Consider the following 55,767-nt stretch of genomic DNA (forward strand, 5'->3'; position numbering starts at 1 on the left):
CCAGTTCCGTCATGGCCAGGCGGTCGGCGGCGGGGGTGACGTGGTCGCCCTTCTGCCACGAGTGGCCGGTGGGAATCCAGACCAGTTCGTCCAGATCCAGGTGATCGATGCACAACTGGGCCAGCGCAACGTGGCCGCGGTGCGGAGGGTCGAAGGTGCCGCCGAGGATACCCAGGCGGTAGGGACGCTGCTGTCGGTTGGCGGTGGCTGGCTTCTTATCGGTCATCGATTCAGGCCCAGTCCCGCGCCGGCAGGAAATCGGTATAGAGCGCGGCTTCCGGGGTGCCCGGCTCGGGCTGCCAGTCGTAGCGCCACGATACCTGCGGTGGCATCGACATCAGGATCGACTCCGTGCGACCGCCCGACTGCAGGCCGAACAGCGTGCCACGGTCGAACACCAGATTGAATTCGACGTAGCGGCCGCGGCGATAGGCCTGGAAATCGCGCTCGCGCTCGCCATAGGCGGCGTCCTTGCGTGCGGTGAGGATCGGCAGGTAGGCGGCGAGGAACGCATCGCCGACCGAGCGCAGCATCTCGAAGCTGCGGTCGAAGCCGAGCGCCGAGAAATCATCGAAGAAGATGCCGCCGATGCCGCGTGCCTCGCCACGATGGCGGAGGAAAAAATACTCGTCGCACCACTGCTTGAAGCGCGGATACAGGTCGTCGCCGAACGGGGCCAGCGAATCCTTGCAGGTGCGGTGGAAGTGCGCGCAGTCGTCGGCGTTGCCGTAGTACGGCGTCAGATCCATGCCACCCCCGAACCACCAGACCGGTTCCGCGTCGGGCTTCACGGCGATGAAGCAGCGCACGTTCATGTGCACGGTGGGCACGTACGGGTTGCGCGGATGGAATACCAGCGAGACGCCCATCGCCTCGAAGCTGCGGCCGGCCAGTTCAGGCCGGTTGGCGCTGGCCGACGGCGGCAGCGTGTCACCGCGCACGTGCGAGAACCCCACGCCAGCCCGCTCCATCACGGCGCCGCCCTCCAGGATGCGCGTGCGGCCACTGCCGCGCAGGCGCTCGGTGGGGGGCTTCTCCCAGTTATCGGTCAGGAACGCCTGGCCGTCGACAGCGGCGATGGCGTCGGTGATGCGGTCTTGCAGGCCGAGCAGATAGTCACGGACTGCCTGGGAATCGATCATGATGGGTGGGTCTGAATAGGCCGGTAGCAGGACAGCCGGGCGGCGGGCGCTCCGGCTGTCATTGCGGTGTCATGATTGTACCGGCTGGCTTCGCCCCACGTGTCGTGGGGCGAATGGTCGGATACCTGGGGTCATCAACGCTTGATGGCGCGGTATCCGATGTCGGTGCGGAATTGCATCCCGTCGAAGCGGATCTGTTCCACTGCGGCGTAGGCGTTCTTCTGTGCTGCCTTGACCGTATCGGCCAGGCCCACCACGCAGAGCACGCGGCCGCCGGAGGTCAGCAGCGTGCCATCCTTGAGCGTGGTGCCGGCGTGGAACGTCACGGCGTCGGCGGTTTCCGCGGGGATGCCGGTGATCGCATCGCCCTTGCGCGGGTTTTCCGGGTAGTCGTAGGCGGCCATGACCACGCCCAGCGCGGTGCGGCGATCCCAGTCCAGCTCGATCTGATCCAGCTTGCCGTCCACGGCCGCTTCCATCACATCCACCAGGTCGGTCTTCAGGCGCGCCATGATCGGCTGCGTTTCCGGATCGCCCATGCGGCAGTTGAATTCCAGCGTCTTCGGGTTGCCGTTGGCGTCGATCATCAGGCCGGCATACAGGAAGCCCGTGAACGGGATGCCGTCCTTTTCCATGCCACGCACGGTCGGCAGGATAATTTCGCGCAGCGCGCGCGCATGGAGCGCGGGCGTGACCACGGGGGCAGGCGAGTACGCGCCCATGCCGCCGGTGTTGGGGCCCGCGTCGCCATCCAGCAGACGCTTGTGGTCCTGACTAGTGGCCAGCGCCAGCACGTTCTTGCCGTCGACCATCACGATGAAGCTGGCTTCCTCGCCTTCGAGGAATTCCTCGATCACGACCCGGGCGCCGGCATCGCCGAGCTTGTTGTCGGCCAGCATCATGTCGACCGCAGCGTGCGCTTCTTCCAGCGTCATCGCCACCACCACGCCCTTGCCCGCGGCCAGGCCGTCGGCCTTGATCACGATTGGCGCGCCTTGGGCGTCGATATAGGCGTGGGCGCCGGCAGCGTCGGAGAACGTCTGGTAATAGGCCGTGGGAATGCCATGGCGGTGCATGAAGGCCTTGGCGAAGTCCTTCGACGATTCCAGCTGGGCGGCGGCCTTGGTCGGGCCGAAGATACGCAGGCCGCGGGCGCGGAACACGTCGACGATCCCGCCAGCCAGTGGCGCCTCGGGGCCAACCACCGTGAACGCCACACCTTCACGCTCGACGAAGGCGGCCAGCACCTCCGGGTCGGTCAGCGGCACGTTCTGCAGACGCTTGTCCAGCGCCGTCCCGCCGTTGCCCGGTGCCACGTACACGACTTGCACCTTGGGGGACTGGGCCAACTTCCACGCCAGCGCGTGTTCACGTCCACCCGAGCCGACAACCAAAACTTTCATGATCCACTGCCAGAAAAGAAACGCATGCGAAAAGCGGCAGCTGGCTGGTGCCGGGCTGCCGCCATGGGGCGCGGCGCGAGAGGCTTATTCCTCGACCACCGCGTTGGTGAAGACTTCCTGTACGTCGTCCAGGTTTTCCAGCGCGTCCAGCAGCTTCTGCATCTTGACGGCGTCGTCGCCGACGAAGCTCACTTCGTTCTGCGGCTTCATTACCACGTCGGCCACTTCGGCCTTGAAGCCGGCGGCTTCCAGCGCGGCCTTGACCGCGCCGAAGTCATTGGGCGGGCAAGTCACTTCGATCGATTCGTCGTCGTTGGTGACCACGTCGTCCGCGCCGGCTTCCAGCGCGGCGTCCATCAGCTTGTCTTCCGGGGTGCCCGGGGCAAACAGGAACTGGCCGCAGTGCGTGAACATGAAGGCCACCGAACCTTCGGTGCCCATGTTGCCGCCGTGCTTCGAGAACGCGTGGCGGACTTCGGCCACGGTACGGGTGCGGTTATCGGTCAGGCAGTCGACGATGATGGCGGCACCGGCCAGGCCGTAGCCTTCGTAACGGATTTCTTCGTAGTTTGCGCCTTCCAGGCCACCCACGCCGCGCTGGATCGCGCGCTGGATGTTGTCCTTGGGCATGTTCGCGTCCATGGCCTTTTCCATGGCCAGGCGCAGACGCGGGTTGGAGTCGAATTCGCCGCCGCCGAGCTTGGCGGCAACGGTGATTTCCTTGATCAGGCGCGTCCAGACCTTGCCGCGCTTGGCGTCAGCGGCGGCTTTCTTGTGTTTGATGTTGGCCCATTTGGAATGACCGGCCATGTTTCTCTCCGTGGCGCAAAAACGAATCGTGCGGCGTGCGGCCGCTGTTGGCGCGGCGCGGGCGTGGATCAGGCTTCCTTGACAGTTGCTGACAATCCGGCGGCCGCGCCATGTGATTGATGTGCCAATCTGCTGGCTATAATCAGCGCAGGATTTTATCACGCGCCCCCGCCGCTCCGAAGCGCCACGCATCGTGCTTCCGCCGATGGCTGCGGGTGCATTTCCACCTCGTTCATTCCCGCTTCCCGAGATCACATGGCCGATCCCATCCTCATCGCCAAGAATGCCGACCAAGAACTCGTGCTGTTGCCCGAAATGGGCAACCGCCACGGCCTGATCACCGGGGCGACCGGCACGGGCAAGACCGTCACGCTGCAGACGCTGGCCCAGGGCTTCTCGCGGCTGGGCGTGCCGGTGTTCATGGCCGACGTAAAAGGTGACTTGACCGGCATTTCCCAGGCCGGCCAGCCCACGGACAAGCTCAAGGCCCGCCTGGCCGAGCATGGCCTGCCCGAGCCGGTCTGGGGCGCATGCCCGACCACGCTCTGGGACGTCTTCGGCGAAAAAGGCCACCCGGTGCGCGCGACGGTTTCCCATATGGGGCCGCTGCTGCTGTCGCGGATGCTCGAACTCAACGATACCCAGGAAGGCGTGCTGAACCTGGTATTCCGCATCGCGGACGCTAACGGCCTGCTGCTGCTCGATTCCAAGGATCTGCGGGCGATGCTCCAGTACGTGGGCGACAACGCGGGCCAGTTCACGACCGAGTACGGCAATATTTCGGCGGCGTCGATCGGCGCGATCCAACGTGGTCTGGTGGCGCTCGAATCGCAGGGAGCGGACAAGTTTTTCGGCGAGCCGATGCTCAATCTCGAGGACTTCATCCAGACCGAGAAGGGGCAGGGCGTGGTCAACATCCTGGCCGCCGACAAGTTGATGAACGCGCCGCGGCTCTACGCGACCTTCCTGCTGTGGATGCTGTCCGAATTGTTCGAGAAGCTACCCGAGGCCGGCGATCTGGAAAAGCCCAAGCTGGTGTTCTTCTTCGACGAGGCGCATCTGCTGTTCAACGATGCGCCCAAGGCGCTGCTCGACAAGATCGAGCAGGTCGTGCGGCTGGTGCGCTCGAAGGGCGTGGGTGTGTATTTCGTGACGCAGAATCCGGTCGATATCCCGGACACTGTGCTCGGTCAGCTTGGCAACCGCGTGCAGCACGCGCTGCGCGCATTCACGCCGCGTGACCAGAAGGCGGTCAAGGTGGCGGCCACGACGATGCGCGCGAACCCGAAGCTCAATCTGGAGCAGGTTATCGGCGAACTCGGCGTGGGGGAGGCGCTGGTGTCGTGCCTCGACGCCAAGGGCACGCCCTGCGTCACCGAGCGTGCCTGGGTGCTTGCGCCCGGCAGCCGTATCGGCCCGATCACGGACGACGAGCGTCGGGCGTTGATCGCGGGGTCACTGGTGGCGGGTACCTATGAGAAAACGATTGACAGGGAATCGGCGTACGAGAAGTTGCGCGGCAACGCGGCGGCGTCGGGAACGGGAACGCCGGGGCCGGCCAGTGGCGGCGCGGCAGGCGGGACAAGTGGTAGCGCGGAGCAGGGCGGCTGGCTCGATCAGGCTGGCGAGATCTTCGGCACGCTGACGAAAGGTACCGGCAAGACCGGGCGCGGCGATTCGATCCTTGAGTCGATGGCCAAGTCGGCGGCGCGGACGGTGGGTTCCCAGGTGGGACGGGAACTGATTCGCGGCGTGCTGGGCAGTCTGCTCGGCGGCGGCAAGCGCAAGTAGCCTGCGAAGCTGGACCAACGCCGATGCATCAAAATAAAACGCCCGCGCGATGCGGGCGTCTTTCATGGGGATCGTCAGGGGCCGGGGCCAGCGCCGGCGCCGCTGGCCAGAGGCTCAGTTGCCGCCGCGCCGCGCAGCCTCTGCGTCCTCGCGCATCTTGCGCGCGAACATGCGCGCAAAGAACGCGCCCATCCCGATGATGAAGGCAATGACGGCCAGACTGCCGAGCCCGGTGGGCGTTGTGAACAGGATCTTGATGGCTTCCATGTGGGACTCCCTTCGCTTTTATATTGATTCACCGTGTATGGCGGACAGTGTAGTCAGTACAAGGCACGGGGAAAGGTCATCCCACAAAAACTTTGAGGCGCATCAAGCGCCTCAATTTCATTCAGACGAATCCAGTTCAGTTCGGGCTTAGTTCTTGGTGCCGAAGAGACGGTCGCCGGCGTCGCCGAGGCCCGGCACGATATAGGCATGGTCGTCCAGATGGTTGTCCAGCGAGGCGACGTAGAGCTTCACGCCGGGGTGGGCCTTCTGGAACACCTCGACGCCCTCGGGCGCAGCCACCAGCGCCACGAAGGTGATGGATTCGTCCTTGACACCACGGCGCTTGAGCACATCCACCGCATGGGCAGCCGAATAACCGGTGGCGACCATCGGGTCACACAAGATGAACGAGCGATCTTCCACGTCCGGCAGGCGCACCAGATACTCCACCGGGCGGTGCTGATCGTCGCGATATACGCCGATATGGCCGATACGCGCCGACGGAATCAGTTCCACCAGGCCGTCGCTCATGCCGACGCCGGCGCGCAGCACGGGCACGATCGTCAGCTTCTTGCCGGCGATGACCGGGGCGTCCAGCGGCACCAGCGGCGTGTCGATGCGGCGCGTGGTCAGCGGCAGGTTGCGCGTGATCTCGTAGCCCATCAGCAGCGTGATCTCGCGCAGCAACTCGCGGAACGTGCGTGTCGACGTTTCCTTGTCGCGCATGTGCGAGAGCTTGTGCTGGATCAGCGGGTGATCGAGGATGAAGAGATTGGGAAAGCGCGGATCTTGTTTCATGGCGGCAGGCTCGGAAATCGGGAAGGCCCCCCCTGGAGCGGGAGGGCCCTGTGCAGCGCGATTGTAATGGATGCGCGGGCCTGCCCGGTGGTCAGTCCACCGTGATCCCGGCCGACTTTGCGACCTTTCCGAAACGTTCGTATTCAGTCTGAGTCAGTGTCTGCAATTCGGCTGCACTCGAACCCTTCGGATTGAAGCCGGCCTGGGCCAGCTTGTCGCGCACGTCCGGACGCGCCAGCGCCTCGACGAACGCCGTATTGAGCGCCTGCACCACCGGCGCTGGCAGGTTGGCCGGGCCGTAGACGCCGAACCATGGTTCTACCGCGTAGCCCGGCAGTCCGGCTTCGGCCAGCGTCGGCACATTCGGCAGCGACGGCGAGCGTGTCTTGCCAGCCACCGCCAGCGCGCGCAGCTTGCCAGCCTGGATGTGCGGCAACGAGGCCGGCAGGTTGTCGAACATCACCTGGATGTGGCCGCCGAGCATGTCGTTGATGGCCGGGCTGCTTCCCTTGTACGGCACGTGAGTCAGATTCGTCTGCGTCACCTGCGAGAACATCGCGCCGGCCAGGTGCATCGAGGTACCCGTGCCAGCCGTGGCATAGGTCAGCCCCGGATGAGCCTTCGCATAGGCAATCAGTTCCGGAACGGTTTTCACCGGCAGGCTCTCGCTCACCTCCAGCACGATGGTCGAGGTGCCGAGCAGGCTGATCGCCGTGAAGTCGCGCCGCGGATCGAACGGCACGTGCTTGTAGATATGCGGGTTGAGGGCGTTGGTCGAGATCGCGCCGAAGCCGATCGTGTAGCCGTCGGCCGGTGCCTTGGCCACGGCATCCATGCCGATGTTGCCACCGGCGCCCGGCCGGTTCTCAATGACGACCGGCTGGCCGAGCTTTTCGGCCACGCGCTGGCCCACGGTGCGGGCTACGAGGTCGGTGGTGCCGCCTGCGGCGTAGGGCACGATGAAGCGGATCGGCTTGCTCGGGAAGCTGTCGGCGGCAAAGGCGGCCGACGGCACGGCGAACGCGAGCAGGGTAGCGGACAGGATGGCACGGCGGCGCGCCGTGAAGCGGTAGGACGGCATGACTCGGGTATCTCCAGTTTCTTGTTGTTCCTGCGCGGCGCGCGGCTTTGGCGCGCCGCGCAGGCGCCGGCCATTGTATGGGAAAGCAGGCATTGGCGCGGCCCCGGCGAGCATTGCGTCTTTTGGCATACAATCGCCGGGTTCCCGCCGCGCGCCGCACGAATCGAACGTGCCGGCCCGGCGTATGCCCGAACTGCGTCCCCCGTGCCTGCCTCCCAGAAGTCTTTGTCTCCGCCCGTCGAAGTGCCTGCCGCACAGCGCGTCGGGCTTGCCGTCGCGGCCATCGGCGCCGTGCTTTTCTCGGCCAAGGCCATCGTCGCCAAGCTGATGTACCGCTACAACGTCGACGCCGTGATGGTGATCACGCTGCGCATGTTGTTCGCGGTGCCGTTGTTCATGGCGATCGGCTGGTGGCAGGCGCGCAAGTTGCCCGCGTTGTCCTGGGCCGATCGTGGCCGTGTAGTGTTCCTGGGCTTCATCGGCTACTACCTGTCGAGCTTCCTCGATTTCATTGGGCTGCAATACATCACCGCGAGCCTCGAGCGGCTGATCCTGTTCCTGACTCCCTCCTTCGTGCTGCTGACGACCGCGCTGGTCTTCCGCCGGCCTATCGCGGCCCGCCAGTGGATATCGCTGCTGCTGGCCTATGTGGGCATCGTGCTGGTGTTCGCGCACGACCTCGACGTGAGCGGCCCGCAGGTCTGGCTGGGCGGCGCGCTGGTGCTTGGCAGCGCCATGTCGTATGGTGTGTATCTGATCCTGAGCGGTGAACTGGTGCAGCGCGTGGGATCGCTGCGGCTCGTGGCCTATGCGATGTGCGTGTCCACGTTCTGCTGCGTGGTGCAATATCTGGCGTTGGGCCGGCCGATCGCGGAACTCGCGCAGCCGGCGCCGGTAATGTGGCTGTCCGTGGTGAACGCGGTGTTCTGTACCGTGTTGCCGGTGTCGCTGACGATGATCGCGGTGGCGCGGATTGGTGCGCCGATGGCGTCGCAGGCTGGCATGATCGGTCCGGTCTCGACGTTGCTGCTGGCGTTCTGGCTGCTGGGTGAGCCCATCAGCGGTGTGCAGATGATCGGTAGCGCCCTGGTGCTCGGCGGCATGTATCTGCTTTCGACGAAGAAAGCCTGAATTCGAAAATTCGAGAAGAATCAACCAAGGAAGGAGAGCAAGAAATGGATCTCGGACTGCGCGGTAAGCATGCGCTGGTGTGTGGCGCCAGCAAGGGGCTCGGGTTTGCGTGTGCCGATGCGCTCGCGGCGGAAGGCGTGGATGTGGTGATCGTGGCGCCGAGGCGCTGGAGAAGGCTGCAGCCGATCTGCGCGCCCGTCACGGCCGCCGCGTGCTGGCGGTGGCTACCGACATTACCACGGCGGAAGGCCGCAAGCTTGCCCTCGACGCAGCCACGAAGCTGGGCGATCTCGACATCCTGGTCAACAATGCCGGCGGCCCGCCTCCGGGCAACTTCCGCGATTGGGGCCGCGACGAATGGCTCAAGGCGCTCGACGCCAACATGCTGACCCCGATCGAGCTGATCAAGGCCACGGTCGATGGCATGATCGCGCGCCGCTGGGGCCGCATCATCAACATCACGAGTGGCGCGGTGAAGGCGCCGATCGACGTGCTGGGCCTGTCCAACGGCGCCCGCTCGGGGCTGACCGGTTTCGTCGCCGGCCTGGCGCGCGAAGTGGCGCAGCATGGCGTGACCGTCAACAACCTGCTGCCCGGACCGTTCAACACCGATCGTCTCTACAAGACGATGGAAGGCGGCGCGCAGAAGGCCGGCATCAGCGTCGATGAAATGGCGCAGCGCCGCGCGGCGTCCAACCCGACGCGCCGCTTTGGCGACCCGGCTGAGTTCGGCGCTACCTGCGCGTTCCTGTGCAGCCGCCAGGCCGCATACATGACCGGCCAGAATGTGCTGCTCGACGGCGGTGCGTATCCGGGGACGTTCTGACATGCGCAGCAAGCCACGCATCGCGCTGATCGCGCACGATCGCAAGAAGGATGACATCGTCGCGTTCGCGGGTCGCCATCGGGACTTCCTGGCTCAATGCGACCTGTTGGCCACCGGCACCACCGGCGGCCGGATCGCTGCCGAAACGGGGCTGCCTGTCGCGCGGATGCTGTCCGGCCCGTGGGGCGGTGACCTGCAGATCGGCGCGCAACTCGCGGAAGGCCGCGTCACCGCGGTGGTCTTCCTGCGCGATCCGATGACGCCGCAGCCGCACGAACCGGATATCAACGCGCTGGTGCGCGCGTGTGACGTGCACAACGTGCCATGCGCGACGAACCTTGCCACGGCGGAACTGGTGGTCGTGGAACTAGCGCGGATCTGCTTTGAGGAAGATCAGGCAGCCGCCGACGACGCGGCACCCTGAGGAAGTACGGTAGAAGTACGGCAGTCAGCGCGACCGCACGGTGGTCGCGCTGGCGCGCATTTCAGCCTGGCGCAGGATATGCGGCGGCAGGCGCTTCAGAATCAGATGGATGGCGAGTGGAATCAGCACGACGTCGTCCACGATGCCGAGTCCGGCGATGAAGTCGGGAATCAGGTCGATCGGCGAGATCGCGTAGAGCAGCAGCCCGGCTGCGGCGGGTTTCAGCCACGGCGGCGAGTCCGGGTGGCGCAGGGCAAACCAGAATAGCCGGCCGTCACGTCGTACCAGCGTCCACAGGGCTGAGAATCGTTTCCACATGGTGGGCCTCCTCGATCACATGTCACGCATGTGCGTGAACCGGTAGGTTGGGCTGCCCGGAGCCGATTCAAGTTCCTTCGGTTTTCTCCCCACTCCCGCAAGACGGGAGTGGGGAGCCAGTCACCGGGTCAGTCAGCCCGGAACGTTCCCTTCCACACCGTCCACGTAGAACTTGATGTTGTGGAGGAAGTTGTCGTCGGCCACCTGATCCTTGGTCAGCTGTTCCTTGCCGGCGTTGTCCTTGAGCGGACCCTTCCAGATCGGCGCGGTGCCGTCGATCACACCCTTCTTGCGCTCTTCCACCAGTGCCTTGACGTCATCCGGCACCACGGTGTTGAAGCCCTTCAGGTCGATCATGCCTTCCTTCAGGCCCCACCACGTGGTGTTGGGCTTCCACTGGTTGTTGAGCACGTCCTCGACCACCTTGTTGTAGTAGACGCCCCACGAGATCACGGACGCGGCCAGGTGAGCCTTCTCGCCGAACTTGCTCATGTCGCTGTCCCAGCCGAATGCGTACACACCCTTTTCCTGGGCGGTCTGCACCACGGCGGCCGAGTCGGTGTTCTGCATCAGCATGTCCACGCCCTGGCCGATCAGCGTCGTGGCGGCTTCACGTTCCTTGCCCGGATCGAACCACTTGTTGACCCAGACCACCTTGACCGTGGCCTTCGGGTTCACGCTGCGCGCGCCCAGCGTGAACGAGTCGATGTTGCGGATCACTTCAGGGATCGGCACCGACGCCACCACGCCCATCTTGCCGGTCTTGCTCATCTTGCCAGCCACCACGCCAGCCAGGTACGCGCCCTCATAGGTGCGCACGTCGTACTGCGCCAGGTTCTCGGCGGTCTTGAAGCCGGTGGCGTGCTCGAACTTGACGTCCGGGAACTCCTTGGCCACCTTCAGCATGGATTCCATGTAGCCGAACGTGGTGCCGAAGATCAGCTTGTTGCCCTGGCTGGCCAGGTCCCGGAACACACGCTCGGCGTCAGCGGCGGACTCGGGCACGTTCTCGACGAAGGTGGTCTTTACCTTGTCGCCGAACTTGGCTTCGACGGCCTTGCGGCCCGCGTCGTGGGCATAGGTCCAGCCGGCGTCGCCGACCGGTCCGATGTAGACGAACGCCACCTTCAGCGGCTCGGCAGCCGCAGCGGCCGGCGCAGATGCCGGGGCGGCGGTTTCGGCCGGCTTCTCGGCTTCCTTCTTGCCGCAGCCGGCCAGCGCCAGTACTGCGGTGGCGGCCAGGGCCGCGAGGGTGGTCCTGCGTGTGACGATCATCGATCTCTCCTAGTAGAACGTCTTGTGATGCGTTTGTGATTCGAGTTGTGGTTCGACTTCGTTTGACTGCTGAAAACGGGTCACGCGTTGCCGGGGCGGAACGGCTTGCCGAGCGAGGCCGGCATGTTCAGGCGGATCCAGGCCGGATTACGCGAAATCAATGCCAGCACGACGATCGTCGCCGCGTACGGCAGCATCGACAGGAACTGCGACGGCACCGATACGCCGATACCCTGCAGGTAGAACTGCAGGATCGTCACGCCGCCGAACAGCCATGCGCCGATCAGCACGCGGCCCGGACGCCAGGTTGCGAACGTGGTCAGTGCAAGTGCGATCCAGCCACGGCCGGCCACGAGGTTTTCCACCCACATCGGCGTGTAGACCAGCGACAGGTACGCGCCGGCAAGGCCGCAGCACGCACCGCCGAACAGCAGCGCGCAGAAGCGGATCCAGCGCACCGGATAGCCGAGCGCGTGCGCCGATTCGGGCGATTCGCCGATCGCGCGCAGTGTCAGGCCAGCGCGTGTGCGGAACAGGAACCACATGATGGCGAAACACAGGGCCAGGCTGAAATAGACCATCCAGTGGTGCTGGAAGAACGCCGGGCCGACGAATGGCAGATCGGACAGATATGGGACCGACTTGGCCTGCGCGGGCATGGCGTAACCGACAAAGCGCTGGGCGATGAATGCCGACAGGCCCGTGCCGAAGATCGACAACGCCAGGCCGGTGGCCACCTGATTGGTGGCCAGTACCAGCGCGAGCCACGAGAACAGCGTGGCCATCAGCATGCCGGCCACGGCGCCCGCGACAAAGCCGAGCATCGGCGACTGGGTCTGGTAGCCGACCATGAAGCCGAATGCGGCGGCCACCAGCATCATGCCTTCGGCACCAAGGTTGAGCACGCCGGCGCGTTCGTTGATGAGCAGACCGAGCGCGGCCAGCAGCAGCGGAGTGCCGGCGTTGATCGCTGTGGCGATCAGGGGAGCGAGTTGTTCCATGTTCTTGTGGGCTCCGGATCAGGCGGCGCGGGCGCGCCAGCGCAGGCGGTTATCGATCAGCGTGTCGCAGGCCAGCAGGAAAAACAGCAACATGCCCTGGAACACCCAGCCGATTGCCGACGGCAAGCCCAGTCGGGACTGCGCCATCTCACCACCGATATAGAACAGCGACATCACGATGCCGCCAAACACGGCGCCCACCGGATGCAGCCGACCCACGAACGCGACGATGATCGCGGTAAAGCCGTAGCCCGGCGAGATCGAGGGCAGCAATTGACCGATCGGGCCGGTGACCTCGAATGCGCCAGCGAGCCCGGCTGTGCCGCCTGAGACCATCAGCGCGCTCCACAGCGCATTGCGCGACGAGAACCCCGCGTAGCGCGCGGCCAGCGGCGCGGTGCCGCCCACCTGCAGGCGGTATCCGGCGAAGCTGCGGAACACGAACACGGTCATGATGACCACGAGCACCAGCATCACCGCGAAGCCCACGTGCAGGCGCGAGCCGGGCAGCAGGTTCGGCAGCAGGAATGCCGAGGAGAACACCTTCGACTGCGGGAAGTTCATGCCATTCGGGTCCTTGAGCGGCCCGTTGACGACCCACAGCAGCAATTGCTGCGCGATATACGTCAGCATCAGCGAGACCAGGATCTCGTTGGCATTGAAGCGATCCTTCAGCAGCGCGGTGACGGATGCCCACACCATGCCGCCGACGACACCCGCCAGCGAAGCCAGCACCAGCACGACGAAGCCGCTGGTGGTGTTGCCCGGCGTGTCGAACCAGAGCACGGTGGCCCCGGCGAAGATGCCGCCGAGAATGAGCTGGCCGTCCGCGCCGATATTCCACACATTGGCGCGATAGCAGACGGAGAGGCCAAGCGCGCAGAGCACGAGCGGCACGGTCTTGAGCAGGACTTCGCCGATCGCCCGCTTGTCCTTGAGCGGATCGACCAGAAAGACTTTGAGCGCGGCCATCGGATCCTTGCCGATCAACAGAAACAGCATGGCGCCGAACAACAGCGTCAGCACGATCGCGAACAGCGGCGACGCATAGGCCATGCGGCGCGAGGGGACACCGCGCGGCGCGAGCACGACGGGGGAGAGGAGCTTAGCCATGGGCGGTCACCTCCGCGGCAACGCCGTCATGCTCGCTGGCTGGCCCACCTTCCCATAGCCCGCTCATCCATAGGCCCACTTGCTCGCGCGTGGCCGATTCCACCGGAATCGACGGCGACAGGTGGCCCTTGGCGACGACGTGTAGCCGGTCGCAGATCGCGAACAGTTCGTCGAGTTCTTCGGAGACGACGAGGATTGCGCAGCCGGTGGCCTTGAGCGCCAGGATCTCGTTGTGGATCTGGGCGGCGGCGCCGACGTCGACGCCCCAGGTTGGCTGGGCAACGATCAGCACCTTCGGGCCGGTCTCGATCTCGCGGCCGACAATGAACTTCTGCAGGTTCCCGCCCGAAAGGCTGCGCGCCAGCGCGGCGGGGCCGCTTGCCTTGACGCGGAAGCGGTTGATGATGCCGGCCGCCAGGCCATCGGCGGCCTTCGGCGACACCATGCCATGGCGGACGAACGGCGGCGTCTGGTGAGAGAGCAGCGTGTTCGCCGACAGGCTCATGCCCGGCACCGCGCCACGGCCCAGGCGCTCCTCGGGAACGAAGGCCAGGCCGGCGCGGCGACGGCCACGCGCGTCAAGCTTGCCGACCGCCTTGCCGTCGAGATGCACAGCTGTACCTGCCGTGCGTGCGTCTTCGCCGGACAGCGCGGCCAGCAGCTCCTGCTGGCCATTGCCGGAAACGCCGGCGATGCCGACGATCTCGCCCGCATGGACATCCAGCGAGATACGTTGCAGCTCCGTGGCGAACTGGTGCGTGGGCGGCAGCGACAGATCGCGCACGGCAAGCCGGACCGGGCCGCGTTCGGCAGTCACGCGGGCTTCGCGCGGCGGCTCGCCGCCAATCATCATGCGCGACAGCGACGCGGCGCTTTGCTCGCGCGGATCGCACACACCCGTGACCTTGCCCATTCGCATCACCGTCGCGTGATGGCACAGCGCGCGGATCTCGTCGAGCTTGTGGCTGATATAGAGAATGCTTGTGCCCTCGGCGGCCAACTGGCGCAGCGTGACGAAGAGCGTTTCCACGGCCTGCGGAGTCAGGACCGAAGTGGGCTCGTCGAGAATCAGCAACTGGGGATTGGCCAGCAGCGCGCGCACGATCTCTACGCGCTGGCGTTCGCCCACGGAGAGCGTGTGCACGTGCCGGTGCGGCTCCAGCGGCAGGCCGTAGCGTTCGGCCGTGGCGCGAATTCGCTCGGCGAGCTGCTTCATGCTGCCGATGTCCTTGGGGGGCAGCCCAAGCGCGATGTTCTCGGTCACGGTCAGCGTATCGAACAGCGAGAAATGCTGGAAGACCATCGCGATGCCCAGGTTGCGGGCGTCGTGCGGGCTGTTGATCGACACCGGCGCCCCATTGAAGTGCACCTCGCCGGCGTCGGGACGAACCGCGCCGAAGATGATCTTCATGAGGGTGGATTTGCCGGCGCCGTTTTCGCCAAGGACGGCATGGATTTCGCCGGGCGCGACGCTAAGGCTGACGTCGTCATTGGCGGTCACGCCGGGATAGCGCTTGGTGATATGCGCAAGCGCCAGCCTGGAGGGAGTTTGTAATGTCACTGAGGCGGCTCGAATTGTTGTGGCAGCAACGTTGAGATCAGGCACGTGACAGCGGCTGTGCGTGGCGCAGCATCGCTGCGCGGCAGGTCGTCATCATCATGGTTGCGTGATGCCCGGAATTTGCGGTGAATTATATAAGTGCGTGGGGGTTCGGCGGGTCACTTTGCCCCCTTTCCCATGCCCCACAACGGTTCCAGGAAGGTTGCAAGTCGCGTGCCGACCACAGTGGCAAAGAAAAACCGCCGCTGGGCCGGGGAAACCCCGACCCAGCGGCGGCTGGGTGCACGTCGGGCGCGTCGGGCGACGCGCTCAGACGGTCAGGTCAACTGGCCTGATTCGCCGGAATCGTGGCGAAACGGCCATCGCGGAAGTCTGCCAGGGTCTGGTAGATCTGATCCTGCGTATTCATCACGAACGGGCCGTACTGCGCGATCGGCTCGTTCAGCGGCTGACCTGCGATCAGCAGGAAGCGCGCGTCCTCATCGGCCTTGATCACGACCCCGTCGGCGCGGGTGGCGTTGTCGAGCACCCCCATGCGCTGGGCCTCAACCACGGCGCCATCGGCGTCGCCCACGGTGACCGCGCCGCGATAGACGTAGAGGAACGCGTTATGGCCGGCCGTCAGCGTCTGCGCGAACGTCTGGCCCGCGGGCAGGTGCACGTCCAGGTACAGCGGCTGGGTAACCGGCCGCGTCACCGCACCTGCCACCCCATGCGAGGCGCCCGCCAGGACGCGCACGGTGCCGCCCGATGGCAGCGCCACGGTCGGGATGGCCGACGCCGGCATGTCGCGATACCACGGCGTCGTCATCTTGTCCGCGGCCGGCAGGTTCAGCCAGAGCTGGAAGCCTTCCATGCGGCCGTCCTCCTGCTCGGGCAGTTCCGAGTGCACCACGCCGGCGCCCGCCACCATCCATTGCGCGCCGCCGTTTTCCAGCAGGCCTTCATGGCCGGCGCTGTCGCGGTGACGCATACGGCCGGCCAGCATGTAGGTGATGGTCTCGAAGCCGCGGTGCGGGTGATCGGGGAAGCCGCCGATGTAGTCGTCCTTGTTGTCGGTGCCAAAGGCATCGAGCATCAGGAACGGATCGAGCCTGCGCTGCAGGTTCTGCGTCAGCACGCGGGTCAGCTTGACGCCGGCGCCGTCGGATGTGGCGATGCCGCGAACCACGCGGTCCACGCTGCGCGAGCGCTGCACGGTTTCCGTGGCGGTTGCCGGAACGGTCTGGATGCGGGTGGTGTCCATGAATTTCTCTCCATTGAGACGGCGCTCTGGCCGTCGGATCTACCCACTCAATGTAAGGCTTTGGCGCCAAAGCGGTAGTGGGGCAGGAGGCAACAGATTGTTCTGTGCATGGGACGAAAATGGGTGTGTCCTGCGCATTTTTGCAACGCCGCAGCGGCCGAAAAATGCCGGTGAAATCGGGTCGTTGAGGCGTCAGAATTCGCGAAGATGACGAAATCGCAGAAGATGTGTATAATAGCGCTCTCTTTGTCATCCGTTGACGTGAATTTCGATGGGCTCGGACCTTTCCTGAACCCCGCGAAGCGTTATCCGCCAACGGCCGATTGACCTGGCGGCGCTCCACCGAAGCGCGTTTGACACGACATCAGTCGCCGCCACTGGCCAGCCCTCCGGGTTGCGCCGCAATCTGCGGGTTCTGGCTTCTTGCTCGAACCCCATCAACAGGGTGATTCGCCACTGCCATCGGTGGTGTGACACCCGAAAGTCCGTCCGCCGGCAATCGTGCCGGTCATGGCGGCAAGGCAATCTGAAACGGGCCCCGGCGGGCACCCCCAATCAACTCCGCCGGCCCCTTTGTTTTCCGCATTTCGGAAGTGGCGGCGAAATCTCTTTCGCTTTTCGTTCCGGAAGAGGAGAGAGGGAATATGTCAAAGCAAACCATCCGGGCCTTTGCCTGGAGTGGCGTCGTTGCCGTCGCACTGGCGGGACTCGTCGCCTGGATTGGCGTCGATGTGATCAGCCAGTACCAGGAACGCCTGTTCTACGATGTGGCGGATCACCTGCGCCTCGTGGCCATTTCGATGGCGCTCGCGCTGGCCACCGGCATCCCCGCCGGAATCGGACTGAGCCGCCCCTGCATGCACCGCTGGGCCGACCGGCTGATGCAGATCTTCAACGTCGGCAACACCGTGCCTTCGCTGGCGGTGCTGGCGCTGGCGCTGGCGGTGCTCGGCATTGGCGAACGGCCCGCCATCCTGGCGCTGTGGCTGGCATCGCTGCTGCCGATCGTGCGCAATACCTACGAGGGCCTGCGCAATGTGTCGCCTGCCTTGCTCGAAGCCGCGCGCGGCATCGGCATGACGCCGTGCCAGCAACTGATCCGCGTGGAACTGCCCAATGCGCTGCCCGTGATCCTGGCCGGCGTGCGTATCAGCCTGGTGATCAATGTTGGCACCGTGCCGCTGTCATTCCTGATCGGTGCCAACAGCCTTGGCGAACTGATCTTCCCGGGCATCTACCTGAACAACCAGTCGCTCCTGCTGCTGGGTGCCGGCGCCACCGCGCTGCTGGCCCTCACGCTGGACGCGCTGTTCGCCACCGCTGGCCATGTCTACCTGCGCCGCCGCGGGCTGGCACGCTGAGGAATCATCCATGAGATCCAACAAGAACCGACACCGTGCGCCGTTCTCCGAGAGCCGGCTCTACTGGCTGGTCGTCGCGCTGGGCGCGGCGTTCGCCGCGATCCTGCTGACCACCGCCCCGGCACGCGCGCAAAGCGCCAGCGATCCGGTGCGCATCGGTGGCAAGAATTTCACCGAACAGCTGATCCTGTCGTCGATGACATCGCAGTACCTGCGTGCCCACGGTGTCGACACCACGTTGACCGCGGGGCTGGGCAGCACGCTGATGCGCCAGGCCATGGAGTCCGGTCAGCTCGATGTCGTGTGGGACTACACGGGCACGGCGTTGATCGTCTTCAACAAGGTCGAGGAAAAGCTGGACGGCCCGCAGAGCTACGCGCGTGTGAAGGCGCTCGACGCGGCCAAGGGGCTGGTCTGGCTCGATCCGTCGGCCATCAACAATACGTACGCGCTGGCGATGCCGAAGGAGCGCGCCGGCACCGCCACCACGCTATCCGCGTATGCCGAGAAAATGCGTGCCGATGGCGAGGACAAGCGGCACCCGCTGGCGGTGGATATGGAATTCGCCGCGCGCCCTGACGGACTCGAGCCACTGAAGGCCGCCTACGGCTTGCCATTCACGCGCAAGGACGTCATCCAGCTCGATCCGGGCCTGGTCTATACGGCGCTGAAGAATAACCAGGTGGACCTGGGCCTGGTCTATACGACCGACGGCCGAGTGAAGGGCTTCGATCTGGTCCTGCTCGAGGACGATCTGAATTTCTTCCCGCCGTACAACGCGGTGCCCGTGGTGCGCAAGGCCGCGCTCGACGCGCATCCCGAACTTGCCGACCTGCTCAACGCGCTCGCCGCCAAGCTCGACAACGCGGCGATGACCGATATGAACTATCAGGTCGACATCGACCAGCAGCCGGTGGACAAGGTGGCGGGAGACTTCCTGCGCAGCCATGGCCTGATCTGAGGAGCCCATCATGGATCTGCTGACCTACCTTCACCATAGCTGGCCGACGCTGCTACGGCTGACTGGCGAGCACCTCGCGCTGGTCGGCTCCGCAGTCGGGTTGGCCATCGTCATCGGTGTGCCACTCGGCATCCTGATCACGCGACACCGCTTTCTGGCCGGGCCGATGCTGGCGTTGGCGACCGTGGTGCTGACGCTGCCGTCGATCGCGCTGTTCGGCCTGATGATCCCGATCTTCGCGCGCTTCGGCCACGCGTTGGGCTACCTGCCGGCCGTGACCGCCGTGTTCCTGTACTCGCTGCTGCCGATCATGCGCAACACGTACACCGCGCTGGCCAATATCGATCCCGGCATCCAGGAAGCCGGCCGCGGCATCGGCATGACCACATGGCAGCGTATGCGGCTGGTGGATCTTCCGCTCGCCGTGCCCGTGATCCTGGGCGGCGTGCGTACCGCCGTCGTGATGAACATCGGTGTGGCCACGATCGCGGCGGTTATCGGCGCCGGTGGCCTGGGCGTGCTGATCCTGCAAGCGATCAGCCAGAGCAACATGAGCAAGCTGGCCGTGGGCGCGGTTCTCGTCAGCCTGCTCGCCATTGTGGCGGACGCGTGCCTGCAGGCACTGCAGCGCGCGCTGACGCCGAAAGGAATCCGTCAATGATAGAACTCGACAAACTTGCCAAGACCTTCCACCAAAAGGATGGCACTGAAGTGCGTGCCGTCGATGCCGTCAGCCTGGCGGTGCCGCGTGGCGAAATCTGCGTGTTCCTGGGGCCGTCTGGTTGCGGCAAGACCACCACGCTGAAGATGATCAACCGCCTGATCGAACCGACCTCCGGTACCGTTCGCATCGATGGCGAGGACACGGCCGGACTCGACGGCGTGACCCTGCGGCGCAAGATTGGCTATGTGATCCAGCAGATCGGCCTGTTTCCGAACATGACGATCGAAGAGAACATCATGGTCGTGCCGCGCCTGTTGGGATGGAATAGGAAGCAGTGCCGTGAACGGGCGCGCGAACTGATCCGGATGGTGCAGTTGGACCCGGACAAGATGCTCAAGCGCTATCCGCGCGAACTCTCCGGCGGCCAGCAGCAGCGCATCGGCGTGATCCGGGCACTGGCGGCCGACGCGCCGGTGCTGTTGATGGACGAGCCGTTCGGCGCGGTCGATCCGATCAACCGCGAAAGCATCCAGAACGAGTTCTTCCAGATGCAACGCCAGCTCGGCAAGACCGTGATCATGGTGTCGCACGATATCGATGAAGCGATCAAGCTCGGCGACAAGGTTGCCGTGTTCCGTGGCGGCAAGCTCGTGCAGTTCGATCATCCCGATGCGTTGCTGGCTCACCCCGCCAACGATTTCGTGCAGGCCTTCGTCGGCCACGACAACACGCTCAAGCGCCTGCTGCTGGTGCGTGCCGGCGACGCCGCCACGATGCCGCCGATCAGCCGGCCCGACATGCCGCTGGCCGAAGCATTCGGTGTGATGGACGATGCCGACGTGCGCCACCTTCCCGTTGTCGACGACGCGCAGCACCCGCTTGGCTATGTCACGCGCCGCGATGTGCGGGGCGCGATGGCGTCTGGCGGGCACTGTGCCGATGTCATGCGCCCGTTTACCGTCACGGCGACGTGCGACGAACACCTGCGCATCGTGCTGTCGCGCATGTATCAGCACAACACGAGCTGGCTGCCCGTGCTCGATGCCGATGGGGGATACCTGGGGGACGTGACGCAGGAATCGATCGCGGACTATCTCAGCTCGGGCCGGTCGCGCGGTATGGCGGGCGGCCTTTCCTCGGCGTTATCTCAGCGCACAGCACCCGCGGAATCGGCAGCGCACGCCGCGTAGGGAGCCTCCTGACCGCGGCCGTGTGGCACGGTCAGGATTCGCATCACCTTCAAGCTGCCGCATGCTTCAGATAGATGCCCCAGGCAACCCACGACGCGTAGACGACGAGATACCCTTTGAAGACCCTGGTCATCACCTTGCGCTGAAGTTCGTTGTCTTCCAGGAACCTGATGATGGCTTTCTGCATGTTGATGCTCCTTGGCTGATGATTTGCGATGTTTTCAAAGGCCGCTGGGCCGAACCAGTTCGGCATAGATCCCGAAGTAGGCTCCTGCACTGACGATCGTCAGGCAGACTGAAATCCTCAAGACCCAGTTGGGTCGATCGCGTGGACGCGTGACTGCGGCGCTGGCTTCCATCGCGTCCAGCAGTACCAGCACGGCTGCGAAGACGATCAGGAACACATGCATCGCAATGCCAATCCACATGGTCTGGCGGTTCCAGTGGGACTCATCCAGCGCGGAAGCCAGCAGGTAGCAGGCGCTGGCGCTCATCGGGATTGCAGCCCAGAGTAGCTGTCCGCCTTCGATCGCACGCCGTACGATGCCGTGACTTTCTTCCCGGAAGAAGTGGGGCAGCTTGGCTAGCGGTAGCAGTGCTAACGGCGCGAGCAATGGAATCGCGACGTTGAACACAAACCAGCCGAACAGCTCGATAGTCCTTGCCATGGTGCCCTTGAAATGAGTGGAGGAAACCGTCAGCAAAGGTGCAGACGGCGAGGCCGATGCTAGGCCTCGATCCGGCTCATGCCAATAGGGAAGTTGTGAACGATTGTGGCGTCCAGCGCAAACTCTTGAGGCCAATCAATCGCATCAAAATGTGCTATTTCGACCCTCCGCCGGCAAGTGCCGACAGCACGCCCATTGGCAACGGGAAGACGATGGTCGAACTCTTGTCGCCAGCGATCTGGGTGAGCGTTTGCAGGTAGCGGAGTTGCATCGCCTCCGGTTGACGCGCCAGCATCTGCGCGGCTTCTAGCAGCTTTTCCGATGCCTGCAATTCGCCTTCGGCATGAATGATCTTGGCGCGCCGCTCGCGTTCGGCCTCGGCCTGCCGTGCGATCGCGCGGACCATCGTCTCGTTGAGGTCGACATGCTTGATCTCGACGTTCGATACCTTGATGCCCCATGCGTCCGTCTGGGCGTCGAGCACCTTCTGGATGTCGAGGTTCAGCTTCTCCCTTTCCGCCAGCATTTCATCGAGCTCGTGCTTGCCCAGCACCGAGCGGAGCGTGGTCTGCGCGAGCTGGCTCGTGGCCTCCAGGAAGTTGGCCACCTGGATGATCGCGCGTTCCGGGTCGACCACCCGGAAGTAGATCACCGCGTTGACCTTGACGGATACGTTGTCGTGCGAGATCACGTCCTGAGGGGGCACGTCCAGTACCACGGTGCGCAGGTCCACGCGCACCATCTGCTGGATGGCGGGGATGATCAGCACCAGTCCAGGTCCCTTGACGCGCCAGAAGCGCCCAAGCATGAAGACCACACCGCGCTCGTACTCGCGCAGCACGCGAAATGCGGAGATCACCAGCAGAACCAGCAGGAAGATCAAGCCGCCGAAGCTGAATCCGAAAGCCATATCAGACTCCTTCCGTTCTTGTTTCAGTGGGAATGCTCATGACGGGTCGCCCGCGGTTGTCACGTCGAGCACCAGCCCACGCCGCGCCGTCACGCGCACGCGTTGACCACGTACCAGCGGGGCAGCGCTGTGGATACGCCATTGTTCGCCATGGACCGTTGCCCATCCGTCTGCCGGGGCATCGTCGATTACCACGCCGATGCTGCCAACCAGCGCGTCCGCACCGCTGACAACCGGCCGCCGGCGCGCGCGCAACAGCACCATCGACATGCCGAACAGGAAGACCGCCGACACCGTGGACAGGGTGGCAATCAGCGATAGCGGCACGCCGAAGCCGGGCACGTCGGTGTCGATCAGCATCACGGCGCCGAATGCAAAGGCGATGATGCCGCCAACGCCCAGCGCGCCGAACGTCGGCAGGAACAGCTCCGCGGTCATGCAGCCGACGCCAAGCGCTATCAGCGCCAACCCAGCGTAGTTGACGGGCAGCATCTGCAGCGCGAACAGGCCCAACAGCAGGCAGATCGCGCCGGCAATGCCCGGCACGACCATGCCCGGCGTGGAGAACTCGAAGATCAGACCGTAGATGCCGATCATCATCAGGATCAGCGCGACGCTCGGGTCCGTGATGACGGCGAGCAGGCGGCTGCGCCAGTCGGGTTCCAGCGTGACCACGGGCGCGCCCGCCGTGTGCAGGGTGCGCATGGCGCCCGCGGCCTCGATGCGTTTGCCGTCCACTTGCCTGAGCAGTACCGGAAGGTCGGCGGCGATCAAGTCCGCCACATGCTGCGCCACGGCTTCGTCGGCGGAGAGGCTCACCGCTTCTCTTACCGCGCGCTCGCCCCAGTCGGCATTGCGGTGTCGCAACTGCGCCAGCCCTCGGATGTAGGCGGACGCATCATGCATCTGCTTGCGTGTCATCGTGTCCTCGGCCGCCGGAGCGCTGGAAGGTGCCGATGCGGGTGCCGGACCTGCTTCCGGTTTCGGGCCGCCAATGCCGATCGCGACGGGGCTGGCCGCGCCCAGGTTGGTGCCGGGCGCCATTGCGGCGATATGGCTGGCGTAGAGGATGTAGGTGCCCGCGCTGGCGGCCCGCGCACCGCCGGGATAGACGTATGTTGCAACCGGCACGGGCGACGCGATGATGGCCTGGATGATGTCGCGCATCGATTTGTCCAGGCCGCCTGGCGTATCCATCTCGATCACGATGAGCTGCGCCCCATGCTTGCTGGCCTGCTCGATGCCGTGCACGGCAAAGCTGGCGCTGGCCGGACTGATGGCGCCCCGGATGGGGATGACGTAGACCGGTGGCACGGCAGGCGCGGTGGATGCGGATGACGCGGACTGCGCGTGCGCGCCTGAAATCGCCAGCAAGGTGAGCCCGAGGGCGCGCCCCAGTGCGAGCCAGCGCACCCGGGCCAGCCAGTCTCGGATCGGTGCGAGTGTCATGGCGGGGAGCGGCCCGCAGTGAATGCCGTGGCCGCGCCACTTCCAGTGTAGGCGACCGGCCACATTCCGCCATCGCGCATTGGTGCCGGCGCGTTCCGGCGCGGGCTTGCCGGCTGCCGGCAGGTATGACGATTCAGGCGTAGCATTGGCGACATTGTCAAATCCGCCGAATGCGGCGCCAGCCCGGATTCCGTCACATGCCTTCCGCAAATGCCGATATTTCCTCCGGATTGCTGACCCGGCAAACCGCTGGCCCGTGGGCCGTGGCGCTGGCCGGGCTTGTCTCGCTGGCGCTGGCCATGGGTATCGGGCGCTTCGCCTTCACGCCGCTGCTGCCGATGATGCTGCACGACGGCACCGTGTCCCTGGCCGAGGGCAGCGCGCTGGCGACGCTGAACTACATCGGCTACCTGCTGGGTGCATTGTTATGCCTGTTCATCCGGCCCGACCCGGTGCGCATGGTGCGCGGCGCGCTGGTGCTGACCGTGGTGCTGACGCTGGCCATGGCGCTCCCGGGCGGCATGGTGGCGTGGCTCGCCTGGCGCACGCTGGCCGGTATCGCCAGCGCGGTGGTGATGGTCTACGCGACCGCGTGGTGCATGCAGCGACTCGCCGAACTCGACCATCCGACCCTTGGCGGCCTGATGTTCTGCGGGCCGGGGGTCGGCATCGTGATCACGGGGGTGTCGGCGTTCGGCATGGTGGCGGGGCACTGGCTGGCCAATTGGGGATGGATGACGTTCGCGGTGCTTGGCGCCGTCATGCTGGCGCTGGTGTGGCGTGTGTTCGGTTCGCCGCCTCCTGCGTTACACACGCCGTGCGGTGGCAGCGCGCCAACTCTCGCGCCGGCACCCACGCCAAAACTCGACCTTGAAACCTGGGCGCTGACGCTGGCTTACGGCCTGGCCGGATTCGGCTACATCATCACCGCGACATTCCTGCCCGTGATTGCACGCCAGGCCATGCCGGGCAGTGTCTGGGCAGACCTGTTCTGGCCGATCCTGGGAGCAGGGGTGATGGTGGGCGCGTATCTGGTCACGCGCGTGGGCATGCACCACGACAACCGCCGCATGATGATGATGCTGTACACAATGCAGGCCATCGGCGTGGGCGTGGCGGCGGTCTGGCCGACCGTGGCCGGATTCGCGCTCAGCAGCCTCCTGGTGGGCCTGCCGTTCACGGCGCTGGTGTCGTTTGCGATGCGTGAAGCGCGGCGCCTGTGGGGCCAGCGTGCCTCGAAGCTGATCGGCCTGATGACGGCGGCATACGCGCTCGGCCAGATCGCGGGGCCGCCGCTGGCCACCGCGCTGGTGGCCCGCACGGGCGGATTTTCGGCGTCGCTGGCGGTGGCGGCCGGAGCGTTGCTGCTGGGCGCGCTGATCTACGTCTGGATGTGGCGCGCGCTGCCGGTGGGCGGCAAACCGGCCCATGCCGGCGTCTGAGGACTGCGCTACAGTATCGGCTCCGCCGCTCACTCGACCGGACGCACCCGCGCAGGCGTTGCAGGGCGGCGCGGAGCCTTTGCCCCATGTCTTTCGCCTTGCAGCCCGGCCGTGCCGCGGGCCCGGCTTTCCCGATCAGCGACGAAGAAGCGCGCGTGCGCGTGGACCTTGCCGCCGCCTACCGGCTAGCCGCGCTGGAGCGCTGGGATGACCTGATCTACACCCATATTTCGGCCACCGTGCCTGGTGAACCCGATCACTTCCTGATCAATCCGTTTGGCTTTGCCTTCGAGGAGATTCGCGCGTCCGATCTCGTCAAGATCAACAGCCGGGGCGAAGTGGTCGGCGAAACCGTCCATCCCGTCAACGTGACAGGCTTTGCGCTGCACGGCGCAGTCCATGCGGCCCGCCCCGATGCACACTGTGTGATGCACCTCCATAACACCGCTGGTATCGCGGTGTCGGCCCAGGCCGAGGGATTGCTGCCGCTCTCGCAGCATGCGATGCGTTTCCACGGGCGGATTGCCTATCACGATTACGAAGGGCTGGCGTTCTCGCCGGCCGAGGGCGGGCGGCTTACCGGGTCGCTGGGCGGGCACCCGGCCATGCTGCTGCGCAACCACGGCACGCTGACCGTGGGCCGCACGGTAGCGGAAGCCTACGTGTTGATGGCCACGCTGATCAAGGCGTGCGAGATCCAGCTCGGCGCGCAGCTCGGCAGCGCTACCGTCCAGCCGTCAGCGGCCATTGCGGACAAGACCTCTCTGCAGCTTTATGACGGTGGCGCCGTCGAGGGCGCGATGGAATGGCCCGCACTGCTGCGCAAACTCGATAAAATCGATCCCTCTTACAAGAACTGACATTCCAAAGGAGTCACGAATGCCCACTTTCCACGTAGAAATGTTTGAAGGCCGCACCGTCGAGCAGAAGCGCAAGTTTGTCGAGGAAGTTACCCGTGTCACGTGCGAGACGCTTGGCTGCTCCTCGGGCGCGGTCGACATCATCATCACCGACGTCAAGCGCGAGAACTGGGCTACCGGTGGCGAACTCTGGGCCGACAAGAAGTAACTTCTAGCAAGGCTGAACGATGACCTCCGCAGTCTCCACCATGCAGCAGTTCGCCTCGGACAATTACGCGGGTTTCTGCCCGGAATCGCTTAAGTATTTTCTCGAGGCCAACGCCAGCGGCCATGAGAAGGCCTACGGCGACGACAGCTGGACGCAAAAGGTCTGCGATCGCATCCGCGATCTGTTCCAGACCGATTGCGAGGTCTTCTTCGTCTTCAACGGCACGGCGGCCAATTCGCTTGCGCTGTCGTCGCTGTGCCAGTCTTACCACTCGGTGATCTGTCATGAACTCGCCCATATCGAAACGGACGAGTGCGGCGGCCCCGAGTTCTTCTCGAATGGGTCGAAGCTGCTCACCGCGCCCGGCGAGAACGGCAAGCTGACGCCCGATGCGGTGGAGGCGCTGGTCACTCGCCGCGCCGATATCCACTATCCGAAGCCGCGTGTCGTCTCGCTGACGCAGGCCACTGAGGTGGGCACCGTCTACACGGTGGAGGAAGTGCGTGCCATTGCGGCCATCGCCAAGCGGCGCCAGTTGCGCGTGCATATGGATGGCGCGCGATTCGCCAATGCGGTGGCATCGCTCGGTGTGCACCCGTCAGAAATCACCTGGCGTGCGGGCGTCGATGTGCTCTGCTTTGGCGGCACCAAGAATGGCTTGCCCGTGGGGGAGGCCGTGGTTTTCTTCGACCGCAAGCTGGCGGAGGACTTTGCCTACCGCGTGAAGCAGGCGGGGCAACTGGCGTCGAAGATGCGTTTTATTTCGGCGCCATGGCTCGGCATGCTCGAAAACGACGTGTGGCTGAATAACGCGCGCCACGCCAACGCCATGGCGACGCTGCTTCACCAGCGCATCGCCGATATTCCTGGCGTGCGCATCATGTTCCCGACCGAGGCAAACGCCGTCTTTGCCGAGCTGCCGTTGCCGGCCATCGAGGCGCTGCGCGCCCGGGGCTGGCTGTTCTACACCTTCATCGGCGCAGGCGGGTGCCGGCTGATGTGCGCGTGGGACCTGCAGCCAGACACCGTGGAAGCGTTTGCCGCCGATATCCGCACGGCCTGCTCGGGTTGAAGGGCAGTTACGCATCCAGCATTCACCAACGATAACGAGACACGAGACAGAAGACAGGAGACCCCCGATGCATAACTATCGTTTTTGCCCGCAATGCGGTTCGGAACTTGAGCATTTGCCAATGTCTGGACGCTATCGCCATGTTTGCCTGCGGGATGGCTGCGGATTCGTGCATTGGGACAATCCGTTGCCGGTGCTGGCGGCCGTGGTCGAGTACGAGGGCAAGCTGCTGCTGGCACGCAATGCCGTGTGGCCCGAGAAGATGTTCGCGCTGGTGACCGGCTTTATGGAACGTGACGAAACGCCGGAACTGGGCGTGGCACGCGAGCTCAAGGAAGAGACCAATCTCGATACCGTGTCGGCATCGCTGATCGGTGTCTACGACTTCATGCGCAAGAACGAGCTGATCATTGCCTACCACGTTCAGGCGACCGGGAATATCCAGCTGTCGGAAGAGTTGGCGGAGTACAAGCTCGTGGCACCGGAGAAGATGCGGATCTGGAATGCGGGTACCGGCTTCGCCGTGGCCGATTTCCTGGAGCGCCGCGGAATGCCGGTGCGCTTCTATGATCGCGCCACCGGTGACGACATTCCCGATCCGCGTCGCCCGACCGACTTCAGCCTGCTCGGCGCTTCGCTACAATACGGCATCTATCAGAAATAGAAGGTGTGAGGAATGGATTTCCAGAAAGAAGTGGACGCCCGCGGCCTGAATTGCCCGCTGCCGATCCTGCGGACCAAGAAGGCGCTGGCTGACATGGCCAGTGGCGAAGTGCTCAAGGTGCTGGCCACTGATCCGGGCGCCACGCGCGATTTCCAGGCATTCGCGAAGCAGACGGGCAATGAGTTGCTGTCGCACGCCGAGGTCGACAAGGTTTTTGTGTTCTACATGAAGCGTCGTTGATCCCCGGTTGTGCTTTATGCGCAATAAAAAACGGACGCCAAGGCGTCCGTTTTTTATTGGCGGGTTCTGGCTCAGACCGCGAGCAGTTCCACTTCGAACAGCAGCGTGGCGTTCGGAGGAATCACACCACCGGCGCCACGGGCACCGTAGCCCAGGTCGGCGGGAATGACCAGGCGGCGTGTGCCACCAACCTTCATGCCTTGCACGCCTTCGTCCCAACCGCGAATGACGTGGCCGGCGCCCAGCGGGAACACGAACGGGTCGTTACGATCCTTGCTCGAATCGAACTTGCGGCCAGCCTGGCCGTTCTCGAAGAGCCAGCCGGTGTAGTGCACGGTCACATGCTTGCCTGCCTTGGCTTCGTCGCCCGAACCGACGACGGTGTCTTCGAATTGCAGGCCGGAGGGAGTGGTTTGCATCGCAGTCTTCCTTTTGAGTGTGGCTGGGAATCAATCGTCCGCGCGCTGGAGTACTTCGCGCGTAATCTGCACATTGTGGTCGTCGTCACTGACCCAGATGTCGCCATCCTGGATGGTCACGGACAGGCGCATGGCACGCTGGGCCATACGTGCCAGCGCTTCCACGGCATCCGAAGGCACATTGTAGATGGTCACGTTGCGCAGCTTGCTGGCCTTGCCCGACATGCCTTTCCACCACTCACGTGCGCTGGCGCTCTGGTAGGTATAGACAGTGACGTGATCGGCACGCGCGGCGGCACGCTTCAGCCGGGTTTCGTCGGGCTGGCCGAGGTCGATCCAGTGGGAAATGTCGCCGGTCAGCGTCTTGTCCCAGAGATCGGGTTCGTCGGGTTCGTCCAGGCCGCGAGTGAAGGTCAGCGTCTCGGTGGCTTCGCAGGCAAAGGCCAACAGGCGGACCATCATGCGTGCGTCGTTCTCGGACGGGTGTTGGGCAATGGTCAGCGTGTGGCTGCCGTAGTACGGCCGATCCATGTCGGACACGGACAGGTCGGCTTTGAAAATGGTGGACTTGAGCGCCATGGGATCAGGTAAGCGGCACGCGCCAGCAATCGTGCTCTGTGCGCGAAAGGCCGAATCATACGTGATCCGGACGTCGACACGATGGAAATGGGGTAGCCGGGGCGGTAATTGTCCCGGCTGGCCCGCGCCGGGTCAGCGCTTGCGATAGTCGGCGAGCCAGAAGCGCAGCAGGGCGGAAGCCAGTATCAAGCCCAGGAACGAGGCGGCCGCCACCAATGCAATACCGCCATCACTGTTGATGTCGCCTTCAACGGCTACACCAGCGATCAACGTCCCGACCATGACGGCGAGCAGCGGCAGCAACAGCGCGCCACGGCCATAGGTCTTGTAGGCCCAGAGTGGAAATCGGCGAAGAAAATCGGCGGGAATGCTGCACGCCAGGCAGGCGCCGGCAGCAGCTAGCGACGCCGCAACGACGTCGTTCAGGTGAATCATGCTCATCTTGGCTCGCGCATCGCCGTTCGCAGTGAGGCTACGCGGCTGGATGGTCTTGGCAAAGGGCTGATTTTACTGAACTTCTTCCAGCTAAAGGTGACGCCGGGGCGCCTTCGACAGGCTGTGCCGCTGGCTATTTTCCCGCAGGTTCCGCCGCGCCGGCGGGGGATGCTTCGACCGACACCTGAAGTGTGACCAGATCGCCGACCTCGGGCAGGAAGCGTGTTACCCCGAAGGCGCTGCGCGGAAAACTGGCATGGAAGTCGCCGCCGCACACGTTCCGCCTGACACCGAACAGGACCGTCTCGCCGCAACTGAAACGATCGGCCTCGAGGCGCAAGGGTTGGCTGATGCCATGGAGCGATAGTGAACCTTCCACGGCGACAAGCTTGCCGTTCTCGACAATAAAGCGGTTCGCCTGTAGCCGGGCAACGGGGAAGTTCTGGGCGTCGAGGAACTGCGCGGAACGCAGCACTCCATCGAGACTGCGGTTTCCCGTGTCGATGGAGTCGGTGTCAACGGTGAAGTCGATGGACCCGGTGCCGCTGTCGGGGTCATAAAGAATGCGTCCATCCATCTTGCCGAAGCGGCCACGAACCGTGGTGCGTTCAAAGTGACTCGCACCGAAGTACACGGTGGTGTGTGTTGGGTCCACGGTGTAGGTGGCCGGCGCGGCCAGGGCAGGGGAGGCCAGCAGTGCTGCGGCAATCGGAAGGACGACGCGCATTTGGGGCCTCCGCTTCATGGACACAATCCGTGGACAGACTCAGTGAACGAAGACGGGCAGCAGGAATATGCCGATCACTGTCAGTTGCCCAACCGTCCAGAACAACGTGCGTAGCGTGGCGCGATCGGTCAGGTAGCAAATGGTGTACAGAACCCGGATGACGATGAAAGCAATCGCCAGTTCGTCGATTCGTGCTTGCGGTGCGGCCAGATGCGAGGCGATCAGCACGGCGGCCGCGAAGAATGGGAATGCCTCGAAATGATTGCGGTGAGCCATGTCGGCACGCCGCGCGCGGCCGCTCTGTCGTTCCAGCCAGGCACGTGGGTCATGGTTGTCGTAACCACGGCTACCGGCCTTGGCAACGGCGACGGTCAGGACTGGCATCAGGCCAGCCACGAGTACACACCAGAACGCGATTGGCATTGATGCTCCTTGGAAGCCGCTTCGCCTTCGATTTGAAACGGCTAATCTGTGACAAGTTGACGAGGCGACGGCATTGTGCCGTCGCCCCGTGATCGCACTGCCTGGCGTTCAGGCTGCCACCACCTTGATGCGCACACCACCGGTGCCGCCCACGCCGACCACCTGGCCAGCGCGGATCTTCGCGGTCTTGCGCGACTCGGGCGCACCGTCCACCGATACCTCGCCCGCCGCGACCAGCGCCTTGCCGGCACCGCCACTGTCGCAGACGCCGGCAAGCTTCAGCAGGTCATTCAGCGCGATGAACTCGCGATCAAGCGGAAAAGTAATGGTTTGCGCCATGCTCACTTGCCCCAGCTGTCCTTGAGTCCAACCGTGCGGTTGAACACCGGCTTGCCCGGCTGCGAATCCACTCGGTCCGCCACGAAGTAACCGTGCCGCTCGAACTGGAAACGGTCCTCTGGTTTGGCATCGCGTAGGCCCGGCTCCAGATAGGCGGTCACGACCTTCTTCGATTCCGGATTCAGCGCGTCCAGGAAGTTCTTGCCACCGGCATCCGGGTTCGGATCGTTGAACAGACGGTCGTACAGGCGGACTTCGGCTTCACACGCGTGAGGCGCGCTGACCCAGTGGATGTTGCCCTTGACCTTTACGCTGTCCGCGCCAGGCGTGCCGCTCTTGGTTTCCGGCAGGTAGTTCGCGTGCACGGCAATCACGTTGCCGTCGGCATCCTTGTCGACGCCGGTGCATTCGATCACATAACCGTAGCGCAGGCGCACCTTGTTGCCTGGGAACAGACGGAAGTAGCCCTTCGGCGGGTTCTCGTTGAAGTCTTCGCGCTCGATCCACAGCTCACGCGACAGCGGGAACACGCGGCGGCCCATTTCAGGCTGCTTCGGGTGCACCGGCGCCGAGCATTCCTCGCTCTGGCCTTCCGGGTAGTTGTCCAGGATCAGCTTGAGCGGGTCCAGCACGGCAACGCTGCGCGGTGCCCGCGCGTCGAGGTCATCACGGACCGCGCCTTCGAGCGTGCTCATGTCGATCCAGCTATCGGCCTTTGACACACCCACGCGATCGCAGAAGAGCTGGATCGACTCGGGCGTGTAGCCGCGGCGGCGGATACCGACGATGGTGGGCATCCGCGGATCGTCCCAGCCGGTCACGCGCTGCTCGTCCACGAGCTGCTTCAGGCGTCGCTTGCTGGTGATCGCGTAGGTCAGGTTCAGGCGCGCGAATTCGTATTGATGCGGCAGCGGATTGGCGAACACGCCAGCGTCGCGCAGGTGCTCGAGCACCCAGTCATAGAGCGGGCGGTTGTTTTCGAACTCGAGCGTGCACAGCGAATGCGTGATGTTCTCGATCGCGTCCGAGATGCAATGCGTGAAGTCGTACATCGGGTAGATGCACCACTTGTCGCCGGTACGGTGGTGATGGGCGTGGCGGATGCGGTAGAGCACCGGATCGCGCATCACGATGTTCGGGGCGGTCATGTCGATCTTCGCGCGCAGCACGTGCTCGCCGTCGGCGTACTTGCCGTCGCGCATCTCGCGGAACAGCTTCAGGTTCTCCTCGACCGAGCGGTCGCGGAACGGCGACGGCTTGCCCGGCTCGGAAAAGTTGCCGCGCATGGCGGCGATCTGCTCGGCGCTCTGGCTGTCCACATAGGCCACGCCGCGCTCGATCAGCGTCTCGGCAAACTTGTAGAGCTGGTCGAAGTAGTCGCTCGCGAAGTACAGGTGCGGCGTGCTGCCCGCCTGGGCGCTATCCCAGGAGAAGCCGAGCCAGTGCACGGCATCGATGATCGAGTCGACGTACTCGGTGTCTTCCTTCACCGGGTTCGTGTCATCGAAGCGCAGATGGCAGCGGCCGGCATAGTCGCGGGCCAGCCCGAAGTTCACGCAGATGCTCTTGGCGTGACCAATGTGCAGGTAGCCGTTCGGCTCCGGCGGGAAGCGCGTGATGACTGTCGGCAGCGGGTCGCCTTGCTTGTCCGCGCGGCCGGCGTAGGTGCCGGTGGCGAGGTCCTGGTCGATGATGCTCCGCAGGAAGTTGGAGGCGGCGGGCGTGTCGTTGGGTTTGGTGTCGTGGCTCATGTTGTCGCCGCAACGGGGGCGGCTCGATTGCTTGGGCGGACGGTCCGGGCCTGGATTGACCCGGTTTGCGGTCCTGATGTTCCGTGGAATGGGGCGATTTTACCGTGCCTGCGGGGTAACCCGGCACCTGCGGGGCTTTTTCCGAATCGTCTCACGGCGCGATGGGCTGAAGTGGTGCAGAATCCACCAGATATCAGGGTCGTCATCGTGCGGTAGACCTCGGGCCGTGGTGCGCAATCGTCGCACAGTCCGGGGCTTGCCGCTGCTGGAATACAAGCCATGAACTCCGCTTCCTTCGCCACCGTTCCCCCCCAAACTGCCCCCGATGCCTTGGCCGCGCTCTGGCGCGAGGCCGGGATGCCCCCGGAAGCACTTGGGCATCTGACGCTGACCGGCGCCGATCCGGTTCTCCCATCCAGCTTCGCCATTGGCACTGCGGCCCAGACCAGCCTGGGCGCGTCGGCGCTGGCTGCCGCCGCGTTGTGGGCGCAGCGGACCGGCAACTGGCAGGGCGTCGCGGTCGATATGCGCCATGCCATGGCCGAGTTTCGCAGCGAGCGCTATCTGCGCGTCAAAGGTGGCGCCGCGCCCGAGCTATGGGACAAGATCGCGGGGCTGTACCCGTGCGGCGATGGCCGCTGGGTCAGGCTGCATACGAATTTTCCGCATCATCGGGATGGCGTGCTGAAGCTTCTGCATTGCGCGCACGACAAGGATGCCGTGCGCGCTGCGCTGTCCAAGTGGAAGGCCGAGGACTTCGAAGCGGCGGCCTCGGACGCCGGCATGGTCGTGGCGGCGATGCGGACCTATGACGAATGGCAGGCGCACCCGCAGGCTCAGGCGTTGCGGGGGCTCCCGCCGGTCATCATCGAACGGATCGGCGATGCGCCGCCGATGCCGTTGCCGGCATTTGCACCCCAGGCCGAAATCAATGTCGATGCCAGGCCGTTGTCCGGCGTGCGCGTGCTCGACTTCACGCGCATCATCGCCGGCCCGGTGGCGGGGCGGACATTGGCCGCCCACGGCGCCGATGTGTTGCTGGTCACGGCTGCACACCTGCCGTCGATTCCGCCGCTCGTTATCGATACCGGGCGTGGCAAACGCTCCTGCCAGCTCGATCTGCGTGACGCGGATGACAAGCGCGCGCTGCACAAGCTGCTGCACGGCGCCGATGTCGTGGTGCAGGGGTATCGCCCGAACGGGCTGGCGGAGCTCGGGGTCGGTGCCGAAGCCGCGGCGCGCGCGCGTCCGGGCATCGTCTATGTGTCGCTATCTGCTTATGGCCATGTCGGGCCGTGGGCGGGCAAGCGTGGTTTCGATTCGCTCGTGCAGACGGCCACCGGCTTCAATGACGACGAAGCCCGTGCAGCGGGCTCCACCGAGCCGAAGCCGCTCCCGGCACAGGTGCTGGATCATGCCGCGGGGTATCTGCTGGCCTTCGGCGCGATGGCGGCGCTGCACCGCCGTGCGGTGGAAGGCGGAAGCTGGCATGTGCGCGTGTCGCTGGCCCAGGTCGGGCAATGGTTGCGCGGGCTAGGTCGCCTGCCGGATGGCTTCAGCGTGCCCGACCAGCACATCGACGAGATTTCGGACCTGCTCGAAGTGCAGGAGTCGGGCTTCGGCGAGTTGACCGTGGTGCGTCACGCGGCCCAGTTATCGGCAACGCCGGCATATTGGGCGTTGCCTTCCGAACCACTCGGTACCCACGCGGCCGAGTGGCTGCCGCGCTAGTAGAGGTTATTGCGCAGGCGGTCCGGGAGTTCGCGATCGTAGGTGGCGGCGTCGATCGCATTCTGGCTCAGCGTTGCGACGATCGTGCCATTGCTCGGCAGCGCCTCGCGTGAAATCTGCGCGTCGGCGGACCACAGGTGCGATCGCATCAGCGCGCGGGCGCACTGGAAGAATACCAAGTGGATTGCGATGACGAGCACCGAGGTCGGCGCTTTGTCCTGCACCACGCAGCGGGCGATCAGGTCCGGATCCGTGGAGATCTTTGCGGTCCCGCTGACACGCAGTGTTTCGTTGACGCCCGGAATCAGGAACAGCAGTCCCACGCGCGGGTCGGCAATGATATTGCGCAGGCTGTCGATGCGATTGTTCCTGCGACGGTCCGGCAGCAACAACGTGCGATCGTCGAGCACATGCACGAATCCAGGCGCGTCGCCGCGTGGGGAGCAGTCGCCTCCCTTGCCGCTGGCCGTCGAGAGTAGGCAGAACGGTGACGCCTCCACAAAGGCTCGGTAATGCGGGTGGAGGTAGTCCACCTCCTTGGCAAGCGATGCCCCTGACGGTTCGGCGTACAACGATTCGAGATCGGCAAGTGTGGCAATGTCGTGCGATGGCATGGCAGAGTCCTTGTCAGAGTGTCACGGTGCCGCGACCGAGTTCGATCACGCGGCCGCCCACGCGAATCGCGCCCTCGGTGGTCACGTTCAGGTCCAGCCGGCAGCGGCGATCGACGAACTCGCCCTGGTCCACCTCGTAGCTGGCGGGCAACTGGTGGCCCGTTGCTACGAGCCATCCGCCCAGGTTGGCGCAAGCGGAGCCAGTGCCTGGGTCTTCCGCTACGCCGCCGCCTTGCTTGGTGAAGAAATACCGCACGAGTGCCTTGCCTGGCTGTTCCGGGTCGAATGCAAAGACATAGGCGGTCTTGCGGCCCAGGCTGCTTTGCGGCCAGCGATCGAGCCGGCTGCTGTCCGGTTGTGCGCGACGTACTGCGTCGGGCGTCTTCACGGGGACCAGCAATTGGTCGGCGCCGGTGTCGACCCACATCGGTGATCCGGCAAGATCGTCCATGGTCAGGCCCAGCAACGATGCCATCTCGGCATCCGGCAGGCCCGCCGGGGCGGTCTTCGGCGCGCCCGTGTGCGGCGCGGTCAGTGTCCAGCGGTCACCCTTGGCCGTGACCGGGACCACGCCGGCCTTGAATTCGAGCGAAAGCGCGTCACCCGTTTTCATCAGGTCCCGTACTACGTGCGCCGTGCCAAGCGTCGGATGGCCTGCGAAGCGCATCTCGTATCCCGGCGTGAATATGCGCACGGCGGCGTTGGCGTTGTCGGATGGGAGCACGAAGGTGGTCTCCGACAAGTTGAACTGCAGGGCCAGCGCCTGCATGGTCGCGTCATCGAGTCCGCGCGCGTCCTCGAACACACACAGGGGATTGCCGCCGAAGGTGGACTCGGCGAATACGTTGACGATTCGGTAGGCAAAAGTAGGCATGGGGGCGGCTTTCCAGAAATCAGCGACTCGGCAAGTGTACGGGAGCCTCCACGCCATGCCATGCACAGTTTCACGCGAATGCAGCGGAACAGTTGCAGTCGGGACCTGATGCAAGCGGCGCGCGCATTTGAGCGAACTACGATTGGCGCGTTCTGCATCGATATCGCCGATGCCGTGGCGATCGAGCGCTTCCTGAGCCTGCCGGTGTATTGAGTACTAAGCGTGGCAATCCCGGAATGAAAATAGGCGCCATGGGTTTCCCCATGGCGCCTCGCAGGACTTCTACTACGTACTACCTACAGCGGTACAACTAAACCTCTGCCTCAGAAGCCCACGGCCTGACCGTCGCGGCGGCTGTCGCTGGCGGCCACATAGCCTTGCTCGGCATCGTCCGACAAACGCCAGATGAACTGGCCGGAGCCGAAGTCCATATACGGGTCTTCCACGGATTTGAGCTTGTGGCCGCGCTCCTTGAGCCCGGCCACGGTGTTCGGGTCCATGGTGCCTTCAACGTCCAGCGTGAAGTCGCGGTTGACCTTCCAGCGCGGTGCGCAGCAGGCAGCCTGCGGTTGCTGGTTGTAATCGAGCATGCGCACAACGGTTTGCAGATGACCTTGCGGTTGCATATCGCCGCCCATGACGCCGAAGCTCATCACCGGCTTGCCTTGCTTGGTCAGGAAGGCCGGGATAATCGTGTGGAACGGGCGCTTGCCGCCTTCCACCACGTTGGCCGACTTCGGATCCATCGAGAATCCAACGCCACGGTTCTGCAGGCTGATGCCGGTGCCCGGCACCACGACGCCGGAACCGAAGCCCATGTAGTTCGACTGGATGAACGAGATCATCATGCCGTTCTCGTCTGCCGCGGTCAGGTAGATCGTGCCGCCCGTGCGGGGCATGCCGAAGTTGAAATGCGTCGCGCGTTGCATGTCGATCAGCTTGGCGCGGGACTTCAGGTAGGCCTCGTCCAACATCTGCTCGGGCGTGACCTCCATGCTGCGCGGATCGGCCACGTAGCGGTACAGGTCCGCGAAGGCAAGCTTCATCGCCTCGATCTGCAGGTGCTGCGAGTCGACCGAATCCACCGGCAGCGAGCCGACGTCGAACTGATCGAGGATACCCAGCGCCATCAGCGCGGCAATGCCCTGGCCGTTCGGCGGAATCTCGTGCACTTCGTAGCCACGGTAGGACTTGCTGATCGGCGTGACCCACTCGGGGCGGTAGTTGCGCAGATCGTCGAGCGTCATCGCGCCACCGCATGCCTTGCTGAACGCGGCGATCTTCTCGGCGATTTCGCCTTCATAGTACGCACGGCCGCCAGTGGCGCCGATCTTGCGCAGCGTGTCTGCGGCATCCTTGAACAAGAACTTCTCGCCGACAGCCGGCGCGCGGCCATTCGGCATGAACGTGTCGGCAAAGCCGGGCTGGCTCTTGAGGTCCGGCACGGCGGCGGCCCACTTGTGCGCAACCACCGGCGGCACTGCATAGCCACGTTCCGCGATCTCGATCGCGGGTTCCATCAGGTCTTCGAACGGCAGCTTGCCGAAGCGTTCGTGCAGCGCGGCCCAGCCGGCGATGACACCAGGCACGGTGACCGAATCCCAGCCACGGATCGGCCGGTTCGCAAGGCCGTTGCCATCGGCGCCGTACTTGTTCTTGAAGTAGTCCGGATTCCACGCGGCCGGTGCCACGCCCGACGAATTCAGGCCGTGCAGTTGCTTGCCGTCCCACAGGATCGCGAAGGCATCGCTGCCCAGGCCGCACGACACCGGTTCCACCAGCGTGATCGCCGCGGCGGCGGCAATCGCGGCGTCCACTGCGTTGCCACCCTTGAGCAGCATCCGCAGGCCGGCCTGGGCCGCCAGCGGATGCGAGGTCGACACAACGTTGCGCGCGAACAGCGGAATGCGCACGGTGGGGTAGGGGTTGGTCCAGTTGAAGTTCTGCATGGTGTCTCTCGCTATGCCTAGTGTTTTCTCTGCGCTCCCATCGCGCAGGAGAGCAGAGCAAAATTGGGGATCAAAGAATCAATCCACCTGGATCTTCCGATCCTTGATCAGCTTGCCCCAGCGGGCGCTGTCCTTCTTCACCATCGCGGCGAACTGCGCCGGCGTGCCGCCAACGGGCTCGGCGCCGAGCTTGGCCAGGCGCTCCTTGACGTCCTGCGACTGGATGGCCTTGTTGAACTCGCTATTCAGGCGGTTGACGATATCTGCCGGCAGGCCCTTGGGGCCATAGATACCGAACCACGTGTCCGATTCGAATCCGGGCAGCCCCGATTCGTTGACCGTCGGCAGGTCCGGAGCCAGCGGCGAGCGCTTCATGCTGGTCACGGCCAGCCCTTTCAGCTTGCCGTTCTTCACGTGCGGCATGCCGGACACGATGCTGTCGAACAGGATCTGCACCTTGTTCGAGATCAGGTCAGGCACCGCCAGCGCCGTGCCACGGTACGGAATATGCGTGATGAACACACCGGCCTGGGCCTTGAATGCTTCGGCGGTCAGATGCACGACCGTGCCGTTGCCACTCGATGCGTAGTTCAATTCGCCCGGATGCTTTTTCGCGTAGTCGATCAGTTCCTTGACGTTCTTCACCGGCAGCGAGTTCGGCACCACCAGCACGTTGGTGGCCGTGGCCACCTGGCCGATCGGCGTGAAGTCCGTCTCGGTGTTGTAGGGCAGATGGGTGTTGATGTACGGGCCGATCGAGTGCGTGCTGGTCGTGGCGATCAGCAGTGTGTAGCCGTCGGCGGGCGCCTTGGCCGCCATGTCCGAGCCGATCGCGCCGCCGGCGCCGGGCCGGTTGTCCACAACGATCTGCTGGCCCATGCTCGTGCCCACTTTCTGGGCAATGGCGCGCGCCAGCAGGTCAGTGGCACCGCTGGCCGGGAAGGGCACGATCAGCCGGATCGGCTTGCTGGGATAGTTCTCTGCGTGCGACGGGGCAGCAGCCAGGGTCAGGCTTGTGGCAAGGCCGACGCCAAACAGGCGAAGCCAGGTTTTCATTTCTCTTCTCCGGTGCGGATGGGTACGGCACATCTCTTCTGGGCAGCAACCCAAAATTATTCCGCGCCGGTCGACATAATGAAAGTTAATATTCCTTGCCTGATCCACAAGAAAAACTTGTGAATCGAGCAAGGAGGCCAGCGACCCATATGCATTCAATGAGCACCCCATGAGCACAATCCGCTTTCTAAGGACCTTCGTAGCCGTGGCCGAGCATGGCTCGTTCGCCGCTGCCGCCGGTCAGGTGGCGCTGACCCAGGCGGCAGTGAGCCTGCAGATGCGCTCCCTGGAGGAGGAATTGCGGCGCGAACTGTTCGATCGCAGCGGGCGCGTGGCAGTGCTCAATGCCGATGGCCGGGAATTGCTGCCCATGGCGCGGCGGCTGCTGGATCTCTATGAGGAGATGCGGCTGCCACTTTCAGGGTCCGATGCGATGGCGGGGGCTGTGGCGGTCGGCGCGGTGGTGTCGGTGATGGGGGGGCTGTCGCATGTTGTGGCGCGGCTCAAGCGCACGCACGCGGCGCTTGATGTCCGGCTTATCGGCGCGAAGTCGATCGAACTGGCGACGATGGTGGAGGGCGGCGAGCTCGATGCGGCGTTTCTGGTCGAAGGCATGGCGCGCCCATCCGGGGTGCTGCGCTGGACGCCCCTCTATGACGAGCCGCTGGTGGCCATCGCCTCGCGGGGCAGCGACGGCGATACGGCGCGTCAGGCGCTGGCGGCCAACCCGTTCCTGCGGTTCGATCGCACCCAGCGTACTGGCGTGCTGGTGGAGCGCGCGCTCCGCCGCGCGCATCTGCGCACCAACGAGTTTCTCGAACTGAATTCGATCGAGGCCTTGGTGGAACTCGTGCGTCAGGAGGTGGGGGTGACCGTGGTGCCGCTGCTAAAACGTGCCCGCTGGCAGGAAGACGAGGCGCTGCGCATCCTGCCGTTGCAGGCCGATGGCGAGCCAATGGTCCGCACCATCGGCATGCTGGAGCGGCGCGATCACGGCCGCGCGCACGTGACCGAGGCGATCCGCGCTGCGTGTGCCGAGTTGTTCGCGGCCTGAACGTCGCCTGAATTCCCCCTGAACGCCGCATTGCTGCGGTGCCGGAATGAAAAAAGGGCGCCGCAATGGGCGCCCTTCCTTTACAGCGGAAGCTGAGACCGGAGGCCTTACTCTTCCTGGAATGCTTCTTCGCGCTTGGCCTTGATCGACGGCATGGCCACGATCAGCACCAGCACTGCCGCGCCGATCAGCAGACCCAGCGACAGCGGGCGCGTCACGAACACGCTGAAGTCACCACGCGACAGCAGCAGCGAGCGGCGGAAGTTCTCTTCCATCATCGGTCCGAGCACGAAGCCCAGCAGCAGCGGTGCGGGTTCGCACTTCAGCTTGATGAACAGGTAGCCGATCACGCCGAAGGCCGCGGTCTGGAACACGTCGAACGTGGTGTTCTGGACCGAGTACACGCCGATGCAGCAGAACGTCAGGATCGCCGGGAACAGGAAGCGGTACGGCACCTTGAGCAGCTTCACCCACACGCCGATCATCGGCAGGTTCAGGATGATCAGCATGAAGTTGCCGATCCACATCGAGGCGATCAGGCCCCAGAACAGCGCAGGGTTGCTGCTCATCACCTGCGGACCAGGCTGGATGTTGTGGATCGTCATCGCACCGACCATCAGCGCCATCACGGCGTTGGGCGGAATGCCCAGCGTCAGCAGCGGGATGAACGAGGTCTGGGCAGCGGCGTTGTTGGCCGATTCCGGACCCGCCACGCCTTCGATCGCACCCTTGCCGAACTCGTGCGAGAACTTCGACGTCTTCTTTTCCAGCGAGTACGCGGCGAACGAAGCCAGCGCTGCACCACCACCCGGCAGGATACCCAGCGCCGAACCCAGCGCCGTGCCACGCAGCACCGCCGGAATCATGCGCTTGAAGTCTTCCTTGGTCGGGAACAGGTTCGTCACGCTGTCCGTGAAGGTTTCGCGGGCTTCCTTTTGCTCCAGGTTCGCGATGATTTCCGCGAAGCCGAATACACCCATCGCCACCGACACGAAGTTCAGGCCGTCGGTCAGTTCAGGTACGTCGAACGAGAAGCGCGCAGCGCCCGAGTTCACGTCGGTACCGACCAGACCCAGCAACAGGCCCAGCACGATCATCGCCACGGCCTTCGACAGCGAGCCCGAAGCCAGCACCACGGCGCCGATCAGACCCAGCACCATCAGCGAGAAGTACTCGGCGGGACCGAACTTGAACGCCAGTTCCGACAGCGGCGCGGCAAACGCGGCCAGGATCAGGGTAGCCACGCAGCCAGCGAAGAACGAGCCGAGACCGGCGGTAGCCAGTGCCACACCGGCACGGCCACGACGCGCCATCTGGTAGCCGTCGATCGTGGTCACCACTGATGATGATTCACCAGGCAGGTTCACCAGAATGGCGGTGGTCGACCCACCGTACTGCGCGCCGTAGTAGATACCGGCCAGCATGATCAGCGCAGCCACCGGCGGCAGCGTGTACGTCACCGGCAGCAGCATGGCGATGGTGGCCAGAGGCCCGAGGCCCGGCAGCACACCAATCAGCGTCCCGAGCACGCAGCCCAGGAATGCGTAGGCGAGGTTTTGCAGTGACAGGGCGGTTGCAAAGCCCAGTCCGAGGTTGTCTAACAGTTCCATGAGGCCCGTCTCCTTAGCTTGCCAGGAAAGCCGGCCACACCGGCATCTGCAGGTTGATGCCGTACACGAAGGCGCCCATGCTGATCAGCACGAGGATGATCGCGTTCAGAACGGCACCCTTCCAGCTGAATTCATGGCTGGCCATCGAGGAAACCAGCACCAGCACCACGACCGACAGCACCATGCCGAGCGGCTTGAGCAGCAGGCCGAACAGCACGACCGCACCCAGGATCCACAGCAGGATCTTGATATCCCAGCGTTCCAGGCTGTCTTGCGCCGCCTTGGACGACAGCGAACCCCACAGTACCAGCGCGCCCAGCAGGGCGAGCACGATGCCGAGCCAGAACGGGAAGTACCCCGGTCCCATCTTGGCGGCTGTTCCCATGGAATAGCCACGGGCGACGAAGGAAAAGCCCAGACCGACCAGAATGAACATCAGGCCGGAGGCAAAGTCCTTTTGGCTGCGTATGCGCAAAATGATTCTCCTCGATTGACTTGCTTGAACTTGACGCGACGTGCCGGAAAACCGGCCTGTCAACTGGGTCGCGGGTGCACGTCACCCACGGCCCTGCGACACTCCCCGTCGCGGGCAGGGTGGAAGTTAAAAGTGCATCCTTTCAGCTACCTTTCATATGTCTGCATTTGGGTGCATCCTCAGGGTATGTCCCTAGGCATACGTCCGAAAGCTGTTCGAAAGGCGGACGTAAGTCGTTGACGATGCAAGGGAAATCGCGAGGCGAACGGGAGATTGGACGTCCGGCAGCAGGGCGTGGAGCCGGCCTCGGCGTGCACTATCATCGACAGAACCGGTCGGTATATCGACGGTAAGACGGTACGGGGAGCCACGGGATGGAAAGCATTGACCACGCCATTCTGCTCGGTGCCGTCGTGATGACGGCGGGCATCCTGCTTGGGGTTTTCTCGTCGCGCTTCGGTGTCCCGTTCCTGCTGGTCTTCTTGGGCGTAGGCATGGCGGCCGGGGTCGACGGCCCCGGTGGCATCCGCTTCTCCAACACCTGGCTCAGCTTCCTGGTGGGCAATATCGCGCTGGCCGTGATCCTGCTCGATGGGGGCTTGCGCACGCGCCTTGCCACCTTCCGCGTGGCGCTGCGGCCGTCCTTGTCCCTGGCCACGCTGGGGGTGGTCATCACGGCGGTGCTGGTCGGCGCGTTTGCTTCCTGGTTGCTCGGGATCGACTGGAAGCTCGGGCTGTTGCTAGGCGCCATCGTAGGCTCCACCGATGCCGCCGCCGTCTTCTCCCTGCTCAACGGTAGCGGTGTGCGGCTCACGGAGCGCGTGGCCAGCGTGCTCGAGATCGAGTCGGGTATCAACGATCCCATGGCGATCTTCCTGACCCTGACGTTGATCGAGTGGATCACCTCGCCGCAGGGGCTGTCGCCCGGCGCGCTGGTGACGCGGCTGGTCGTGCAGTTCGGGGTGGGCGGGATACTTGGCGCGGCGCTGGGCTACTGTCTGGCCAACGTGATGGAACGCGTCAACGTGGCCGAGGGCCTGCAGGCCATTCTGGTCTGTTCGGGCGGCTGCATGGTCTGGGCGATCGTGCAGACTGCCGGCGGCAGTGGCTTCCTGGCGGTCTACCTGACCGGGATGATCGTCGGCAACCGGGAACACGCGGTCGGCGGCGACACGATGCGGGCGATGGATGGCATGGCCTGGCTGGCGCAGTCGGCGATGTTCCTGCTGCTTGGGCTGCTGGTGTCTCCGCACCGGATCTGGGACATCGCGCTGCCCGCCGCGGCCGTGGCGTTGTTTCTGATGTGCGTGGCGCGGCCCGTATCCGTCTGGATCTCGTTGCTGCCGTTCCGGTTCAACGCGCGCGAGAAGGGTTTCGTGGCGTGGGTGGGGTTGCGCGGCGCGGTGCCGATCGTGCTGTCGTTGTTCCCGATGCTGCAGGGCATGAAGGATTCGGGGTTGCTGTTTCGCGTGGCGTTCGCGGTGGTGCTGGCCAGCCTGCTGTGCCAGGGCACCACGGTCGCCCTGGCTGCACGGCTGGCGCGCGTGCTGCGGCCGCTCTACAACGAACCGCTATCGCGTGAGCGGATGCGCGGCACCCAGGCGCCGGCACTGGAGTTGATGCAGTTCGAGGTGGCCGCTAATTCACCGGTGGACAGCTTGCGCGCGGACCAACTCGAATTGCCAATGCGCAGCCGCCTGATGACCGTGGCGCGTGACGGGGCGCTGGTGCCGCTCGACCGCGCCATCCTGCGTGCTGGCGATACCGTCTCGGTGCTGGCGCCTGGCGGTGTTCTGCCGGTGCTTTCTCGCCTGTTCCTGACGTCAGGACCCCCGCCTGCCTGGGACCAGGTGACCTACGATTTTCTGCTTGCCGGACAGGCGAGTCTGGCCGATGTCGCCGCGCTCTATGGCACCCGGGCGCTGCTGCCGCACGAGCAGTTGAGCACGCTCGAACAGGCGATGCTGGCAGTGTTCCGGTCGCCGCCGGTAGAGGGGGATGCGCTGGAGATTGCCGGCTTGCGGCTGACGGTGACCCGCATGGACGGGCCCCGCATCGTGCAGGTGGGATTGCTGCTGCCGCGCCCGGTGGCGGCGGGCGCTGGCGATGGCACTAACCATCGCTGGCGCCGGCGTCACCGGGCACGGCCGGGGCTGGACCGGGTCAGTCGACCTTCGCGCCGGAAACCTTGACGATCTGGCTGTACTTCTTCAGTTCGCGCTGGATCAGGGTGGCGAACTGGTCAGGCGTGGTCGGCGCCGGCTGCGCGCCAATGCGTGCCAGCTTCGCCTTCATGTCGTCGGTCTTCAGGATCGCCACGATGTCGCGATTGAGCCGATCGACGATGTCGCGCGGGGTGCCGGCCGGTGCGAGCACGCCGAACCACGTGGAGATATCGAAGTTCTCCAGGCCCAGTCCCTTGCCGGCTTCGGCAATCGTCGGCAGTTCCGGGAATGCAGCCGCACGGCTGGCCGTGGTGACCGCGAACGCCTTGAGCTTGCCCGCCTTGATGTTGGCCGACGCCGACGCGAGGTTGTCGAAGATCAGGTCGGTTTGGCCCGACAGCACCGACATCTGCGCGGGCGCCGCGCCGTTGTACGGGATATGGACCATGCTGACATGCGCCATGCTCTTGAACAGCTCGCCCGACAGGTGTCCGGCGCTGCCGTTGCCACCCGACGCGTAGTCGAGCTTGCCCGGATGCTTACGCGCGTATTCGACCAGATCGCGCACGGTATTGATGTGCAGTTCGGCGGCCTTGCCAGGGTGCATCACGAGCACGTTCGGCACGTCGGCCACGAGCGTGATCGGCGTGAAATCCTTGACCGGGTCATACGGCATCTTGGCGAACAGCGTCGGATTGATCGCATGGGTGGCCACCGCGCCCATCACGATCGTGTAGCCGTCGGCGGGCTGCTTGGCCACGAAGTCCGCGCCAAGATTTCCGCCCGCGCCGGGCCGGTTCTCCACCACCACGGGCTGACCGAGGCTATCGCGCAGCTTTTCGCCGATGGCGCGCGCTACGGTGTCGAGCGGGCCGCCGGCCGGGTAGGGCACGACGAAGCGGATCGGCTTGGTGGGCCAGTTGCTGGCGGCGCTGGCCGGTGCGGCAAAGGCCAGCGTGGCGGCCATTGCGGCGCCCATCGCGGCGGAGAGCAGGGTCTTCAACATAAGTCAGTGGATGAATGGAGGAAAGCGGGAGGAAAGCGGATGGCCAGCGCGGGTGCGACTGGCCGGAGGCCGCGGCAGGACGCGGCCCGTCGAGGTGTCAGTGGATGCCGATGCCGCGCGCCATCATCACCGCGCAAAGCGGTAGCAGGATGAACGCGTGCGCTTCGATCATGACCCAGCGGCGCACCTTCTTGATTTCGGCCGGAGTCGGCACGAACTCTGGCAGCTTGAGCGACTGCTTGCGCCACCGCGCGAAGGCAAACGTCGGTGGCAGCGTGGCCAGCGCGATCAGCACGAACACGGTGATCTTGGCGTGGAACCACGGGTTGTGCAGATAGAAGTCCACACCCTTGGCGCCATAGAACAGGCGCAACAGCCCGGTGGCCAGCACCACCATCGCCGACAGGAAATAGAAGAAGTCGTATTGGGACAGGCGGCGCACGGCGGAAGGCGGCATGTCCGGGCGCAGCACGACGGCCTCGGCGGCCATCAGCGTGACAAGGACGAAAATCGCCGTGAAGTGCAGGAACGCGAGCAAGGCGTCGGTCAGCATGCATTCTCCTCAGGGTTGGGGAAACGTCATGATCACCGGCTGCGCGCACCCGCCGGAGCGGGTGCGGTCAAGTCAATGGCGAAAAGCGTGGGCGGGGCAGGTCAGACCACGCCCTTGTTGCGCAGGGCGGCGATGTGTTCGGCACTGTAGCCGAGTGTCTCGCCAAGCACCACATCCGTGTGCTCCCCAAGCAACGGCGGATGGCGCAGCGCCTCGGTCGGCGTGGCGCTCATCTTCATCGGGCTGCCCACCAGCTTGACCGTGCCGGCCGAGGGGTGGGGCAGGTCCACGCGCAGGCCACGCGCCACCACCTGCTCGTTCTCGAAGACCTCGTCGAGCGTGTTGATCGGCCCGCATGGCACGCTGGCACGCTCGAGGTCCAGAATCCACTGTTCACGCGTGCGCGGCGCCACCATCTCGGCCAGGATCGGTACCAGCACGTCTCGGTGCGCCACGCGCTGCGGATTGGTGGCGAAGCGCGGGTCGTCGGCCAACTCGGGGCGGCCGCCGGCGGTGACGAACTTGCGGAACTGGCCGTCGTTGCCCACCGCGACGATGAGCCATCCATCGGCGGCCTGGAACGTCTGGTAAGGGACGATGTTCGGGTGCGCGTTGCCCCAGCGCTTCGGCGGGACGCCGCTGGCCAGGTAGTTGGTGTTCATGTTCGCCAGCATCGACACCTGCACGTCCAGCAGCGCCATGTCGATGTACTGGCCTTCGCCGGTACGGTCGCGGTGGGCCAGTGCGGCCAGCACGGCGATGGTGGCGTACTGGCCCGTCATGAGGTCGGAGATCGCCACGCCGGCTTTCTGCGGGCCGCCTCCGGGCAGGTCGTCGCGCTCGCCCGTGATGCTCATGAAGCCACCCATGCCCTGGATGATGAAATCGTAGCCCGGACGCTGGGCGTAGGGGCCGGTCTGTCCGAAGCCGGTGACCGAGCAGTAGATCAGGTCCGGCTTGATCGCTTTGAGCGATTCATAATCGAGGCCATACTTCTTGAGTTGTCCGACCTTGTAGTTTTCGAGCACCACATCGCTCTGCGCGGCCAGGTCGCGCACGAGTTGCTGCCCCTCCGGCGTGCTGATGTCGCACGTCACCGAACGCTTGTTGCGGTTGGCCGCCAGGTAGTAGGCGGCCTCGGCCGTGTCTTCACCCTCGGGGGTCTTGAGCCAGGGCGGGCCCCAGATGCGCGTGTCGTCACCGGCGCCTGGGCGCTCGATCTTGATCACGTCGGCGCCGAAATCGGCAAGATTCTGGGCGCACCACGGGCCCGCGAGCACGCGGGTCAGGTCGAGGACGCGAAGATGGCTTAAAGCTCCCATGGCGATGGCGGCAGGCAGGTTCGAAAGAGCCAGCACTCTATCACCGGGGCAGTCGGGCGATGTCCCTGCGCGGAATCCCGAGGGACGATCCTTGGGCGATAATCGGACAGCCGTCTGCCTGCCAGGGCGCTTGCCGACGGACACCTGCCCACCACTGCCCCGGGACGGGCCTTCCCCGTATAATCAACGGTTTGCAAATCCAACCTGACTGACTGCGCCGTGCCTCGACGCCGGCTGCGCCCGCACAACATGAAAGTCTCCGACATTCGCAGCAAGTTCCTTCAGTTCTTCGAGTCGAAGGGCCACACGGTGGTCCGCTCGTCCAGCCTGGTGCCGGCGAACGACCCGACGCTGCTGTTTACCAATTCGGGCATGGTGCAGTTCAAGGACGTGTTCCTCGGCACTGACAAGCGTCCCTACGTGCGCGCCACGTCGTCGCAGCGCTCGGTGCGCGCCGGCGGCAAGCACAACGACCTCGAGAATGTGGGTTACACGGCACGTCACCACACGTTCTTCGAAATGCTGGGCAATTTCTCGTTCGGCGACTACTTCAAGCGCGAGGCCATCCAGTACGCGTGGGAACTGCTGACCAAGGTCTACCAGCTCCCCGCCGATAAGCTCTGGGTCACGGTCTACGCCGAGGACGACGAGGCTTACGACATCTGGGCCAAGGAAGTGGGCGTGCCGGCCGACCGCATCGTGCGCATCGGCGACAACAAGGGCGCGCGCTACGCGTCGGACAACTTCTGGCAGATGGCCGACACCGGCCCGTGCGGCCCGTGCTCGGAAATCTTCTACGACCACGGCCCGGATGTGTGGGGCGGCCCCCCGGGATCGCCGGAAGAAGACGGCGACCGCTACATCGAGATCTGGAACCTGGTGTTCATGCAGTTCAACCGCGACGAGCAGGGCACCATGACGCCGCTGCCCAAGCCGTGCGTGGACACCGGCATGGGCCTGGAGCGTATTGCCGCCGTGCTGCAGCACGTGCACAGCAACTACGAGATCGATCTGTTCCAGGCACTGATCAAGGGTGCCGGCCGTGAAACGCATATCGCGGACCTGAACCAGAATTCGCTGAAGGTCATCGCCGACCACATCCGCGCCTGCTCGTTCCTGATCGTCGACGGCGTGATTCCGGGCAACGAGGGCCGTGGCTATGTGCTGCGCCGTATCGTGCGCCGCGCGATTCGTCATGGCTACAAGCTCGGTCAGAAGACGCCGTTCTTCCACAAGCTCGTGGGCGACCTCGTCGCGCAGATGGGCGAAGCCTATCCGGAACTGGCCGAAGCCCAGTCGCGCGTGGTGGAAGTGCTGAAGGCCGAGGAAGAGCGCTTCTTCGAAACCATCGAAAACGGCATGTCGATCCTCGACGCCGCCGTGGCGGACCTGAAGGCCAAGGGCGGCAAGGTGCTCGACGGCGAACTGGCGTTCAAGCTGCACGATACGTTCGGCTTCCCGCTCGACCTGACGCAGGACGTGGCGCGCGAGCAGGAGATCACGGTGGACGAAGCGGCGTTCGACGCCGCGATGACCCGCCAGCGCGAACAGGCCCGTGCGGCCGGCAAGTTCAAGATGGCCGCAGGCCTCGAATACTCGGGCGAGAAGACCGTGTTCCACGGCTACGACGCGCTCTCGATGGATGGCGTGCGTGTGACCGCGTTGTACGTTGATGGCGCATCGGTCGACACGATGCAGCCGGGCCAGAGCGGTGTAGTTGTGCTGGACAACACGCCGTTCTATGCCGAGTCGGGCGGTCAGGTGGGCGATCAGGGCACGCTGGTGTCGGGCCCGGCCGTGTTCGCCGTGGCGGATACCACCAAGATCCAGTCCGACGTGTTCGGTCATCAGGGCACGCTGGCCAATGGCGCGCTCAAGGTGGGCGATACCGTAGCGGCACAGGTCGACGCGGTCCGCCGCGCCCGCACCGTGCGCAACCACTCGGCTACCCACCTGATGCACAAGGCGCTGCGCGAAGTGCTGGGCACCCATGTGCAGCAGAAGGGCTCGCTGGTCGATCCGGACAAGACCCGCTTCGACTTCTCGCACAACGCGCCGCTGACCGACGCGCAGATCCGCCAGATCGAAGAGATCGTCAACGCCGAGATCCTGAGCAATGCGCCGACCGTGGCGCAGGTCATGCCGTTCGACGACGCGGTCAAGAGCGGCGCGATGGCACTGTTTGGCGAGAAGTACGCTGACGATGTGCGTGTGCTGTCAATCGGTACCTCGAAGGAACTGTGCGGCGGCACGCACGTGACCCGCACCGGCGATATCGGCCTGTTCAAGATCGTCGTGGAAGCTGGCGTGGCCGCTGGTATCCGCCGCGTGGAGGCGATCACCGGCGACAACGCGCTGCACTACCTGCAATCGCTCGACGCCCGTCTCAACGAAGCCGCCGCCGCGCTGCGCGCGCAGCCTTCGGAGCTGGTGCCGCGCATCGGCCAGGTGCAGGACCAGGTTCGCGCGCTCGAGAAGGAACTGGAAAAGCTCAAGAGCAAGCTGGCTTCGTCGCAAGGCGATGAACTCGCCGCGCAGGCCGTGGACGTCAAGGGCCTGAAGGTGCTGGCTGCCCAGCTCGACGGCGCCGACGTGAAGACGCTGCGCGAAACGATGGACAAGCTCAAGGACAAGCTGCAGAGCGCGGCCATCGTGCTGGCGGCTGTGGCTGACGGCAAGGTGAGCCTGATCGCGGGTGTGACTGCCGACGCCACGTCGAAGGTCAAGGCCGGCGAACTGGTCAACTTCGTTGCCCAGCAAGTAGGCGGCAAGGGCGGTGGCCGTCCGGACATGGCCCAGGCAGGCGGCACCGATCCGGCAAATCTGCCGAAGGCGCTGGCTGGCGTGACGGAGTGGGTGTCGGCGAAGGTCTGATCCCCGTCGGCATCAATGAGAAAGGCCTCCCGTAACGGAAGGCCTTTCTCGAGAAATAAAAAACGGCTGCGTGAGCAGCCGTTTTTTATTGCGAAGTCGACAGATCAGGCGCGGCCGAGTTCGCCGTCCTTCAGTCGCCACAGGTTTAGCGGGTTGCTGTCCCGCACCGCTTGCGGCAGCAGGTCCGCCGGCACGTTCTGGTAGCACACCGGACGCAGGAACCGGTCGATCGCGCTAGCGCCTACCGAGGTTGTGCGCGTGTCCGACGTGGCCGGGAACGGGCCACCGTGGACCATCGCGAACGACACTTCCACGCCGGTCGGGAAGCCATTGAACAGCACACGACCGACCTTGCGCTCCAGCGCGGGGAGCAAGCGGGCCGCCAGTGCGTGGTCGCCGGCATCTGCCTGCACCGTGGCGGTGAGCTGGCCTTCCAGGATGCGCGTCACGGCTAGCAGCGTCTCGGCATCCTTGCAGGTGACCAGTACCGTGGACGGGCCGAAGACTTCGACGTGCATGCGGTGGTCGGCAATGAACTGCTCCGCCGAGGTCTCGAAGAATACCGGGCGCGCCTGGTTCGGGCCCGTCGCATCCAGTCCGCAGGCCGCACGCGAGAGCCCGGCGATATCGGAGAGTTGCGTGACGCCACGTTCGAACGCCTGGTGGATGCCCGGCGTCAGCATGGTGGCGGCGGGTTTGCCCGTCAGCGCGGCCAGGGCCGTCGCGCGGAATGCCTCGAGGGCCGGACCTTCGATGGCCAGCAGCAGGCCGGGGTTCGTGCAGAACTGGCCGACGCCGAGCACCAGCGAGTCGATCAGGTCGCGGGCAATCTGTTCGCCGCGCGCGGCCAAGGCTTCGGGCAGCAGGTATACGGGGTTGATGCTGCTCATCTCGGCATAGACCGGGATCGGCTGCGGGCGCGTGTTGGCCACGTTCATCAGGGCCAGCCCACCGGTGCGTGATCCGGTGAACCCGACCGCCTGGATGGCAGGGTGGGCAACCAGCGCCGTGCCGATCGCATTACCGACACCCATTATGAGCGAGAACACGCCTTCAGGCAGACCGCTGTCGGCCACGGCCTTCTGGATGGCGCGGCCAACCAGTTCGGAAGTGCCGGGGTGAGCGGGGTGAGCCTTGGCAACCACCGGACAACCGGCGGCCAGCGCGGACGCCGTGTCGCCGCCGGCCACCGAGAACGCCAGCGGGAAGTTGCTGGCGCCGAACACGGCCACGGGACCGACCGCGATCTTCTGCATCCGCAGGTCGGGGCGCGGCGGGGTGCGCTCGGGCAGGGCGCTGTCGAGCGTGGCATCCTGCCAGCGGCCGTCGCGCAGCACCCGGGCGAACAGGCGCAATTGGCCGGTGGTTCGGCCGCGCTCGCCCTGGAGGCGGGCGAGCGGCAGCGCCGTTTCGGCGTGCGCGCGCTGGATCAGTTCGTCGCCAATGGCTTCGATGGCGTCGGCAATCGACTCCAGGAACTGGGCACGTTGTTCGGGCGTGGTGGCGCGATAGGCATCGAACGCCGCCTCCGCCAGCACGCAGGCGCGCTCGACGTCGTTGGCATTGCCGCTGTGGAATGCCGGTTCGAGTTGCTCGCCGGTGGCCGGGTTGATTCCGTAAAACGTCTCTTCTGTGCCGCGCACGGCGCTCGCGCCGATCAGCATTTCGCCGGTAATCGTCATGATCTTGGGTCCTGCGGGTGAGGAGGGATTGGCATGGCGGCCAGCGTGGCCGTCACATCAGATTGGAAGTGGTTTTGTCGTAAGACATCATATGACATGGCGCAGCATGCCGCAACCGCGTCGCCCGTAGGGATTCCCCCGCGGGCAACATATAACGGGCGTGCCTTAGGCCGCCGATCCCGCCATTGCAGATGCCTTGCGCAAACGCTCCCGGCTATTGGTCAGGTGCATCCGCATGGCAGCCTTGGCGGCTTCCGGGTCGCGTCGCTCGATGGCGTCGTAGATGCTTTCGTGCTCGAAATTCACGCGTTCCAGATACTGCTCGCGCTCGGGCTGACTGACTTGCAGGCGGCTGCGCGGGATCACCATCGTGCCGAGGTGGCCCATGATGTCCGTGAAGTATCGGTTGCCCGTGGCGCGTGCGATAGACAGATGAAACTCGAAATCGGCACCTACCGCATCGCTGCCCTCCAGCGCGCTGTGCTTGATGTCGTCGAGTGCCCGGCGAATTGCCCGTAGTTGGTCGTCACTGCGGCGCGTGGCAGCCAGGCTGGCTGCTTCGGCTTCCAGGCTGACGCGGAATTCCAGCATTGCCAGCACATCCATCGCCGTGACAATGGCCGAAGGGTCGATGCGGAACGGCGATTGCGTTTCCGCGGGGCGATTCAGGACAAAAGTGCCGATGCCGTGGCGCGTTTCCACCATGCCGCTGGCCTGCAGCCGTGATAGCGCCTCACGCACCACCGTGCGGCTCACGCCGAGCCTGGCCATGATTTCGGATTCGGTCGGGAGTTTGTCGCCCGGTTTGAGCTGGCCCTGCTGGATATTCTCGGTCAGGCTGCCGACCACCTCTTCGGCGAGCGTGCGGCCACGGCGGCGCAGGGGAGCGGGCGAAGTCAGCGGGGCATTGGACATGGCGGGCAGATATCTTGGATCTTGGCCAGTGGCGATCACTGGTTGTTGACCGTGTAGTGATGCGCTCATTATACTTCGTCATAAGTCATACGACGACCGATAACACACAGGTGCTTGCAGCTACCCTCACGTTGTGGCAGCGCCGGCCCGGAGACAACCGACATGAATGCCGCTTCCCTTCAAGGCGCCGCTGGTGCCACGCCTGTCGTCACTGAACTGACCGTTGTCCCCGTCGCCGGCCACGACAGCATGCTGATGAACCTGTCGGGGGCCCACGGCCCGTACTTCACCCGCAACATCGTGATTCTGCGCGACAGCGCAGGCAATACCGGCGTTGGCGAAGTGCCGGGCGGCGAGGGCATTCGCAAGACGCTCGAGGACGCGCGCCCGCTCGTGGTGGGTCAACCGATCGGCCAGTATCAGGCGATGCTGAACAAGGTTCGAGCCACGTTCGCGAGCCGCGATGCCGGGGGACGTGGTCTGCAGACCTTCGACCTGCGCATCACGATCCATGCCGTGACCGCGCTTGAAGCTGCGCTGCTCGATCTGCTCGGCAAGCACCTTCAGGTGCCCGTGGCGGCCCTGCTCGGCGAAGGCCAGCAGCGCGACGCGGTGGAGATGCTGGGCTACCTGTTCTACGTCGGTGATCGCCAGCGTACGACGCTTGACTATCGCACCGAGCCCGATGCGGACAACGAATGGTTCCGCCTGCGCAATGAAGTGGCGATGGATGCGAAAGGCGTGGTGCGACTGGCCGAGGCCGCGTACGAGCGCTACGGCTTCAACGATTTCAAGCTCAAGGGTGGCGTGCTGAGCGGTGACGAGGAAATGGAGGCGATCCTCGCGCTGCATGAGCGTTTTCCGAAAGCACGCGTCACGCTCGACCCGAACGGCGGCTGGCTGCTGGCCGACGCGATCCGCCTCTGCCGCGACAAGCATGGCGTGCTGGCCTATGCGGAGGATCCCTGCGGCGCCGAGGACGGCTATTCGGGCCGCGAGATCATGGCCGAGTTCCGCACTGCCACCGGACTACCTACGGCCACCAACATGATCGCCACCGACTGGCGTCAGATGGGTCATGCGGTGCGCCTGCATTCGGTCGACATTCCGCTGGCCGATCCGCACTTCTGGACCATGCAGGGCTCGGTCCGCGTGGCGCAGATGTGCGCGGAGTGGGGGCTGACCTGGGGCTCGCACTCGAACAATCACTTCGATATTTCGCTGGCGATGTTCACGCATGTGGCCGCCGCCGCGCCGGGCCGCGTGACGGCAATCGACACGCACTGGATCTGGCAGGACGGTGAGCACCTGACACGCAACCCGCTCAGGATCGAAGGTGGCCTGGTGCAGGTACCGAAGACACCTGGTCTGGGCGTGGAGCTGGATATGGATGCGCTCGCGCGCGCCAACCGCCTCTATCAGGAAAAGGGACTCGGCGCGCGCGACGATGCGATCGCGATGCAGTTCCTGATCCCTGGCTGGAAGTTCAACAACAAGATGCCCTGCATGGTGCGCTGACGGGCCATGCCGCGTGGCGGGGGCAGTGGGTGTTTCGCCACGACAGACAGATAACAACAAGCCAAACGCTTTTCGTCAAAGCAGGAGACAAACGATGTTCCAGACACTCTCGCCCATTGCGGCGCAAGGGGGCACGCGGCGCGTGTCCCACCTCTCCACGTTGCTGCGCCGCTGCCTTGGTGTGGCCATCGCATTGGCCGCCGGGGCGACCGTAAGCACCACCGCGCTGGCTAACACCACCGGGACCACCGCGTGGCCGCAGAAGGCCGTTACGGTGGTCGTGCCGTTCCCGGCTGGCGGTTCCACCGACACCATCGCGCGGATGCTGGCGGCCCCGCTCAACGAGAAGCTTGGTCAGCCGTTCGTGATCGACAACCGGCCGGGGGCTACCGGCGCGATCGGCGCGACGTTCGTCAAGCGCGCACCCGCTGATGGCTACACGATGATGGTGGCGTCGATCGGTGTCTATGCCGTCAATCCGTTCCTGCAGAAGAACCTGCAGTACGACCCGGCCAAGGACTTCGACCTGCTCACCGTGGCCGTGCGCGCGCCCAATGTGCTGGTCGCCAATCCGAACTTCCCGGCCAAGACGCTGCAAGAACTGGTGGCCTACATGAAGAAGAACCCGGGCAAGGTCAGCTTCGCCACGTCGGGGGCCGGTTCGTCCGACCATCTGACCGCGGCGCTGTTCTGGCAGAAGAGCGGCACGGATGGCTTGCATGTGCCGTACAAGGGCGGCGCGCCCGCGATCTCGGATCTGCTGGCCGGCCAGGTGGACGTGTCCTTCCAGAACATCAACGCGGTGCTTCAGCACATCCGCTCGGGCAAACTGCGCGCGCTGGCCGTAACGTCAGACAAGCGGTCGGCTGTGCTGCCGAACGTGCCGACCATGGCCGAGGGCGGCGTGAAGGACGTGGAGGTGTATTCGTGGCAGGGCGTGGCGGCGCCGAAGGGCCTGCCTGCCGATGTGAAATCGCGCCTGCATGGGGCCATCGTGACGGCACTCAAGGACGCGAAGATGCAGCAGAAGCTCAATGAGCAGGGCTTCGAGGTCGTGGGGAACTCTCCCGAGCAATTCGCGGAGTTCGAGACGCAGGAGCTCAAGCGGTGGAAGACCGTGATCGAGCAGGGCAAGATCACGGCCGAGTGATCGCCGTGTGCTTGCCGCACACGCCCGGCTCCGCAATTTGTGGGGGGTCAATTCAGGTAGCTCCATGGAAGTGCTTGCCCCGCCTTGATGGCGGGGCTTTTTGCTTTCAGGCTTCGGTGTGCGGCCTGACATCGATGCAACCGTTTGTAAGTCTGTCATCGTGGTTTCGGCGCCTCCCGTTATGGGCACATAACTCTGGAGGATCGCCCCGATGTCTTCTCGTCTTTCACTTCCCGGCACTGTTCTGCTCTCGGCCGTTTGCATTGCGGCCGCCGGCCTGAGCGGTTGTGTCGTCGAGCCGCAGCGTCATGTCGAGCGCGTCGAAGTGCAACACATTACCCAGGCACCGCCGGCGCCGATCGTCGAGGAAATTCCTCCGGCCCCATATGTCGACGCCTACTGGATTCCCGGGCACTGGGCCTGGAAGGGCGGCCGCTATGCATGGAACGGCGGGCATTGGGAGCAGGCGCGCGTGAACATGGTGTACCAGCGCGCGCACTGGAGTAACGAGCATGGCGAATGGGTGTTCCATCCCGGGCGCTGGGTGGAGCTGGTGCAGCAGGCCCGTGTGGCGCCGATCGTCGTGAACGTGCCGCCGCCAATGCCACGCGTGGAAGTCATGCCGCCACCGCCCGGTCCAGGGCATGTCTGGATTGGCGGGTACTGGCGG

The 55,767-nt window shown here is 64.8% G+C and carries 55 protein-coding genes and 1 pseudogene (2 of these 56 cut by a window edge); 21 read left to right on the forward strand and 35 right to left on the reverse strand.

What is annotated here, in order from left to right; genetic code table 11:
- From RMET_RS03925 to RMET_RS03940, 4 genes are all read right to left on the reverse strand, one after another.
- A protein-coding gene (locus RMET_RS03925; RefSeq protein ID WP_011515622.1) for a nicotinate-nucleotide adenylyltransferase crosses the window boundary here: on the reverse strand, positions 1–226 show its start. 482 nt of this gene lie to the left of the window's left edge; 226 of the gene's 708 nt are visible here — the first part of the coding sequence; it begins with the start codon at positions 224–226; the stop codon falls past the left edge of the window.
- 4 nt (positions 227–230) lie between these two features.
- Positions 231–1,142: an oxygen-dependent coproporphyrinogen oxidase gene (gene hemF, locus RMET_RS03930; RefSeq protein WP_011515623.1), complete on the reverse strand. Its 912-nt coding sequence runs from the start codon at positions 1,140–1,142 to the stop codon at positions 231–233.
- 134 nt (positions 1,143–1,276) lie between these two features.
- Positions 1,277–2,545 (reverse strand): phosphoribosylamine--glycine ligase, encoded by a 1,269-nt coding sequence (gene purD, locus RMET_RS03935; protein WP_011515624.1) that lies wholly within the window; start codon positions 2,543–2,545, stop codon positions 1,277–1,279.
- 84 nt (positions 2,546–2,629) lie between these two features.
- Complete coding sequence (locus RMET_RS03940) at positions 2,630–3,355, reverse strand: YebC/PmpR family DNA-binding transcriptional regulator (RefSeq protein WP_011515625.1); 726 nt, start codon at positions 3,353–3,355, stop codon at positions 2,630–2,632.
- 255 nt (positions 3,356–3,610) lie between these two features.
- Between RMET_RS03940 and RMET_RS03945 the strand changes: the two genes are divergently transcribed.
- On the forward strand, positions 3,611–5,146 hold the full coding sequence (locus tag RMET_RS03945; RefSeq protein ID WP_011515626.1) for a helicase HerA-like C-terminal domain-containing protein: 1,536 nt from the start codon (positions 3,611–3,613) through the stop codon (positions 5,144–5,146).
- A gap of 114 nt (positions 5,147–5,260) precedes the next feature.
- Here the strand turns inward: RMET_RS03945 and RMET_RS32025 are convergent, their stop codons facing one another.
- The 3 genes from RMET_RS32025 to RMET_RS03955 form a co-directional block, all read right to left on the reverse strand.
- The gene (locus tag RMET_RS32025) at positions 5,261–5,413 is read right to left on the reverse strand and encodes a DUF3149 domain-containing protein (RefSeq protein ID WP_008645176.1); all 153 of its coding nucleotides are present in this window, start codon (positions 5,411–5,413) and stop codon (positions 5,261–5,263) included.
- A gap of 147 nt (positions 5,414–5,560) precedes the next feature.
- Positions 5,561–6,211 (reverse strand): uracil phosphoribosyltransferase, encoded by a 651-nt coding sequence (gene upp / locus RMET_RS03950; RefSeq protein WP_008645177.1) that lies wholly within the window; start codon positions 6,209–6,211, stop codon positions 5,561–5,563.
- Positions 6,212–6,302: 91 nt separating this feature from the next.
- Entirely contained in the window at positions 6,303–7,292 is a 990-nt protein-coding gene (locus RMET_RS03955; RefSeq protein ID WP_011515627.1) for a Bug family tripartite tricarboxylate transporter substrate binding protein, read from the reverse strand.
- A 243-nt stretch (positions 7,293–7,535) separates the two neighbouring features.
- On the opposite strand from RMET_RS03955, the gene RMET_RS03960 reads away from it, so the two are divergent.
- From RMET_RS03960 to RMET_RS03970, 3 genes and pseudogenes are all read left to right on the forward strand, one after another.
- Positions 7,536–8,423: a DMT family transporter gene (locus tag RMET_RS03960; protein ID WP_011515628.1), complete on the forward strand. Its 888-nt coding sequence runs from the start codon at positions 7,536–7,538 to the stop codon at positions 8,421–8,423.
- A gap of 44 nt (positions 8,424–8,467) precedes the next feature.
- Positions 8,468–9,249, forward strand: a pseudogene (locus tag RMET_RS03965) (SDR family oxidoreductase).
- 1 nt (position 9,250) lies between these two features.
- On the forward strand, positions 9,251–9,673 hold the full coding sequence (locus RMET_RS03970; protein ID WP_011515630.1) for a methylglyoxal synthase: 423 nt from the start codon (positions 9,251–9,253) through the stop codon (positions 9,671–9,673).
- Positions 9,674–9,697: 24 nt separating this feature from the next.
- On the opposite strand, the gene RMET_RS03975 is transcribed toward RMET_RS03970, so the two are convergent.
- The 6 genes from RMET_RS03975 to RMET_RS04000 all read right to left on the reverse strand — a co-directional run bounded on the left by RMET_RS03975 (position 9,698) and on the right by RMET_RS04000 (position 16,187).
- Positions 9,698–9,991, reverse strand: coding sequence for a YkvA family protein (locus RMET_RS03975; protein WP_008645191.1), 294 nt, complete (start codon positions 9,989–9,991; stop codon positions 9,698–9,700).
- 132 nt (positions 9,992–10,123) lie between these two features.
- Entirely contained in the window at positions 10,124–11,266 is a 1,143-nt protein-coding gene (locus tag RMET_RS03980; RefSeq protein ID WP_011515631.1) for a BMP family ABC transporter substrate-binding protein, read from the reverse strand.
- Between the two features lie 80 nt (positions 11,267–11,346).
- The gene (locus RMET_RS03985; protein WP_011515632.1) at positions 11,347–12,267 is read right to left on the reverse strand and encodes an ABC transporter permease; all 921 of its coding nucleotides are present in this window, start codon (positions 12,265–12,267) and stop codon (positions 11,347–11,349) included.
- A gap of 18 nt (positions 12,268–12,285) precedes the next feature.
- Entirely contained in the window at positions 12,286–13,380 is a 1,095-nt protein-coding gene (locus RMET_RS03990) for an ABC transporter permease (protein WP_008645196.1), read from the reverse strand.
- Entirely contained in the window at positions 13,373–14,941 is a 1,569-nt protein-coding gene (locus RMET_RS03995; RefSeq protein WP_029308301.1) for an ABC transporter ATP-binding protein, read from the reverse strand. Before RMET_RS03995 ends, RMET_RS03990 begins: the two co-directional genes overlap by 8 nt.
- A 322-nt stretch (positions 14,942–15,263) precedes the next feature.
- Positions 15,264–16,187, reverse strand: coding sequence for a pirin family protein (locus tag RMET_RS04000; RefSeq protein WP_011515634.1), 924 nt, complete (start codon positions 16,185–16,187; stop codon positions 15,264–15,266).
- A gap of 644 nt (positions 16,188–16,831) precedes the next feature.
- On the opposite strand from RMET_RS04000, the gene RMET_RS04005 reads away from it, so the two are divergent.
- From RMET_RS04005 to RMET_RS04020, 4 genes are read left to right on the forward strand one after another with little or no spacing between them, the layout of a single operon-like run.
- Positions 16,832–17,548: an ABC transporter permease gene (locus tag RMET_RS04005; protein ID WP_011515635.1), complete on the forward strand. Its 717-nt coding sequence runs from the start codon at positions 16,832–16,834 to the stop codon at positions 17,546–17,548.
- 10 nt (positions 17,549–17,558) lie between these two features.
- A complete protein-coding gene (locus tag RMET_RS04010; RefSeq protein WP_011515636.1) occupies positions 17,559–18,509 on the forward strand; it encodes a glycine betaine ABC transporter substrate-binding protein in 951 nt (316 codons plus the stop codon).
- 10 nt (positions 18,510–18,519) lie between these two features.
- Positions 18,520–19,170, forward strand: coding sequence for an ABC transporter permease (locus RMET_RS04015; RefSeq protein WP_008645203.1), 651 nt, complete (start codon positions 18,520–18,522; stop codon positions 19,168–19,170).
- The gene (locus RMET_RS04020; RefSeq protein ID WP_011515637.1) at positions 19,167–20,363 is read left to right on the forward strand and encodes an osmoprotectant ABC transporter ATP-binding protein OsmV; all 1,197 of its coding nucleotides are present in this window, start codon (positions 19,167–19,169) and stop codon (positions 20,361–20,363) included. The genes RMET_RS04015 and RMET_RS04020 overlap by 4 nt, the downstream gene beginning before the upstream one ends.
- A 49-nt stretch (positions 20,364–20,412) precedes the next feature.
- On the opposite strand, the gene RMET_RS33490 is transcribed toward RMET_RS04020, so the two are convergent.
- The 4 genes from RMET_RS33490 to RMET_RS04035 form a co-directional block, all read right to left on the reverse strand.
- On the reverse strand, positions 20,413–20,550 hold the full coding sequence (locus RMET_RS33490; RefSeq protein ID WP_017511209.1) for a hypothetical protein: 138 nt from the start codon (positions 20,548–20,550) through the stop codon (positions 20,413–20,415).
- A 34-nt stretch (positions 20,551–20,584) separates the two neighbouring features.
- A complete protein-coding gene (locus RMET_RS04025) occupies positions 20,585–21,031 on the reverse strand; it encodes a hypothetical protein (RefSeq protein WP_011515638.1) in 447 nt (148 codons plus the stop codon).
- Positions 21,032–21,185: 154 nt separating this feature from the next.
- Positions 21,186–21,941, reverse strand: coding sequence for a slipin family protein (locus RMET_RS04030; protein WP_011515639.1), 756 nt, complete (start codon positions 21,939–21,941; stop codon positions 21,186–21,188).
- 36 nt (positions 21,942–21,977) lie between these two features.
- Positions 21,978–23,390, reverse strand: coding sequence for an NfeD family protein (locus RMET_RS04035; RefSeq protein WP_029309987.1), 1,413 nt, complete (start codon positions 23,388–23,390; stop codon positions 21,978–21,980).
- Positions 23,391–23,587: 197 nt separating this feature from the next.
- On the opposite strand from RMET_RS04035, the gene RMET_RS04040 reads away from it, so the two are divergent.
- The 6 genes from RMET_RS04040 (at position 23,588) to RMET_RS04065 (ending at position 27,876) form a co-directional block, all read left to right on the forward strand.
- A complete protein-coding gene (locus RMET_RS04040) occupies positions 23,588–24,832 on the forward strand; it encodes a YbfB/YjiJ family MFS transporter (RefSeq protein WP_035821692.1) in 1,245 nt (414 codons plus the stop codon).
- 86 nt (positions 24,833–24,918) lie between these two features.
- Positions 24,919–25,692, forward strand: coding sequence for a class II aldolase/adducin family protein (locus RMET_RS04045; RefSeq protein ID WP_011515642.1), 774 nt, complete (start codon positions 24,919–24,921; stop codon positions 25,690–25,692).
- Positions 25,693–25,711: 19 nt separating this feature from the next.
- Positions 25,712–25,900 carry a 4-oxalocrotonate tautomerase gene (locus tag RMET_RS34085; protein ID WP_008645213.1) on the forward strand — a complete coding sequence of 63 codons (189 nt, stop codon included), beginning with the start codon at positions 25,712–25,714 and terminating at the stop codon, positions 25,898–25,900.
- 40 nt (positions 25,901–25,940) lie between these two features.
- On the forward strand, positions 25,941–26,972 hold the full coding sequence (locus RMET_RS04055; RefSeq protein ID WP_017515145.1) for a threonine aldolase family protein: 1,032 nt from the start codon (positions 25,941–25,943) through the stop codon (positions 26,970–26,972).
- A gap of 67 nt (positions 26,973–27,039) precedes the next feature.
- Entirely contained in the window at positions 27,040–27,636 is a 597-nt protein-coding gene (locus RMET_RS04060; protein WP_011515644.1) for an NUDIX domain-containing protein, read from the forward strand.
- Between the two features lie 12 nt (positions 27,637–27,648).
- Positions 27,649–27,876, forward strand: coding sequence for a sulfurtransferase TusA family protein (locus tag RMET_RS04065; protein WP_008645216.1), 228 nt, complete (start codon positions 27,649–27,651; stop codon positions 27,874–27,876).
- A gap of 71 nt (positions 27,877–27,947) precedes the next feature.
- Here the strand turns inward: RMET_RS04065 and RMET_RS04070 are convergent, their stop codons facing one another.
- The 7 genes from RMET_RS04070 to RMET_RS04100 all read right to left on the reverse strand — a co-directional run bounded on the left by RMET_RS04070 (position 27,948) and on the right by RMET_RS04100 (position 32,549).
- Positions 27,948–28,295, reverse strand: coding sequence for an FKBP-type peptidyl-prolyl cis-trans isomerase (locus RMET_RS04070; protein ID WP_008645218.1), 348 nt, complete (start codon positions 28,293–28,295; stop codon positions 27,948–27,950).
- A 30-nt stretch (positions 28,296–28,325) separates the two neighbouring features.
- Positions 28,326–28,874 (reverse strand): YaeQ family protein, encoded by a 549-nt coding sequence (locus RMET_RS04075; RefSeq protein WP_008645219.1) that lies wholly within the window; start codon positions 28,872–28,874, stop codon positions 28,326–28,328.
- A gap of 132 nt (positions 28,875–29,006) precedes the next feature.
- A complete protein-coding gene (locus tag RMET_RS04080) occupies positions 29,007–29,315 on the reverse strand; it encodes a hypothetical protein (protein WP_011515645.1) in 309 nt (102 codons plus the stop codon).
- A 127-nt stretch (positions 29,316–29,442) separates the two neighbouring features.
- Complete coding sequence (locus RMET_RS04085) at positions 29,443–30,036, reverse strand: YceI family protein (RefSeq protein ID WP_011515646.1); 594 nt, start codon at positions 30,034–30,036, stop codon at positions 29,443–29,445.
- Between the two features lie 39 nt (positions 30,037–30,075).
- The gene (locus RMET_RS04090) at positions 30,076–30,459 is read right to left on the reverse strand and encodes an MAPEG family protein (RefSeq protein WP_011515647.1); all 384 of its coding nucleotides are present in this window, start codon (positions 30,457–30,459) and stop codon (positions 30,076–30,078) included.
- Positions 30,460–30,567: 108 nt separating this feature from the next.
- Positions 30,568–30,798, reverse strand: coding sequence for an RNA-binding S4 domain-containing protein (locus tag RMET_RS04095; protein ID WP_008645224.1), 231 nt, complete (start codon positions 30,796–30,798; stop codon positions 30,568–30,570).
- 2 nt (positions 30,799–30,800) lie between these two features.
- Complete coding sequence (locus tag RMET_RS04100; protein WP_011515648.1) at positions 30,801–32,549, reverse strand: glutamine--tRNA ligase/YqeY domain fusion protein; 1,749 nt, start codon at positions 32,547–32,549, stop codon at positions 30,801–30,803.
- A 279-nt stretch (positions 32,550–32,828) separates the two neighbouring features.
- Here RMET_RS04100 and RMET_RS04105 point away from each other — a divergent pair, with 279 nt between their 5' ends.
- The gene (locus RMET_RS04105) at positions 32,829–34,280 is read left to right on the forward strand and encodes a CoA transferase (protein WP_011515649.1); all 1,452 of its coding nucleotides are present in this window, start codon (positions 32,829–32,831) and stop codon (positions 34,278–34,280) included.
- Here RMET_RS04105 and RMET_RS04110 read toward each other — a convergent pair.
- From RMET_RS04110 to RMET_RS04125, 4 genes are all read right to left on the reverse strand, one after another.
- Complete coding sequence (locus RMET_RS04110; RefSeq protein ID WP_011515650.1) at positions 34,277–34,894, reverse strand: pyridoxamine 5'-phosphate oxidase family protein; 618 nt, start codon at positions 34,892–34,894, stop codon at positions 34,277–34,279. The genes RMET_RS04105 and RMET_RS04110 overlap by 4 nt on opposite strands.
- 13 nt (positions 34,895–34,907) lie before the next feature.
- Positions 34,908–35,768, reverse strand: coding sequence for a PhzF family phenazine biosynthesis protein (locus tag RMET_RS04115; RefSeq protein ID WP_029309988.1), 861 nt, complete (start codon positions 35,766–35,768; stop codon positions 34,908–34,910).
- A gap of 323 nt (positions 35,769–36,091) precedes the next feature.
- On the reverse strand, positions 36,092–37,717 hold the full coding sequence (gene ggt / locus RMET_RS04120; protein ID WP_011515652.1) for a gamma-glutamyltransferase: 1,626 nt from the start codon (positions 37,715–37,717) through the stop codon (positions 36,092–36,094).
- Between the two features lie 78 nt (positions 37,718–37,795).
- On the reverse strand, positions 37,796–38,773 hold the full coding sequence (locus RMET_RS04125; protein WP_011515653.1) for a Bug family tripartite tricarboxylate transporter substrate binding protein: 978 nt from the start codon (positions 38,771–38,773) through the stop codon (positions 37,796–37,798).
- Between the two features lie 169 nt (positions 38,774–38,942).
- Here RMET_RS04125 and RMET_RS04130 point away from each other — a divergent pair, with 169 nt between their 5' ends.
- Positions 38,943–39,827, forward strand: coding sequence for a LysR substrate-binding domain-containing protein (locus RMET_RS04130; RefSeq protein ID WP_011515654.1), 885 nt, complete (start codon positions 38,943–38,945; stop codon positions 39,825–39,827).
- A 107-nt stretch (positions 39,828–39,934) separates the two neighbouring features.
- On the opposite strand, the gene RMET_RS04135 is transcribed toward RMET_RS04130, so the two are convergent.
- Together RMET_RS04135 and RMET_RS04140 are read right to left on the reverse strand one after the other, a co-directional pair.
- Positions 39,935–41,437, reverse strand: a complete 1,503-nt coding sequence (locus RMET_RS04135) for a tripartite tricarboxylate transporter permease (RefSeq protein ID WP_011515655.1) — start codon at positions 41,435–41,437, stop codon at positions 39,935–39,937.
- 13 nt (positions 41,438–41,450) lie between these two features.
- Positions 41,451–41,912, reverse strand: coding sequence for a tripartite tricarboxylate transporter TctB family protein (locus RMET_RS04140; protein ID WP_008647137.1), 462 nt, complete (start codon positions 41,910–41,912; stop codon positions 41,451–41,453).
- Positions 41,913–42,286: 374 nt separating this feature from the next.
- Between RMET_RS04140 and RMET_RS04145 the strand changes: the two genes are divergently transcribed.
- The gene (locus tag RMET_RS04145) at positions 42,287–44,104 is read left to right on the forward strand and encodes a potassium/proton antiporter (protein WP_011515656.1); all 1,818 of its coding nucleotides are present in this window, start codon (positions 42,287–42,289) and stop codon (positions 44,102–44,104) included.
- On the opposite strand, the gene RMET_RS04150 is transcribed toward RMET_RS04145, so the two are convergent.
- From RMET_RS04150 to RMET_RS04160, 3 genes are all read right to left on the reverse strand, one after another.
- Positions 44,076–45,083 (reverse strand): tripartite tricarboxylate transporter substrate binding protein, encoded by a 1,008-nt coding sequence (locus RMET_RS04150; RefSeq protein WP_011515657.1) that lies wholly within the window; start codon positions 45,081–45,083, stop codon positions 44,076–44,078. The two genes, RMET_RS04145 and RMET_RS04150, sit on opposite strands and share 29 nt — an antisense overlap.
- A gap of 97 nt (positions 45,084–45,180) precedes the next feature.
- The gene (locus RMET_RS04155; protein WP_011515658.1) at positions 45,181–45,636 is read right to left on the reverse strand and encodes a DUF2214 family protein; all 456 of its coding nucleotides are present in this window, start codon (positions 45,634–45,636) and stop codon (positions 45,181–45,183) included.
- 101 nt (positions 45,637–45,737) lie between these two features.
- Positions 45,738–46,958, reverse strand: a complete 1,221-nt coding sequence (locus RMET_RS04160; RefSeq protein WP_008647133.1) for a CaiB/BaiF CoA transferase family protein — start codon at positions 46,956–46,958, stop codon at positions 45,738–45,740.
- Positions 46,959–47,207: 249 nt separating this feature from the next.
- Between RMET_RS04160 and alaS the strand changes: the two genes are divergently transcribed.
- Positions 47,208–49,832: an alanine--tRNA ligase gene (alaS, locus tag RMET_RS04165; RefSeq protein WP_029308285.1), complete on the forward strand. Its 2,625-nt coding sequence runs from the start codon at positions 47,208–47,210 to the stop codon at positions 49,830–49,832.
- A 104-nt stretch (positions 49,833–49,936) separates the two neighbouring features.
- Here the strand turns inward: alaS and RMET_RS04170 are convergent, their stop codons facing one another.
- Positions 49,937–51,514: an aldehyde dehydrogenase (NADP(+)) gene (locus RMET_RS04170; RefSeq protein ID WP_011515660.1), complete on the reverse strand. Its 1,578-nt coding sequence runs from the start codon at positions 51,512–51,514 to the stop codon at positions 49,937–49,939.
- A gap of 165 nt (positions 51,515–51,679) precedes the next feature.
- Positions 51,680–52,429 carry a FadR/GntR family transcriptional regulator gene (locus RMET_RS04175; RefSeq protein WP_008646042.1) on the reverse strand — a complete coding sequence of 250 codons (750 nt, stop codon included), beginning with the start codon at positions 52,427–52,429 and terminating at the stop codon, positions 51,680–51,682.
- 162 nt (positions 52,430–52,591) lie between these two features.
- Here RMET_RS04175 and gudD point away from each other — a divergent pair, with 162 nt between their 5' ends.
- From gudD to RMET_RS04190, 3 genes are all read left to right on the forward strand, one after another.
- A complete protein-coding gene (gene gudD, locus RMET_RS04180) occupies positions 52,592–53,947 on the forward strand; it encodes a glucarate dehydratase (protein WP_011515662.1) in 1,356 nt (451 codons plus the stop codon).
- A 94-nt stretch (positions 53,948–54,041) separates the two neighbouring features.
- Positions 54,042–55,097, forward strand: coding sequence for a Bug family tripartite tricarboxylate transporter substrate binding protein (locus RMET_RS04185; protein WP_011515663.1), 1,056 nt, complete (start codon positions 54,042–54,044; stop codon positions 55,095–55,097).
- A 211-nt stretch (positions 55,098–55,308) separates the two neighbouring features.
- Positions 55,309–55,767, forward strand: partial view of a YXWGXW repeat-containing protein gene (locus tag RMET_RS04190; protein WP_011515664.1) — the 5' portion only. 135 nt of this gene lie beyond the right edge of the window; 459 of the gene's 594 nt are visible here — the first part of the coding sequence; the start codon lies at positions 55,309–55,311; its stop codon lies beyond the right edge, outside the window.

Origin of the sequence: Cupriavidus metallidurans CH34 (assembly GCF_000196015.1) — a bacterium.
GTDB classification, from domain to species: Bacteria; Pseudomonadota; Gammaproteobacteria; order Burkholderiales; family Burkholderiaceae; genus Cupriavidus; species Cupriavidus metallidurans.

Bases quoted from the DNA above. Each gene is read 5' to 3' on its own strand.
- hemF (WP_011515623.1), bottom strand. From the start codon at position 1,142: ATGATCGATTCCCAGGCAGTCCGTGACTATCTGCTCGGCCTGCAAGAC.
- purD (WP_011515624.1), bottom strand. From the start codon at position 2,545: ATGAAAGTTTTGGTTGTCGGCTCGGGTGGACGTGAACACGCGCTGGCG.
- RMET_RS03940 (WP_011515625.1), bottom strand. From the start codon at position 3,355: ATGGCCGGTCATTCCAAATGGGCCAACATCAAACACAAGAAAGCCGCC.
- RMET_RS03945 (WP_011515626.1), top strand. From the start codon at position 3,611: ATGGCCGATCCCATCCTCATCGCCAAGAATGCCGACCAAGAACTCGTG.
- RMET_RS32025 (WP_008645176.1), bottom strand. From the start codon at position 5,413: ATGGAAGCCATCAAGATCCTGTTCACAACGCCCACCGGGCTCGGCAGT.
- upp (WP_008645177.1), bottom strand. From the start codon at position 6,211: ATGAAACAAGATCCGCGCTTTCCCAATCTCTTCATCCTCGATCACCCG.
- RMET_RS03955 (WP_011515627.1), bottom strand. From the start codon at position 7,292: ATGCCGTCCTACCGCTTCACGGCGCGCCGCCGTGCCATCCTGTCCGCT.
- RMET_RS03970 (WP_011515630.1), top strand. From the start codon at position 9,251: ATGCGCAGCAAGCCACGCATCGCGCTGATCGCGCACGATCGCAAGAAG.
- RMET_RS03975 (WP_008645191.1), bottom strand. From the start codon at position 9,991: ATGTGGAAACGATTCTCAGCCCTGTGGACGCTGGTACGACGTGACGGC.
- RMET_RS03980 (WP_011515631.1), bottom strand. From the start codon at position 11,266: ATGATCGTCACACGCAGGACCACCCTCGCGGCCCTGGCCGCCACCGCA.
- RMET_RS03985 (WP_011515632.1), bottom strand. From the start codon at position 12,267: ATGGAACAACTCGCTCCCCTGATCGCCACAGCGATCAACGCCGGCACT.
- RMET_RS03990 (WP_008645196.1), bottom strand. From the start codon at position 13,380: ATGGCTAAGCTCCTCTCCCCCGTCGTGCTCGCGCCGCGCGGTGTCCCC.
- RMET_RS04000 (WP_011515634.1), bottom strand. From the start codon at position 16,187: ATGGACACCACCCGCATCCAGACCGTTCCGGCAACCGCCACGGAAACC.
- RMET_RS04005 (WP_011515635.1), top strand. From the start codon at position 16,832: ATGTCAAAGCAAACCATCCGGGCCTTTGCCTGGAGTGGCGTCGTTGCC.
- RMET_RS04010 (WP_011515636.1), top strand. From the start codon at position 17,559: ATGAGATCCAACAAGAACCGACACCGTGCGCCGTTCTCCGAGAGCCGG.
- RMET_RS04015 (WP_008645203.1), top strand. From the start codon at position 18,520: ATGGATCTGCTGACCTACCTTCACCATAGCTGGCCGACGCTGCTACGG.
- RMET_RS04020 (WP_011515637.1), top strand. From the start codon at position 19,167: ATGATAGAACTCGACAAACTTGCCAAGACCTTCCACCAAAAGGATGGC.
- RMET_RS33490 (WP_017511209.1), bottom strand. From the start codon at position 20,550: ATGCAGAAAGCCATCATCAGGTTCCTGGAAGACAACGAACTTCAGCGC.
- RMET_RS04025 (WP_011515638.1), bottom strand. From the start codon at position 21,031: ATGGCAAGGACTATCGAGCTGTTCGGCTGGTTTGTGTTCAACGTCGCG.
- RMET_RS04030 (WP_011515639.1), bottom strand. From the start codon at position 21,941: ATGGCTTTCGGATTCAGCTTCGGCGGCTTGATCTTCCTGCTGGTTCTG.
- RMET_RS04035 (WP_029309987.1), bottom strand. From the start codon at position 23,390: ATGACACTCGCACCGATCCGAGACTGGCTGGCCCGGGTGCGCTGGCTC.
- RMET_RS04040 (WP_035821692.1), top strand. From the start codon at position 23,588: ATGCCTTCCGCAAATGCCGATATTTCCTCCGGATTGCTGACCCGGCAA.
- RMET_RS04045 (WP_011515642.1), top strand. From the start codon at position 24,919: ATGTCTTTCGCCTTGCAGCCCGGCCGTGCCGCGGGCCCGGCTTTCCCG.
- RMET_RS34085 (WP_008645213.1), top strand. From the start codon at position 25,712: ATGCCCACTTTCCACGTAGAAATGTTTGAAGGCCGCACCGTCGAGCAG.
- RMET_RS04055 (WP_017515145.1), top strand. From the start codon at position 25,941: ATGCAGCAGTTCGCCTCGGACAATTACGCGGGTTTCTGCCCGGAATCG.
- RMET_RS04060 (WP_011515644.1), top strand. From the start codon at position 27,040: ATGCATAACTATCGTTTTTGCCCGCAATGCGGTTCGGAACTTGAGCAT.
- RMET_RS04065 (WP_008645216.1), top strand. From the start codon at position 27,649: ATGGATTTCCAGAAAGAAGTGGACGCCCGCGGCCTGAATTGCCCGCTG.
- RMET_RS04070 (WP_008645218.1), bottom strand. From the start codon at position 28,295: ATGCAAACCACTCCCTCCGGCCTGCAATTCGAAGACACCGTCGTCGGT.
- RMET_RS04075 (WP_008645219.1), bottom strand. From the start codon at position 28,874: ATGGCGCTCAAGTCCACCATTTTCAAAGCCGACCTGTCCGTGTCCGAC.
- RMET_RS04080 (WP_011515645.1), bottom strand. From the start codon at position 29,315: ATGAGCATGATTCACCTGAACGACGTCGTTGCGGCGTCGCTAGCTGCT.
- RMET_RS04085 (WP_011515646.1), bottom strand. From the start codon at position 30,036: ATGCGCGTCGTCCTTCCGATTGCCGCAGCACTGCTGGCCTCCCCTGCC.
- RMET_RS04090 (WP_011515647.1), bottom strand. From the start codon at position 30,459: ATGCCAATCGCGTTCTGGTGTGTACTCGTGGCTGGCCTGATGCCAGTC.
- RMET_RS04095 (WP_008645224.1), bottom strand. From the start codon at position 30,798: ATGGCGCAAACCATTACTTTTCCGCTTGATCGCGAGTTCATCGCGCTG.
- RMET_RS04100 (WP_011515648.1), bottom strand. From the start codon at position 32,549: ATGAGCCACGACACCAAACCCAACGACACGCCCGCCGCCTCCAACTTC.
- RMET_RS04105 (WP_011515649.1), top strand. From the start codon at position 32,829: ATGAACTCCGCTTCCTTCGCCACCGTTCCCCCCCAAACTGCCCCCGAT.
- RMET_RS04110 (WP_011515650.1), bottom strand. From the start codon at position 34,894: ATGCCATCGCACGACATTGCCACACTTGCCGATCTCGAATCGTTGTAC.
- RMET_RS04115 (WP_029309988.1), bottom strand. From the start codon at position 35,768: ATGCCTACTTTTGCCTACCGAATCGTCAACGTATTCGCCGAGTCCACC.
- ggt (WP_011515652.1), bottom strand. From the start codon at position 37,717: ATGCAGAACTTCAACTGGACCAACCCCTACCCCACCGTGCGCATTCCG.
- RMET_RS04125 (WP_011515653.1), bottom strand. From the start codon at position 38,773: ATGAAAACCTGGCTTCGCCTGTTTGGCGTCGGCCTTGCCACAAGCCTG.
- RMET_RS04130 (WP_011515654.1), top strand. From the start codon at position 38,943: ATGAGCACAATCCGCTTTCTAAGGACCTTCGTAGCCGTGGCCGAGCAT.
- RMET_RS04135 (WP_011515655.1), bottom strand. From the start codon at position 41,437: ATGGAACTGTTAGACAACCTCGGACTGGGCTTTGCAACCGCCCTGTCA.
- RMET_RS04145 (WP_011515656.1), top strand. From the start codon at position 42,287: ATGGAAAGCATTGACCACGCCATTCTGCTCGGTGCCGTCGTGATGACG.
- RMET_RS04150 (WP_011515657.1), bottom strand. From the start codon at position 45,083: ATGTTGAAGACCCTGCTCTCCGCCGCGATGGGCGCCGCAATGGCCGCC.
- RMET_RS04155 (WP_011515658.1), bottom strand. From the start codon at position 45,636: ATGCTGACCGACGCCTTGCTCGCGTTCCTGCACTTCACGGCGATTTTC.
- RMET_RS04160 (WP_008647133.1), bottom strand. From the start codon at position 46,958: ATGGGAGCTTTAAGCCATCTTCGCGTCCTCGACCTGACCCGCGTGCTC.
- alaS (WP_029308285.1), top strand. From the start codon at position 47,208: ATGAAAGTCTCCGACATTCGCAGCAAGTTCCTTCAGTTCTTCGAGTCG.
- RMET_RS04170 (WP_011515660.1), bottom strand. From the start codon at position 51,514: ATGACGATTACCGGCGAAATGCTGATCGGCGCGAGCGCCGTGCGCGGC.
- RMET_RS04175 (WP_008646042.1), bottom strand. From the start codon at position 52,429: ATGTCCAATGCCCCGCTGACTTCGCCCGCTCCCCTGCGCCGCCGTGGC.
- gudD (WP_011515662.1), top strand. From the start codon at position 52,592: ATGAATGCCGCTTCCCTTCAAGGCGCCGCTGGTGCCACGCCTGTCGTC.
- RMET_RS04185 (WP_011515663.1), top strand. From the start codon at position 54,042: ATGTTCCAGACACTCTCGCCCATTGCGGCGCAAGGGGGCACGCGGCGC.